The organism is Streptomyces sp. 4F14 (genome assembly GCF_048159485.1).
In the GTDB taxonomy this organism is placed as follows: Bacteria; Actinomycetota; Actinomycetes; order Streptomycetales; family Streptomycetaceae; genus Streptomyces.
This window is the reverse complement of the sequence record NZ_JBLRVY010000026.1, coordinates 115,344-172,123: the sequence shown is the minus strand read 5'-3', so window position 1 is coordinate 172,123 and position 56,780 is coordinate 115,344. Positions and strand designations below refer to the sequence as shown.

The window sequence follows — 56,780 nt, the reverse complement described above, 5'->3', positions numbered from 1 at the left end:
TCAACACCGACGTGTGCGGCGACGGCGGGAGCGCGGCCGGGGACGCGAGCGCGGTCGGCGCCGGCCGGTTCACGCTCGCGCCGTCGACCCACGAGGGCGACGCCATCGGCCAGTTCGGGGTGCCGCCGAGCGCGCAGCCGGGGACGTACGAGATCGTCGCCGTGTGCGCGGAGGGCGGGAAGAAGGTCACCGGGGACCTGGTGGTGACGCTGGCCGCCGCCCGGCAGCCGACGTACCCGAGGGGGAGTGTGAAGACGGGGGTCGGCGGCGCACTGGGCCCCGACCCCGTACAGACCGCGGCCGGCGTGGCGGCACTCGCCGTCGCCGCCGCGGGCGGTACCTGGCTCCTGCATCGCCGGGCGAGAGGCGACGGGATCTGACGGACACCCTCCGCTGTCCGTCCCGCGGTACCGCATACCCCTCCCCCTCCGGGTCCGACGCCCCTCGCGGCCCGGAGGGGGGTACGGGGACTAGTACTGGAGAGGGAGAGGGGTAGTACTCGTGCGCAAGGTCGGCAACACCGCGATAGCGGCCGTCACCGTGACCGCGCTCTGCTCGGGCGCCTGGCTCGTGCACAATGGCGCCGAGGAGCACGCGCCGCCCCAGCCGTCCGCCGCGCAGGCACGCACCGCCGCGGTCGACCCCCGGTCGGCGCCCGCGCTGCCGCCGTCGCCCCCGGACCGCATCCGCATCCCGTCGATCCGGGTGGACGCCCCCCTGATGGGCCTGCGCCTCACCCCGCACGGGAGCCTCGACGTGCCGCCCGCCGCGAAGAAGAACCTCGCGGGCTGGTACGAGGCCGGCACCACCCCCGGCGAGCGGGGCACCGCCGTGGTCGCGGGCCACGTCGACAACGCCGACGGCCCCGCCGTCTTCTACTCCCTGGGCGCCCTGCGCAAGGGCTCACCCATCGAGGTCCAGCGCCGCGACGGCACGGTGGCCGTCTTCTCGGTCGACGCCGTCGAGGTGTACCAGGCGGACGCCTTCCCCGACGAGAAGGTGTACGGCGCCGCCGACCGCCCCGAACTCCGGGTGATCACCTGCGGCGGCCCCTACTCGAGAGCTACGGGGTACCAGGGGAACGTGGTGGTGTTCGCGCACCTCACGGGGGCGCGGTGATACCCGTGGCTCAGGAGAGCCACTGCTCGTACGCCATGTTCGTCACCAGCGCGAACACCACCGTCAGCAGCACGACCCGTACGAACCCGCTGCCCTTCTTCAGCGCGGTCCGCGCCCCCACCGTCCCCCCGATGAGGTTGAACACGGCGAGCAGGGCGGCGAGTTGCCAGATCACCGCGCCCTGCCAGGCGAACGTGACCAGGGCGCCGAAGTTCGTGCAGCAGTTGACGATCTTGGCGGTCGCGGAGGCGGTCACCAGGTCGAGGTGGAGGATCGCGGTGAGGGTGAGGACGAGGAACGTGCCGGTGCCGGGGCCGATGAGTCCGTCGTAGAAACCGATGCCCACGCCGGCCAGCGCGATGGCCGCGAGGACGCGGCGCGGGCCCGCCGGGCCGGTCGCCGGCGCCGTACCGAAGGCGGGGCGGGCGATGACGAAGGCCGCGACCGTGAGCAGGACGACCATGATGACCGGTTTGAGGACGTCGGTGCTCATGCCCGCCGCGAGGAAGGCGCCCCCGGAGGAGCCGAGGAGGGCGGCGACGCCGATGCGGACGGCGAGGCCGACGTCGACTTTCGTCTTGCGTACGTAGGTGACCGCCGCGCCCGAGGTGCCGACGATCGCGATCGCCTTGTTGGTGCCGAGCGCGTGGGCCGCCGGGGTGCCCGCCGGGAGGCCGAGGAGGAGCGCCGGGAGCAGGAGGAGGCCGCCCCCGCCCACCACCGCGTCGATCCAGCCCGCCGCGAGCGCGGCCAGGCAGAGCAGAAACAGGGTGGTCAGGGGTATGTCGGGCATGACCGGGAGCCTACGGAGGAGGTAGGTGCAGAGTCCATCGATATGAGGGGCTCCTGAGGTTCACAGCCGCCGCGCCCGCTCCGGCGTACGACCTCACACCCCGTCCCGACCCTTGCTGAGGGCAGCGTTCCTCGTGGGAAACAGACGTGATGCGGTCGGGTAACGTCCGCGCCGCAGTCTCATCGGCATGACCTCGAATGACGGAGGCTGCTGATGCCCACGGACAACACCCCCACGATCGTGCTTGTCGGCCATGGCATGGTCGGTCAGCGCTTCCTCGAAGCGCTCGCCGCGCGCGGCCTGACCGCCACGCACCGCGTGGTCGTGCTGTGCGAGGAGCCGCGTCCGGCGTACGACCGCGTCCAGCTCACCTCGTACTTCTCGGGTACTACCCCCGAGGAGCTGTCGATGACGGACCTGGAGTTCATCGCCGAGCACAAGATCGAGCTGCACGTCGGCGACCCGGCGGAGACGGTCGACCGCGAGACGCGGACCGTGACCTCCCGTTCCGGTCTGCGCGTCGAGTACGACATCCTCGTCCTCGCCACCGGCTCCTACCCGTTCGTGCCGCCCGTGCCCGGCAAGGAGGCGGCCGGCTGCTTCGTGTACCGCACGATCGACGACCTGCTCGCGATCGAGGAGTACGCGAAGGCGCGGGCGACGGTCGGCGCGGTCGTCGGCGGCGGACTGCTCGGCCTGGAGGCCGCTGGCGCGCTCCAGGGACTCGGACTCACCACGCACATCGTGGAGTTCGCGCCCCGGCTGATGCCGGTGCAGGTCGACGAGGGCGGTGGCGCGGCGCTGCTGCGGACCATCGAGGACATGGGCCTGTCCGTGCACACCGGGACGGGTACGCAGGAGATCGTGGTCGACGCGGACGGCGCCGTCACCGGCATGAAGCTGTCCGACGGGTCCGAAGTCGCCACCGATCTGGTGGTGTTCAGCGCCGGTGTCCGCCCGCGCGACCAACTCGCCCGCGACTGCGGCCTGTCGGTCGGCGAGCGCGGCGGCATCACGGTCGACGAGCAGTGCCGTACGGTGACCGACCCGGCTGTCTTCGCGATCGGCGAGTGCGCGCTCGCGGCGGACGGCCGCGTGTACGGCCTGGTCGCGCCGGGCTACGAGCAGGCGGAGACGGTCGCCGCGACCATCGCGCAGGACGAATCCGCCTTCCTGGGCGCTGACTTGTCGACGAAGCTGAAGCTCCTCGGCGTGGACGTCGCCTCCTTCGGCGACGCGCACGGCACGGCCGAGGACTGCCTGGAGGTCGTCTACTCCGACGCCCGCTCCGGCCTGTACAAGAAGCTGGTGATCGCCCGGGACGGCACGCTGCTCGGCGGCATCCTGGTCGGCGACGCGGAGGCGTACGGCACACTGCGCGCGTTCACCGGTTCGGTGCCACCGGTCGCCCCCGAGTCCCTTGTGCTGCCCGCCGGTTCGAGCGGCGGCGCGCAGCTCGGCCCGTCCGCGCTGCCGGACGAGGCGGTCATCTGCTCCTGCAACAACGTCACCAAGGGCGCGATCCGCGGCGCGGTCACCGAGCACTCCTGCACGACCGTGCCCGAGGTGAAGAAGTGCACCAAGGCCGGTACCAGCTGCGGCAGTTGCGTGAAGGTGCTGGGCCAGCTCGTCACCGCCGAGCTGGAGGCCAGCGGCGTCGAGGTCGACAAGGGCCTGTGCGGCTGCTTCGGGCAGACCCGCGAGGAGCTGTACGAGATCGTCCTCGCGCTGCGCATCAACACCTACCGCGAACTCCTGGACCGCTACGGCCGCGACGGCGCCCAGGGCGGTGACGGCTGCGAGGTCTGCAAGCCGGCCGTCGGCTCGATCATCGCCTCCCTCGCCCCGGTGATCGGCGCGAGCGTGTACATCCTCGACGGCGAACAGGCGTCCCTCCAGGACTCCAACGACCACTTCCTCGCCAACATCCAGAAGAACGGCTCCTATTCGATCGTCCCGCGCGTCCCCGGCGGCGAGATCACCCCGGAGAAGCTCATCGTGATCGGCGAGGTGGCCCGCGACTTCGGCCTCTACACGAAGATCACCGGCGGCCAGCGCATCGACCTCTTCGGCGCCCGCGTCGAACAACTCCCGCTGATCTGGGCCCGGTTGGTGGACGCCGGTTTCGAGTCGGGGCACGCGTACGGCAAGGCACTGCGGACCGTGAAGTCCTGCGTCGGGCAGACCTGGTGCCGCTACGGCGTCCAGGACTCGGTGCGGATGGCGATCGACCTGGAACTGCGCTACCGGGGCCTCAGGTCGCCGCACAAGCTCAAGTCGGCGGTGTCGGGCTGCGCCCGCGAGTGCGCGGAGGCCCAGTCGAAGGACTTCGGGATCATCGCGACGTCGAACGGCTGGAACCTGTACGTCGGCGGCAACGGCGGCGCCACCCCGCGCCACGCGGACCTCCTCGCCCAGGACCTGGACGACGCCGGGCTCATCAGGCTCATCGACCGGTTCCTGATGTTCTACATCCGCACCGCCGACCGCCTGGAGCGCACCTCGACCTGGCTGGAGCGGATCCCCGGCGGCCTCGACCACGTCCGGGACGTGGTGGTGGAGGACTCCCTCGGCATCTGCGAGGAGCTGGAGTCGCTGATGGCGGCGCACGTCGCGAACTACCGCGACGAGTGGGCGGAGACCATCAACAACCCGGAGAAACTGGCCCGGTTCGTGTCGTTCGTGAACGCGCCCGACACCCCCGACCCGGTCGTCGGGTTCGTCCCGGAGCGCGAACAGATCAAGCCCGACCTGCCCCTGCTGTCGATCGGCATGCGTCCCATGGAAGGAAGTGTCCAGCGATGACCCTGGCTCCCGAGACGACCGATCTGAAGGTCCAGGTCGGCCTGGACGAAGCCTGGCTGACGGTCTGTGACCTCTCCGCGCTGCTGCCGGGCCGGGGCGTCGCCGCTCTCCTCCCGGACGGCCGCCAGGTGGCCGTGTTCCGGGACAGGAACGGCGAGTTGTACGCCATCGACAACCGGGATCCCTTCAGCGGGGCGGGAGTTCTCTCCCGCGGCCTCACCGGCACCCACCAGGGCCGCCCGTTCGTCGCCTCCCCGCTGCTGAAGCAGCGTTTCGACCTGGCGAGCGGGGAGTGCCTGGACGACGGCGACGTGCGCATCGCCACCTACGAGGTACGGCTCGGCTGACGGATCTAGCCCTGTCCACGCACCGTCTGGAGTTCACGCGCCGGGCGGTGCTTGGCCGTTGAGGCGGCAGGCAGCCGGACGAAGGCGTCCAGGCCGCCCAGGGGAGCCGTCCGCAGCAGGGCCTCGCCGCCGCTCGCGTGGGCCAGGCGCTGGACGAGGGCGAGGCCGAGGCCGGTGCCGCCCTTGGGGGCGTCGGGGGCCCGCCAGAAGCGGTCGAAGGCGCGGCGGCGCTGCTCCTCGGTCATGCCGGGGCCCTCGTCCATGACGTGCACCTCCACGAACGGCTGGCCGAACTGCCGGGCGGTGAACCGGCGTTCGTGCTGCGCGATGCGGCGGACGTCGATGAAGACGGTGGTGCCGGCGGGCGAGACGCGCAGCGCGTTGGAGAGGAAGTTGTCGAGGATCTGCTCGACGGCGCCGGGCACCGCGATCACCTCCCCGGCCGGGGCCCCCGCGAGCGCCAGCCGGACCCCGTGCCGTTCGTACAACGGCCGCCAGGCGTGGTGCCGTTCGGCGCGTACGGCGTCGAGGTCGACGCGTTCGCGTTCGGCGGCCTTCTCGTCGAGCCGGGCCATCGCGAGCAGTCCCTCGACCATGCGCGCGAGCCGGTCGGTCTCCGTCATCGCCGCGCCGAGGCTGCCGCGCGCCTGGAGCGCGATGTGGGTCTCCAGGTTCTCAAGTCGCAGGCGCAGCGCGGCCAACGGGGTCTTCAGCTGGTGGGACGCCTCGCCCGCGAAGGCCCGCTGGGAGGAGAGGAGGTGTTCCAGCCGGGCGGCGGTGTGGTTGAACGTGGCGGCCAGGCTGCGGACTTCGGGCGGACCGTCGTCGATCGCGACCGGGGCGGCGGCGCCTCCGGTCGCCAACTCGCGGGTGGCGCGCTCCAGTTCACGGATGGGCCGGCCCGTCCAGCTCGCGATGGCGAACCCGACGACGGCGACGGCCGCGAGCACCGCGACCCCGCCCGCGAGGAGCAACAGCCATACGTGGTGCACGCGTTCGTGCACCATCTCGGTCGGCACGGTGATCCGGACCGCGCCCTGGGACTCGGTGCCGTGCCGGACCGGGGCGGACGCGGCGAGGTACTGGACGCCGCCGATGGTGGAGGTCCGTACGTCGGCCGTCGCCGCGCCCTGGAGGGCGGCCGCGATGCCCGGCCAGGCGGCGAGGTTGCGTGCCTCCTCGGCGGTGAGGGGGTGGGAGGAGGCGAGGAGGGCCCCGTTCGCGTCGACTATCAGCACCTTGCCGCCGATCCGCTGCGCGCAGTGCGCCGCGCGGGCGGGCAGGTCCTGGGCGCCGCTGCCCATCAGGAGGGACAGCGAGGCGTACGCGGAGACCGACTCGGCCTCGTCCTTCGCGAGGTTGACGACCCGCTCGCGCTCGGCGCCCGAGTACACGTACCCCAGGGGGATTTCGAGGCAGAGCAGGACCAGGGCGGCGAGCGTCAGATAGCTGAGCAGGAGGCGGCGGGTCACCGCGCCGCCGTCCAGTCGTAGGCCGGGGTGGGGGCCGGGTCCGGGGCCTGCGGCTGGGTCTGCACGGCCAGCCGGAAGCCGACGCCGCGCAGCGTCTGGATCCACGCCGGGTTCCCCAGCTTCCGGCGCAGGGTGGCGACATGGACGTCCAGGGTCTTGGTCGGGCCCTGGTAGTGGGGGTCCCAGACGCGGTCCAGGATCTGCTGACGCGAGTACACCGCGCCCGGATCCTCGGTGAGCAGGGCGAGGAGGTCGAACTCCTTGGGGGTGAGGACGACGGGCTCCTCGCCGACCCAGACCTGCCGGGTCCGCCGGTCGACGACCAACGGGCCGGTGGCTGCCGGGGGTTGGGAAGGCGGCACGGCCTGGGAGTACACGGGGTCGGGGGTCGAGGGGTACACGTTGGCCGGCACGACGGGCTGGGCCGCGTACGTGGGGTAGGCGTCCGAGGTCACGAACTCCCCTCCTCCGCTGACCCGTTGGGACCTGCGCGTCACCGCTCTGACCCGTGCCACCAACTCCCGCATGCTGAACGGCTTCGCGAGGTAGTCGTCGGCCCCCAGTTCCAGCCCCAGGACGCGGTCGGCCTCTTCGCCGCGCGCGCTGAGGATGATGATCGGGACCTCGGAGACTCCGCGGATGCCCCGGCAGACGTCGATGCCGTCGATGTCCGGCAGACCGAGGTCGAGGAGGACGACGTCGCCGTAGGGGCCCCGCAGCCCCTCGGCGCCGGTGCTGACGTGCTGCACCGTCAGTCCGAAGTGGCCGAGACCCTCGACGAGCGGTTCGGCGATCGTGTGATCGTCCTCGATGAGCAGGACTCGTACGCCACCCATGCGTTTCCGTCTCTTCCATTCGTTGGATTCGACACGGTACAAGAGGCGCGCGAAATCGTCGCCTGGTTCCCCGGAATTGTGAGGATCGACTCAGTGGCTCATTCCAGCACGTCAAGAAATGTCCGACCGCTGTCGGCGATTTAGTGTTCCGCTAACCTTCCGCTGACCCACACTCCCCTAACGTTCTGAAGCACACACCTCTGACCTGCGGATCTTCTCCGCAGTACGCGTTCATCGGGAGGAATCGTGCAGGCTTTGCTGGACCGCGCGCGGTCGTTCAAGCGGTGGGTCGACTTCGAAAGCGGCGAATATCGGAAACTGGCCGAAGGGCAAAGTCCGGAGGTTTTGTTCATCACCTGTTCGGACTCGCGGGTGATACCGGCGCTCATCACCGGCGCGCGGCCCGGCGAGATATTCGAGCTGCGCAACGCGGGAAATATCGTTCCACCGCACGACGGCCGGGGCCCCTCCGGTGAGGCCGCCACCATCGAGTACGCGTTGGAGGTGCTCGGCGTTCAGGACGTCGTCGTGTGCGGCCACTCGCACTGCGGGGCGATGGGCGCGATCACCTCCGGGGACGACCTGTCGACGCTGCCCGGCGTCGCGGCCTGGCTGAGCCTCGCCCGGCCGGGGCTCGCGCCGGCGCTGGAGTCCGTGCCGCAGGAGCCGTCACTGCCGGACGTCACTCAGCTGAACGTCGTCAACCAGCTTGCAGAGCTGGGGAGTTACCCGATCGCACGGCGGCGGGTCGAAGAGGGGCGGCTGCGGCTGCACGGCTGGTACTACGAGGTCCACACCGGCCAGGTGCACGAGCTGGACACCGACGGGTCGTTCCGGGTGCACGCGGCATGAGCGGGACGCACGCGGCGAAGGTCGGTCGGGGGCGAAGCCGGCGGCAGGACACGGGAGTCGGAGCGACATACTCGGGCACTCCCTACGGCGCTCCCCCGGCCTCTCCCTACGGCGCTCCCCCGCCCCCGCCACCAGCCCCTCCCTCGGCCACGCCCCCGGCCTCTTCCCCGGCCGGCCGGAAACCGAAAACACCCAGGGCCGACCTCGGCACGGAGATCACCGCCTCCCTCGTCGTCTTCCTCGTCGCGCTCCCTCTGTGCATCGGCGTGGCCGTGGCCTCGGGCGTACCGGCCGAGCTGGGGATCATCTCCGGTGTCATCGGGGGTCTGGTCGTCGGGGTCGCCCGGGGTTCGACGCTCCAAGTCAGCGGCCCCGCCGCCGGGTTGGCGGCACTGGTCGCGGAAACCGTGCTGGAGCACGGAGTCGCCATGCTCGGCGTCATCGTCCTGTTCTCCGGCTTGCTCCAAATCATCCTGGGACTGGTCCGGTTGGGCCGGTTCTTCCAGGCCATCTCACTGGCCGTCGTACAGGGGATGCTCGCCGGGATCGGGCTGCCGCTGATGTTCAGCCAGGCGTACCCGATGATGGACGCGAAGGCGCCGGGCACGCCGATCGAGAACATGGCCGGGATCCCGGGGCTGCTCGCGGACACGTTCGCGAACCCGCAGGCGCTGATCGCGGCCGGGCTCGGGGTCGTCACCGTCGTCCTCAGCTTCCTGTGGAAGAAGCTGCCGGGGCCGGTGAAGAAGGTGCCTGCGGCGCTGGTCGCCGTGGGGATCGGGATCGGGGTCGCGGCGCTGCCCGGCGTGGAGGTGAGGACGCTCCAGGTCGGCAACCTGCTGGCGTCGGTCAGCGTCCCCGGTCCCGAGCAGTTCGCGGGGCTCGCGGACGCCGGGATCATCACGGCGATCCTGACGTTCACGGTCATCGCGTCCGCCGAGTCGCTGTTCACGGCCGCCGCGGTGGACCGCATGCACGACGGTGAACGCACCCGCTACAACCCCGAGTTGATCGCACAGGGCGCGGGGAACACGGTCGCCGGTCTGCTGGGCGCGCTGCCCATCACCGCTGTCGTGGCCCGGAGTTCGGCGAACGTGCAGGCCGGGGCGAAGACGCGGCTGTCGAGGACCCTGCACGGGGCCTGGCTCCTCGCGTTCGCGCTGCTGCTGCCGCAGGTGCTCGCGCTGATCCCGATCTCCGTCCTCGCGGGCGTCCTCGTGCACAGCGGGTGGAAGCTGTTCGCGCCGGAGGAGTTCCCGAAGATGTGGCGGCAGGACCGGGGCGAGTTCGCGGTCATGACCGTCACCACACTGGTCATCGTCGCAACCGCCCTGCTGGAAGGGGTGGTTGTCGGCCTCGCCGCCGGGATCGTGCTGCTCGCGGTGCGGATGTCGCGGACCGTCATCCGGCGGCACGAGGAGGAGGACACCGCGAAGGTCGTCATGGCCGGCAACGCGACGTTCCTGCGGCTGCCCGAGGTGATCGAGGCGCTGGAGGGGGCGGCGGAGTCGGGCAAGCCGCGGATCCGGCTCGACCTGACGGGGGTGACGCACCTCGACCACGCGTGCCGCAGCCAGGTCGAGGAGTTCGTGGCCCAGCAGCGGGGCAAGGGGCTGCGGGTGGAACTGCTGATGCCGAACGAGCGGCGCGAGCCGGCGCAGACGCCGGAGCAGCCGGTCATGGAGACCCCGCTGCCGGGCAGGAACCGGCCCGCCCCCACGCCGATGCCGTCCACCCCGTCGCCCACGGCCGAGTGGTTCTACCTCGACACGACACCGGTACCTGAGGGGTACGCCGAGCAAGGGTACGGGTACCACGACGGCTCACCCCAGGAGTCGTACGGGTATTACGGGTCGTACGGGTATTACGCCAACCGATGACCCCGCCCCGCAGCCCGTCCCCCCCCTACCCCTCACCCCAGCCCCTCGTACCTCACCCCCGTCATCCGCTCCGACACCTCCCACAGCCACTGAGCGAGCCGCTCGTCCCTGGTGCGGGGTGCCCGCCAGGACGGTGCCGGTGCCCCCCGCCACATCGCGAAGGACGGGCCCGTGAAGGAGTCGGGGCGGACGGCGTCGGCGGTGGCCGCGTACAGGATGGGGAGCGCGCCCGTCTCGGCGGACTGGGCGAAGGAGCGGTCGCCGAGTTCCATGAGGAGCCGGCTGCCGCGCCCGCCGACCCCCGCCGCGAGCCCGGTCGAGGCGTACCCGGGGTGCGCGGCGGCGGCCACGACCTCGGACCCGGCGTCGGCGAGGCGCCGGGCGAGGCCGTGGGTGAAGAGCAGGTTGGCGGTCTTGGAGCGGGCGTACGCGGTCCAACGGTGGTAGCTGCGCAGGCCGTTGGGGTCGCGGAGGTCCACGTTCGCCATGGCGTGCATCATGCTGGAGACGGTCACGACACGGGCGCCGGGGCCCGCTTCGAGGAGCCGGGGCAGCAGGAGCCCGGTGAGCGCGAAGTGCCCGAGGTGGTTGACGCCGAACTGGGTCTCGAAGCCGTCCACGGTGGTGCCGTACGGGACGGCCATCACGCCCGCGTTGTTGACGAGCAGGTCGAGACGGTCGTACGGAAAGCGGTCCGCGAAGCGGTGTACGGAGCGCAGGTCGCCGAGGTCGAGGGTCCTGACCTCGGCGTTCGCGTCGTTCACCTCGCCCCGGAGCCGTTCGGCGGCCGCTTTCCCCCGTGTCTCGCTCCGGCAGGCCAGCACGACGCAGGCCCCTCTGCGCGCCAGTTCCCGCGCGGCGATGTACCCGAGGCCGCTGTTGGCCCCGGTGACCACCGCCACACGGCCCCCCTGATCCGGAATCTCCCCCGCACTCCAGCCGCCCATGGCCCGCCGCTCCCTCCTCAAGTGGTGATCTCCCCACACTAGGAGGGTCACTGTCGGGGTGGCGTATGTACGCAGCACGGACATGGTGGAAACCGCGTGCGGAAGGTCGCACAAGCACGGAGAGCGGCGCCCCCGCACAGGGCGCCGCCCTCTCCTGTGTACCGGAGCCGCCGCCGATCGGTGAGGGTCGGGGACCGACGGCGACTCCGGGGCCGGGAGCCGGTCAGCGGTGGTCGCTGCCCTCCGACTGGGTCGCGGCGCGGCCGGCTTCGAGGCGGGCGACGGGGATGCGGAACGGGGAGCAGGAGACGTAGTCGAGGCCGACCTCGTGGAAGAAGTGGACGGACTCGGGGTCGCCGCCGTGCTCGCCGCAGACGCCGAGCTTGAGGTCGGGGCGGGTACGCCGGCCCGCCTCGGCGGCGGCCTTCACCAGCGAGCCGACGCCGTCGCGGTCGATGGTCTCGAAGGGGGAGACCCCGAAGATGCCCTTCTCCAAGTAGGCGGTGAAGAAGGAGGCTTCGACGTCGTCGCGGCTGAACCCCCAGACGGTCTGGGTGAGATCGTTGGTGCCGAAGCTGAAGAACTCGGCGGCCTCGGCGATCTGATCGGCCGTCAGGGCGGCGCGGGGCAGTTCGATCATCGTGCCGATGGACAGCTTGAGGTCGGTGCCGGTGGCGGCCTCGACCTCGGCGATGACCTGGTCGGCCTCCTCGCGGACGATCTCCAGCTCCTGGACGGTGCCGACGAGCGGGATCATGATCTCGGCGCGCGGGTCGCCCTTGGCGGCCTTGCGGCCGGCCGCAGCCTCGGCAATTGCGCGGACCTGCATGGTGAACAGGCCGGGGATGACGAGCCCGAGACGTACGCCGCGCAGCCCGAGCATGGGGTTCTGCTCGTGCAGGCGGTGGACGGCCTGGAGGAGGCGCAGTTCGTTCTCGTGCGGGTCCTTGCGGGACTCGGCGAGCGCGACGCGCACCGACAACTCGGTGATGTCGGGCAGGAATTCGTGCAGCGGCGGGTCCAACAGCCGGACGGTGACGGGGAGTCCGTCCATCGCCTCGAACAACTCCACGAAGTCCTGCTTCTGGAGCGGGAGCAGCTCCTTCAGCGACTCCTCGCGCTCGGCGTCGGTGTCGGCGAGGATGAGCCGCTCGACCAGCTCGCGGCGGTCGCCGAGGAACATGTGCTCGGTGCGGCACAGGCCGATGCCCTGGGCGCCGAACCGCCGTGCGCGCAGGGCGTCTTCGGCGTTGTCGGCGTTGGCGCGCACCCGCAGCCGGCGCTTGCGGTCGGCGAACGCCATGATGCGGTGGACGGCCTCGACGAGTTCGTCGGCGTCGTCGGCGCCCGCGTGCATGCGCCCCTCGAAGTACTCGACGACCGGCGACGGCACGACGGGCACCTCCCCGAGGTAGACCTTGCCGGTGGACCCGTCGATGGAGACGATGTCGCCCTCCTCCACGACATGCCCGCCCGGTACGGTCATCCGGCGCCGTTTGGTGTCGACCTCCAGCTCCTCGGCGCCGCAGACACAGGTCTTGCCCATGCCGCGCGCGACGACGGCCGCGTGCGAGGTCTTGCCGCCCCGGCTGGTGAGGATGCCCTCGGCGGCGATCATGCCGTCGAGGTCGTCGGGGTTGGTCTCGCGCCGGACGAGGATGACCTTCTCGCCCGAACGCGACCACTTGACGGCCGTGTACGAGTCGAAGACGGCCTTGCCGACGGCGGCGCCCGGCGAGGCGGCGATGCCCCGGCCGACCTGGTCGGCCTTGGCGTGCTCGTCGAAGCGGGGGAACATCAGCTGCGCCAGCTGGGCGCCGGTGACGCGCTGGAGGGCCTCGGTCTCGTCGATGAGGCCCTGGTCGACGAGCTGGGTCGCGATGCGGAACGCGGCACCCGCCGTCCGCTTGCCGACCCGGGTCTGGAGCATCCACAACTGGCCGCGCTCGATGGTGAACTCGATGTCGCAGAGGTCCTTGTAGTGGTTCTCCAGCGTCTCCATGATCGCCATGAGGCGGTCGTAGGACGCCTTGTCGATCGTCTCCAGCTCCGCGAGAGGGACGGTGTTACGGATACCGGCGACGACGTCCTCGCCCTGCGCGTTCTGGAGGTAGTCCCCGTAGACCCCCTGGTGCCCGGAGGCGGGGTCGCGGGTGAAGGCGACGCCGGTGCCCGAGTCGGGGCCGAGGTTGCCGAAGACCATGGAGCAGACGTTGACGGCGGTGCCGAGGTCGCCGGGGATGCGCTCCTGGCGGCGGTAGAGCTTGGCGCGGTCGGTGTTCCAGGACTCGAAGACCGCCTTGATGGCGAGGTCCATCTGTTCGCGCGGGTCCTGGGGGAAGTCCCGGCCGGTCTCCTTCTTCACGATCTTCTTGAAGGTGGTGACCAGCTTCTTGAGGTCGGCGGCCTCCAGTTCGGTGTCGACCGTGACCTTCTTGGTGTGCTTGGCCTTCTCCAGCGCCTCTTCGAAGAGGTCGCCGTCGACGTCGAGGACCGTCCTGCCGAACATCTGGATGAGGCGGCGGTACGAGTCCCAGGCGAACCGGTCGTCCCCGGCCTGGGCGGCGAGGCCCTGCACCGACTTGTCGGATAGGCCGATGTTGAGGACGGTGTCCATCATCCCCGGCATGGAGAACTTGGCGCCCGAACGGACCGACACCAGAAGGGGGTTGTCGGCCTGGCCGAGCTTCTTGCCCATCCGGGTCTCCAGCGCGTCGAGGTGCGCACTCACCTCGTCACGCAGTGCCGCGGGTTCCGCGCCGCTCTCCAGGTAGACCTTGCACGCATCGGTCGTGATGGTGAACCCGGGGGGTACGGGGAGCCCCAGGTTGGTCATCTCGGCGAGATTGGCGCCCTTGCCACCGAGGAGGTCCTTGAGGTCCTTGTTTCCTTCGGTGAAGTCATAAACGAACTTCGGGGCCTGCGAGGTTTTGTTCTCCGACACAGTTCTCGACTCCTCAAGGACGCGGCGGCTGCCCTGACGACGAGGAACATACCCAGATCAAAGGCTTCTCGGGAGGTCCAGGAGCGCGTCACATGCCTGTAACCCGCCGTGAACCACGGGATCGAAAGCAGCCCATGCGTTCACTTCTTGAAGGCAACCCCCCATTCCCACTCCACTCTAGCGCTCATATGAGCGAGATTCCACACGTCTGATTTTGATCGATGAACGATCAAGGGGTGACACTGAGTGCCACCCCTTGAGGAAGTGCAACTACCCTTGATCCGCTCATGTGAGCATCCCACCTATCAAAGGTGGCGAGAATCACTCCCGAGAGGTACCCGTCTAATACCCGAGAGCCATCAGCCGCTCCTCCACCCGCTCCGGCGCATACAGGTGCTCCACGACCAGCGCCCCCGCCCCGATCAGCCCGGCCCGCTCCCCCAGCCGCGAGGTCACGACCTCCAGATGAGCGGTGGAGCGCGGCAGGGCCCGCTGGTAGAGCAGCTCCCGCACCCCGGTCAGGAACGGCGTGCCCGCGAGATCCCCGGCGATCATCAGGACGCCCGGGTTGAGGAGGGTGACGACGGTCGCGAGGACGTCGCCGACCTGCCGCCCGGCCTCCCGCGCGAGCGCCGCCGCCTCCGGATGCCCCGAGGACAGCAGGTCCCGTACGTCGGCTCCCGAGGCCGCCGGGACCCCGCTCTCGGCGAGTCTGCGGGCCACGGCGCCACCGCTCGCGACGGCCGCGAGACAGCCGTACGACCCGCAGCGGCACAGTGCGTCGGCGCCCACCCGGATATGGCCGATGTCGCCCGCGCCGCCGTCGATCCCCCGGAAGATCGAGCCGCCGACGACGACGCCGGCGCCGATCCCGGTGGACACCTTGACCAGCACGAACGCCGAGCAGTCGGGATGCGCGGCGCGCTGTTCGCCGTACGCCATGAGGTTGGCGTCGTTGTCGACGAGGACCGGGAGGGGCGGGGCGCCGGTGCGGTCGGTGAAGGCGCGGGCGAGGCGGCCTCTTATGTCGTACCCGTCCCACCCGGGCATGATCGGAGGCTGGACGACGCGGCCGGATTCCATGTCGACGGGGCCGGGGACCGCGAGGCCGATGCCGCACACCTCGTCCGGCCGGTGGCCCGCCTTCTCCAGCAACTCCGCGAACCAGGCGGCGAGTTCGCCGAGAACCTGCTCCGGTCCTTCCTCGATGACCAGGGTCCCGGAGTGCTCGGCGAGGATCTCCCCCGTGAGGGTGAGGACGGCCGCGCGGGCGTGCCGGGTCTCCAGGTCGGCCGTGAGGACCACGGCGTGCGCGTCGTCGAACTCAAGAGTGATCGACGGCCTACCCCCCAGGGGTGAGTCGACCGGCCCCCCGGCGCCCTCGCGCAGCCACCCCGCCCGGAACAGCCGGTCGAGCCGCTGGCCGACGGTGGCCCGGGAGAGCCCCGTCATCTGCTGGAGCGCGCCACGCGTCGTCGCCCGCCCGCTGCGTACGAGCCCGAGCAGCTCTCCGGCGCTCGCCTGACCACGAACCTGACCCCGTGCGGACGTCCGACCGGTCATGCGCACCCCCTTGTGTTTCCCAAGCCTGCATTACATATTGAGTTTTGCGTGTTAAATAGACGTAACCCTACGGTAGCCACTACCGAACCGGCCGGACAGGCATGTCGTCTTCGGGGAGCCCCGAGTGGATCGCACCGCCCAGCTCATCGCCCGCACAGCGGGGCACACCACTGCATACGATCCCGGGGGTACGGGATCGCCGCACTCCAGGGCGGTACGGGTACTACAGGAGAACTGGACCGGGACCTCGACCGTCCCCTCCCGCAGCCTGTACCCGCACCAGTGGTCGTGGGACTCGGCGTTCATCGCGATCGGCCTGAGGCACGTCTCGCCGGTGCGCGCACAGACCGAGTTGGAGACGCTCCTCGCGGCCCAGTGGGGGGACGGTCGCGTTCCGCACATCGTCTTCAACCCCTCCGTCCCGCTCGACGCGTACTTCCCGAGCCCCGACTTCTGGCGCTCCTCGGTCGCCGGGCGCGCGGCGGGCGCCCCGCGCACGGTACAGACCTCCGGCATCGTGCAGCCACCGGTCCACGCGCTCGCCGCCTGGCTGGTGCACTGCGCCGACCCCGGCCTGTCGCGGGCGCGCGGCTTCCTGTCCCGGGTCTACCCACGGCTCGCCGCCTGGCACCGCTATCTGCTGCACCGCCGCGACCTCGGGGGCGGCGGACTGGTCTCCGTCGTCCACCCCTGGGAGCAGGGCATGGACAACTCCCCTTGCTGGGACGCCCCGTTGGCGCGGATCACGCCCGCGCCCGCCCGGTCCTTCCGGCGCGCGGACCTCGACCACGGCGCCGCCGAGGACCGGCCCACCGACCTCGACTACGGCCGGTACGTCCGCCTGGCGACCGACTACCGGGACCGCGGATACGCCGACGGGGCACGGGAGTTCGCCGTCGAGGACCCCGCGTTCAACGCGCTGCTCGCCGCCTCCGAGCACGCACTCGCCCGGATCGCCCACGAGTTGGGGGCCACCGCCACCGCACGGCACGCCCGCGCCGAGCGCCTCACGACCGCGCTGCTGGAGCGGCTGTGGGACCCGGCCGAGGGGATGTTCTTCTGCCGGGACGTCGTCGGCGGCGGTCTGATCCGCGAGCGCGGCGTCTCCGGCCTCGTCCCGCTGCTGCTGCCCGACCTGCCCCGCGACGTCGCGCGGGCGGTCGTACGGACGCTGTACGGACGGCACTTCGGGCTCGGGAGCGCGACACGGCTCGTCCCCTCCTACGACCTGCTGGGCGAGGCGTTCGACCCGCACCGGTACTGGCGCGGGCCCGCCTGGTTCAACACGAGCTGGCTGCTGGAGCGGGGCCTTCGGCAGCACGGCGAGAGCGCGCGGGCCGACGCACTGCGCACCGACTTCCTGCGGGCGGCGGACACTTCGGGATTCGCGGAGTACGTCGACCCGCACACCGGCGAGGCGTGCGGGGCCACCGGCTTCGGCTGGACCGCCGCGCTCGCGCTGGATCTGCTGCACGACACGGAACTTGACGACATGTCAGCCTACGGCATCCCGGACGGCGGCATCTCGGACGGCGACATCTCAGACGGTGATATCTCAGACATAGGCATCGCGGGGACCAAGGGAGGGGACCGGGGATGACGGACCGGCATCATCTGCTCGTGTACGGCGGGACGTTCGCCGCCGTCGGCGACCGTGGGGACATCAGCGGCGTAGGCTCCGGCACCTCCCTGGAGGGCCTCTTCGTGCGCGACGCGCGGCACTTGAGCCGCTGGCAGCTCACCGTCGACGGGGCCGTCCCGGAGGCGCTGACGCCGGTCGTCGCCGGGGACACCACGAGCTGCGTGCTCGTCCCGCGCGGCGGGCGCAACGAGCCGCCGTCCTGCACGCTCTTCCGTGAACAGGCCGTCGGGGACGGCTCGTTCGTCGAAACGCTGCGGGTCGTCAGCAACCGGCCGGTGCCGACGACCGTACGGCTCGCGGTCACCGCCGACGCCGACTTCACCGACCAGTTCGAACTCCGCTCCGACCACCGCACCTACGCCAAGTCCGGCATCGTCCGCGGCCGCCAGGTCCTCGACGACGGGGTCGAGTTCACCTACCGGCGCGGGGAGTGGCGGTCCTGTACGACAGTGACGGCCGACCCCGCGCCCGACGGGGTCGAGGAGACCGGGACCGGGGCCCGACGGCTCGTGTGGGCACTGGAGTTGGAGCCGCACGGCTCGGCCGAGGTGACCCTGCGGGTGATGGCGCGGCCGCACGGCGAGAAGCGGGCGCTGCGGGTGCCGCGTTCGCCCGCCGCGCTCAGTGAGCAACTCCTCGCGGTCGAAGGGGAGTTCGTGGAAGGGGTCGCGTTTCCCACCGGGTGGCCGGAGTTGGCGGCCGCCTGTGCCCGGGGGCTCGCCGACCTCGCCTCCCTCCAGGTGCCCGCCGTCGGGCCCGACGGGGAGGAGCTGCGGGTGCCGGCCGCCGGGGCGCCCTGGTTCCTCGCGCTCCTCGGACGCGACGCGCTGCTGACGTCCCTGTTCGCCCTGCCCTACCGGCCCCAGCTCGCGAGTTCCACGCTGCTGGCGCTCGCCGCGAGCCAGGCCACCGAGACCGGACCGCACGCCGTCTCGCAGCCCGGGAAGATCGTGCACGAGGTGCGGCACGGAGAGCTGGCGCACTTCCAGCAGGTGCCGTACGGGCGGTACTACGGGTCCGTCGACGCGACGCCCCTCTTCCTCGTCCTCCTCGGGGCGTACGTCGAGCAGACCGGGGACTCGGCGCTCGCCCGGCGCCTGGAGGGCAACGCGCGCGCCGCCGTCGACTGGATGCTCGACCACGGCGGGCTGTCCTCCCGGGGGTACCTCGTCTACCGCTCCGATCAGGGCGGGCTGTCCAACCAGAACTGGAAGGACTCCCCCGGTGCGATCTGCTCCGCCGACGGGACCCGGGTGCGGGGGACCGTGATGGCCGCGGGGGCTCAGGGGTACGCGTATGACGCCCTTCGGCGTACCGCCTGGGTATCACGTACTTCTTGGGGAGACGAGACCTACTCCGCCCTCCTCGAACAGGCCGCCGCCGATCTCCGGGACCGGTTCCAGCGGGACTTCTGGATGCGGGACGCCTGCTTCCCCGCGCTCGCCCTCGACGGGGAGGGGCGGCACGTCGACGCCATCGCCTCCGACGCCGGGCATCTGCTCTGGTCCGGGCTGCTCGACAAGGAGTACGGGGAGGTCGTGGGGCGGCGGTTGCTCGAACCCGACTTCTTCTCGGGGTGGGGGGTGCGGACGCTGGCCTCGGGGCAGGCCGCGTATCACCCTCTCTCGTATCACCGGGGGTCCGTGTGGCCCCACGACAACGCGCTGATCACGCTCGGGCTGGCGCGGTACGGGCTCCATGACGAGGCTCGGGCCGTCGCGCATGCGCTGGTCGACGCGGCGACCGCCACGGGGCATCGGCTGCCGGAGGTACTCGCGGGGTACGGGAGGGATACCCAGGGGGTACCTGTGCCTTATCCGCATGCGTGCGTTCGCGAATCACGGTCCGCTGCGGCGCCGTTGGCTTTGTTGACTGCGGTGGGGGGAGCGTAGGGCGCGGTAGGGGGTGCCTCGGAAGGCGGTTCGGCGGCTGCGGGCCGTATGTGGCTTGTCGCGCAGTTCCCCGCGCCCCTGAAAGTGCACGCCCGTTCACGGAGTCAAGGGCGATTGAGTTGCCCCTTGGGCCGTCGTTTGCCCTGTGTTTGCCTGCTTCTGCCCCTCCGGGGTGAACACAGGCCCAGAACAGCCCGTACGAAATGATGGCGGACCCGGACCTCCACACCGGGTCCGCCGCCCAGCTGGGCCACTGCCTCGTACGGAAGGACCTTCGGGTGCCTGTCTCCACAGACTCACGTCAACAAGAGGAACCCGAGGTCGCCGAAGGCCCTGGTGAACCGCCCGTCAAGCGGTTCGCGGTCGTCCGGGAGTGGCGGAGTCGGTATCCCGTCGCCGCGAAGATCGTGTGGTGGACCGGGACCGTTCTCGCGGTGCTGTTGCTGTACACCTCGTTCCTGCTGCCCGTGTCCGTCGCCGCCTTCAAGTGGTCCACGTTCATCCGGCTGCCCGGCGAAGCGATCGTCGTCTCGGCCCTGTTGATCGCCCTGCCCCGGAAGGCACGGCTCGTGTTCGCCGTCGTCGGGGGGATCGGGCTGGCCGCGTTGACGGTCGTCAACGGGCTGGAGATGGGGTACCGGGACTATCTCGGGCGGAGCTTCAACCCCGTGCTGGACTGGGAGTTGCTCGACGACGCGAAGTCGTACGTGGCGGACTCCTCGGGGAAGACGGCCGCGAACCTGCTCGCGATCGGGCTGGTCGTCCTCGTCGTGCTGCTGTTCGCGGGGATGGTCGGGGCGCTGATCCGGGTCGGGAACATCCTCGCACTGGACGTCCAACGGGCCACCCGGGGAACGCTGTTGGTCGGCACCGCGTGGATCACGTGCACGATCCTCACCGTGCACGTCGCGGGCATCCCGTTCGCCTCGTACCGGGCGGCGGCCGGGCTGAACTCCCAACGGCGGCAGGTCGAGGCGACGTTGAAGGACGAGGCCGCGTTCAAGAAGATCGCGAAGAGCGACAAGTTCGGCAACACGCCCCCGGCGCAGCTCGTTCCGGACCTGCGGGGCAAGGACATGCTGTTCACGTTCATCGAGAGCTACGGCCGCAGCGCGATCGAGGACCCGATCATGGCGCCGGGCGTCGACAAGATGCTCACGGAGAACACGGCGGCCCTCGCGAAGATCGGATTCCACGCCAAGAGCGGCTGGCTGACGTCGTCGACGTACGGCGGGGGCAGCTGGTTCGGGCACTCGACGACCATGTCGGGCCTGTGGATCGACAACCAGCAGCGCTACCGCACGGTGATGGCGAGCGACCACCTCTCCCTCACGAAGGCGTTCCAGAAGACCGGCGCGTGGGACACCGTCGGCATCATGCCGGGTGTCCAGAAGAGCTGGCCGGAGCAGAAGTACTACGGCCTCGACACGGTCTACAACGCCTTCCAGATGGGGTACAAGGGGCCGAAGTTCAGCTGGTCGACGATGCCGGACCAGTACGCGCTGGAGTCGTACCAGCGCCTCGCGCACGGCAAGAAGCGCGACAAGCCGCTGATGGCCGAGATCATCCTGACGTCCAGCCACATGCCGTGGGCGCCGATCCCGAAGCTCGTCGACTGGGAGGACGTGGGCGACGGTTCGGTCTTCGACGCGATCCAGAAGGAGGGCAAGAAGTCCTCGGACGTCTACGGCGACGACACCAAGGCCCGTGAGGAGTACGGCAAGTCGGTGCAGTACTCGGTGACCGCGCTGACCCAGTGGATGGAGCGGTACGCCGACGACAACACCGTCCTCGTCTTCCTCGGCGACCACCAGCCGAACGCCAAGGTGAGCGGTACGAAGGCCAGTCGCGACGTACCGATCTCGATCGTCGCCAAGGATCCCAAGGTCCTGGAGAAGGTGGCCGGCTGGAACTGGACGGACGGCCTCAAGCCCGCGCACGACGCGCCGGTGTGGAAGATGGACCAGTTCCGCGACCGCTTCCTCACGGCCTACGGCTCGACCCCACACCCGAAGACCAACTGACGCTTCACGGCGGCTCGTTCATCGCGTCGCGGGCCGCTTCCACGAACGTGGCCAGGGAGGTCGAGTAGGCCCCCATGGCCGCGTCGAAGCGCGCGAACGCCTCCGGCCCCTCCCGGGAGATGTCGGCGAGCAAACCGTTCGCGCGCGTGGCAGCCGCCAGGACCGCCTTGGCCATCTCGGCCAACCCGCCAGGTCCCTCAAGCGAGATGACGCGCACGCTGTGCATGAGCGGGTCGTACGCCTCGCGCGCCTCGACCCGCAGTTCCTCGATGTGCGCCAGAAAGCCTTCCGGGTCGGCCGGCCTGAAACGGACCTCGCCGGCCTTCCAGTACAGCTCGCTCATCCCGTGCGCGCACCGCATCAGCTCCAGATACGCGTCCCGCCGCAACTCCCGTACCCGGCTCTCCTGTTGGGCCTTCGCCGACGCCTCCGCCTGGACCCTGGCCGCGCGGACGTTCCCCAGGTTGGTCACCCAGCCCGCCAGTACGGCCGTCCCCCCGGTCAGAGCCGCGACCCACACCGCGCTGTCCGCCACGCGATCAGTGTCGGCGGACCTCGGCGCGGTGTCGAGAGGGCGTCGATCAGCCGCCGGACGTGTCGAGTTCGGCGTCCTCACCGACGCCCGCGCAGTCGTACGGATCCTTCAGCCAGCCGTCCGGGAGGACGACGCGGTTGTTACCCGACGTGCGGCCGCGAGGCCCGTCGGCGCCGGTCGGCCAGGGCTGGTCGAGGTCCAACTCGTCGAGGCCCGCGCGGAGTTCGGCCAGCGACGACGTGATCGCGAGGCGCCCCCGCATCTCGCTGCCGACCGCGAAGCCCTTCAGGTACCAGGCGACGTGCTTGCGGAAGTCGATGACGCCCCGCGACTCGTCGCCGAGCCACTCGCCGAGGAGGGTCGCGTGGCGGACCATGACGTCGGCGACCTCCTTGAGGGCCGGGCGCGCGACATCGTCCAAGCGCCCCTCGAAGGCCGCCACCAGGTCCGAGAACAGCCACGGCCGCCCCAGGCAGCCCCGGCCCACCACGACCCCGTCGCAGCCGGTCTCCCGCACCATCCGCAGCGCGTCCCGCGCCGACCAGATGTCGCCGTTGCCGAGCACCGGGATCTCCGGGACGTGCTCCTTGAGGCGGGCGATGGCCTCCCAGTCGGCGGTGCCGCCGTAGTGCTGGGCGGCGGTGCGGCCGTGCAGGGCGATCGACGTCACGCCCTCCTCGACGGCGATGCGGCCGGCGTCGAGGTAGGTGATGTGGTCGTCGTCGATGCCCTTGCGCATCTTCATCGTGACGGGGAGGTCCCCGGCGCCGGAGACGGCCTCGCGCAGGATCGCGCGCAGCAGGTTGCGCTTGTACGGGAGGGCCGAGCCGCCGCCCTTGCGGGTGACCTTCGGGACGGGGCAGCCGAAGTTCAGGTCGATGTGGTCGGCGAGGCCCTCCTCCGCGATCATGCGGACGGCCTTGCCGACGGTCGCCGGGTCGACGCCGTAGAGCTGGATCGAGCGGGGGGTCTCGGTGGCGTCGAAACGGATGAGCTGCATGGTCTTGTCGTTGCGCTCGACCAGCGCGCGGGTGGTGATCATCTCGCTCACGAACAGCCCTTTGCCCCCGCTGAACTCTCGGCAGAGCGTGCGGAAGGGCGCGTTGGTGATACCGGCCATGGGCGCCAGGACGACGGGCGGCTGGACGGTGTGCGGGCCGATCTGGAGGGGCTGGGCGGTCGTGGACATTCCCCCATTGTCGCGCATGGGACGAGTGGGCCGAACGGGTGAGGTCCAGGATCTTGTACCGGTCATTAGTTAGACGCACTATCGATCCGGGCGTACAGTGGTGGACATGCCGGAGCTGAGCCAACGCCGTCGACTGCTGGTGCTCGCGATCTGCTGCATGAGCCTGCTGATCGTGAGCCTCGACAACACCGTTCTCAATGTGGCGCTGCCCTCGATGCAGCGCGATCTCGACGCGAGTACGTCGGGTCTCCAGTGGACGATCGACGCGTACACGCTGGTGCTGGCCTCGCTGCTGATGCTCGCCGGGTCGACCGCCGACCGGATCGGGCGCCGCAAGGTGTTCATGACCGGGCTGGTGATCTTCACGGTCGGGTCCGTGCTGTGTTCTCTCGCGCCGAACCTCGGACTGCTCATCGCCGCGCGCATGCTGCAGGCCGTCGGGGGGTCGATGCTGAACCCGGTCGCCATGTCGATCATCACGAACACGTTCACGGACGCGCGGGAGCGGGCGCGGGCGATCGGGGTGTGGGGAGCGGTCATCGGGATCTCCATGGCCGCCGGACCACTGGTCGGCGGGCTGCTCGTCGAGTCGGTGAGCTGGCGGGCGATCTTCTGGCTGAACCTCCCGGTGGGGCTCGCCGCGCTGCTGCTGACCCTGCGGTTCGTCCCCGAGTCCCGCGCCGAGCGGGCCCGGCGGCCCGACCCGGTCGGGCAGACGCTGGTGATCGTGCTGTTCGGCGCCCTCACCTACGCGATCATCGAGGCGCCGGTCTCCGGTGCCGGCACCAGCGTGCCGTTCGCCGTCCTCGCCCTCGCCGCGCTCGCCGGGCTGCTGTGGTACGAGCCCCGGCGCACCGACCCCCTCATCGACCTGCGGTTCTTCCGGTCGGCGCCGTTCAGCGGGGCGACGGTGATAGCGATCTCCGCGTTCTCCGCGCTCGCCGGGTTCCTGTTCCTGTCGACGCTGTACCTCCAGAACGTCCAGGGGCTCGACGCGCTGCACGCCGGGCTGTGGATGCTGCCGATGGCCGTGCCGACGTTCCTGTGCGCCCCCGTCGCCGGGCGCCTCGTCGGCAGCCGCGGTCCGCGCATCCCCCTCGTCGTCGCCGGGGTCGCCATGTCCTCGGGCGCGCTGCTGTTCGCGGCCTTCCACGCCGAGACCTCCACCACCGGCCGCTTCCTCGGCTACCTCCTCTTCGGCATCGGCTTCGGCTTCGTCAACGCGCCGATCACCAACACGGCGGTGTCGGGCATGCCCCGCGCCCAGGCCGGGGTCGCCGCGGCGGTCGCCTCCACGAGCCGGCAGCTCGGACAGACACTGGGCGTCGCCGTCGTCGGCGCGGTCCTGGCCTCCGGCATCAACGCCTCGTCGTACCGCGAGACCTTCGCCTCGGCCGCCACCCCGGGCTGGTGGATCATCGTCGGCTGCGGGGTGGCCGTCCTGGCCCTCGGGCTCCTCACCAGCGGCCGGTGGGCACGAGGAACGGCCGAGAAGACGGCAGCACGACTCCGGGCTCCGGAGGTCCAGGGCGTGGGAGCCGGCGTGGGGTGACCGGGCTCATCGCTCCCCCACACCGCCGATCACCCACGCCGGCACACCCCACCAGTCCGCCCGCACCGCCGGCCCGGCGTGCCGAGGCCAGGCACTCCGACGCCAAGTGCTCCGGGACAGCCTCCCCGGACAGGCCCCCCGATCCCAACCTCTGATCCCCGCCCCGGACTCCACCCCGCCCCGCACGCCCCCCCACGCACAACAAAACGCCGGGCCCCCACCAACAGGAGCCCGGCGTCGCGGAGTTACAGCCCTAGCAGCCGATCAGCCGGCTCGCCAAGTACCCCTCGATCTGGTCGAGAGACACCCGCTCCTGCTTCATCGTGTCCCGCTCCCGCACGGTCACCGCGTTGTCGTCGAGCGTGTCGAAGTCGACGGTCACACAGAACGGCGTACCGATCTCGTCCTGGCGACGGTAACGGCGCCCGATGGCACCCGCGTCGTCGAACTCGATGTTCCAGTGCTGGCGCAGCGCCTGCGCGAGGCCCTTCGCCTTGGGCGACAGGTCGGCGTTGCGGGAGAGGGGCAGCACCGCGACCTTGACCGGCGACAGGCGCGGGTCGAGGCGCAGGACGGTCCGCTTCTCCAGCTTGCCCTTGGCGTTGGGCGCCTCGTCCTCGACGTACGCGTCGAGGAGGAACGCCAGCATGGAGCGGCCGACACCGGCGGCGGGCTCGATGACGTACGGGGTGTACCGCTCGCCCGCCTCCTGGTCGAAGAAGGAGAGATCCTGGCCGGACGCCTTGGAGTGCGCGGTGAGGTCGTAGTCGGTGCGGTTGGCGACGCCCTCCAGCTCACCCCACTCGTTGCCGCCGAACTGGAAGCGGTACTCGATGTCGGCGGTGCGCTTGGAGTAGTGGGAGAGCTTCTCCTGCGGGTGCTCGAACCACCGCATGTTCTCCTCGCGCATGCCGAGGCCGGTGTACCAGTTCCAGCGCTCCTGCATCCAGTACTCCTGCCACTTCTCGTCCTCGCCCGGCTTGACGAAGAACTCCATCTCCATCTGCTCGAACTCGCGGGTGCGGAAGATGAAGTTGCCGGGCGTGATCTCGTTGCGGAAGGACTTGCCCATCTGGGCGATGCCGAACGGCGGCTTCTTGCGCGAAGCGACCTGCACCAGCGCGAAGTTGGTGAAGATGCCCTGCGCGGTCTCGGGCCGCAGGTAGGCGACGGAGCCGGTGTCCTGGGTGGGGCCGAGGTGGGTGGAGAGCAGGCCGGAGAACTGCTTGGGCTCGGTGAACTGGCCCTTGTTGCCGCAGTTGGGGCAGTTGATGTCGGCCATGCCGTTCTCGGGGAGGCGGCCGTGCTTGGCCTCGTACGCCTCTTCCAGGTGGTCCGCGCGGTACCGCTTGTGGCAGGCGGTGCACTCGGTCAACGGGTCGGAGAACGTGGCGATGTGGCCGGACGCGGCCCAGACCTCGGAGGCGAGGATGACGGACGAGTCGAGACCGACCACGTCCTCGCGCGACGTCACCATGTAGCGCCACCACTGGCGCTTCAGGTTCTCCTTCAGCTCGACACCGAGGGGGCCGTAGTCCCAGGCGGCCCGCTGACCGCCGTAGATCTCACTGCACGGGAAAACGAAGCCACGGCGCTTGCTAAGGCTGACGATGGTCTCGATCTTGTCGGCGGCCACGGTGCTCTCTTCATAACGACGGTAACGACGACGGACGACGAAGCGGAGACGCTCGCGCGAAGCCAAGGAACCTGCTTCGGAGCGCCGCTTCGGAGCGAACCCTCAGGGTACCGGCGCAGACTCCCCCTCAACCAAATCGAGCACCCGCCCCGCGCTTATACCGGGCTTACCAGTCGCTTACCGGGATCCTTGTTGACAACGGTTTCCATATTTGTTGAAAATGACTGTCATGAACGTACGACGACAGCACATATCCGGGATAGCGATCGCGGCGACCGCCGCACTCGGCCTCGGCACCCTCACCGGCTGCTCCTCCGACAGCGCCGCCGCCAGCAGCGACGGCAAGCTCGACGTCGTCGCCTCGTTCTACCCCATGGCCTTCCTCGCCGAGCAGATCGGCGGCGCCCACGTCAGCGTGGAGAGCCTCACCGAGCCCGGCCAGGAGCCGCACGACCTGGAGATCAGCGCCAAGCAGACCGCGCGCCTGGAGAAGGCCGACGCGATCGTCTACCTGAAGAACCTCCAGCCGTCGGTGGACGCGGCCGTGAAGCAGTCCGGCGTCAAGACCAAGGTGGACGCCGCCTCCCTCACCACCCTGGAGAAGCACGGCAACGAGGTCGGCGGCCACTCCGCCGAGTCCGACCACACCGAGAACGACGAGCTCGCGGGCCTCGACCCGCACATCTGGCTCGACCCGGTCCGCTACTCGCAGGTCGCCCAGGGCGTGGGCACCGCGCTGGAGAAGGCGGACCCGGACCACGCGGCCGACTACAAGAAGAACACCGCCGACCTGGTCGCCAGACTCGCCGCCCTGGACACGCAGTTCAAGACCGGCCTCGCCGACACGAAGACCAAGGTGTTCATCACCACCCACGCCGCCTTCGGCTACCTCGCCGAGCGCTACGGCCTGACCGAGGAGGCCATCAACGGCCTCGACCCCGAGTCGGAGCCGAGCGCCGCGCGCGTGAAGGACCTTGAGAAGATGGCCAAGGCCGACGGCGTCACGACCGTGTTCTACGAGACGCTCGTCAGCGACAAGACCGCGAAGACCATCGCCTCCGACGCGAACCTGAAGACGGACGTCCTCGACCCGATCGAGGGCATCACCGACAAGTCCCGCGGCAAGGACTACTTCTCGGTCCAGGAGGCCAACCTCAAGGCCCTCCAGACCGCCCTGGGAACAAAGTGAGCCTGAAGTGACTTGGAGGACGGCATGACCCCTGAGCCCGTCATATCCCTGCGCGGCGTGCGCGCCGAGCTGGGCTCGCGGCCCGTCCTCCGCGGGATCGACCTCACCGTGCGGCGCGGTGAGGTCGTCGCGCTGCTCGGCGCCAACGGCTCCGGCAAGTCGACGGCGATCCGCGGCGTGATCGGACAGGTGCCGCTGAGCGCGGGCGAGATCGAGCTGTTCGGCGTACCCCGCAAGCGGTTCCGCGACTGGTCGCGCGTCGGGTACGTCCCGCAGCGGACGACCGCCGCCGGCGGCGTCCCCGCGACGGTCACCGAGGTCGTCTCCTCCGGCCGCCTCTCCCGCGCCCGCTTCGGCGTCCTGCGCAGGGCGGACCACGTGGCCGTACGCCGGGCCCTGGAGCTGGTCGGCATGGCGGACCGGGCCAAGGACAACGTGGACGCCCTCTCCGGCGGCCAGCACCAGCGCGTCCTGATCGCCCGCGCGCTCGCCTCCGAACCCGAGCTGCTGATCATGGACGAGCCGATGGCGGGCGTGGACCTGGCCAGCCAGGAGGTACTGGCGCAGACCCTGAAGGACCAGGTCGCGGCGGGGACGACGGTCCTGCTCGTCCTGCACGAACTCGGGCCCCTGGAGCCGCTGATCGACCGGGCGGTCGTCCTGCGCGACGGCTGCGTCCAGCACGACGGCCCGCCCCCGCGCGCGGTCGGCCAGCACGCCCTGCCCGGCCACGACCACGTCCACCCGCACGAGCCGATGCACACGGGACTGCTGAGCTGACATGGACTTCCTCGACTACGCCTTCATGCAGCGGGCCCTGCTCGCCGCCGTCCTCGTCGGCATCACCGCCCCCGCCGTCGGCATCTACCTCGTCCAGCGCCGCCAGGCCCTCATGGGCGACGGAATCGGCCATGTCGCGATGACCGGCGTCGGCCTCGGCTTCCTGCTGTCCTGGTCGCCGGTGTGGATGGCGACGCTGGTGTCCGTGCTCGGCGCGGTCCTCATGGAGTTGATCCGCTGGTACGGCAAGACGCGCGGCGACATCGCGCTCGCGATGCTCTTCTACGGCGGCATGGCCGGCGGTGTGATGTTCATCAACCTCGCGCCGACCGGATCCAACGCGAACCTCACGTCGTACCTCTTCGGATCCCTGTCGACCGTGTCACAGTCCGACGTGACCGCGATCTGCGTCCTCGCCGCGTTCGTCGTCCTCGTCACCCTGGGGCTTCGGCGGCAGCTGTTCGCCGTCAGCCAGGACGAGGAGTTCGCGCGGGTCACGGGGCTGCCGGTGCGCGCGCTGAACCTGCTGACCGCGGTCACCGCCGCCGTCACCGTCACCGTCGCCATGCGGGTCGTCGGGCTGCTGCTGGTCAGCGCGTTGATGGTGGTGCCCGTCGCCGCCGCGCAGCAGCTCAGCCGGAGTTTCGCGGCGACGTTCGTCATCGCCGTCGCCATCGGGGTGAGCGTCACCATCGGCGGCACGATCACCTCGTACTACCAGGACGTGCCGCCCGGCGCGACGATCGTCCTCCTCACCATCGGCGCGTTCATCCTCCTCACGGCTCTCTCCGCGCCCCTCGCGCGCCGTCGCGCCCGCGCACACGCCCTCGCGCGGCCCGCCGGGGATCCCGCCGAGTGCGCGATTCCAGCCGTCCGCAAGGCGGGCGACGAGCTCGGCGTCTGACCGGGCACAGGCCGGGCTGGCACAATGGCCCGGCAGGTGTTCAGACGTTCAGGAGGCAACGGTGACGACCGCTGGACCGCCCGTGAAGGGCCGCTCCACCCGGCAGCGTGCGGCGGTGGCGGCGGCGCTCGACGAGGTCGACGAGTTCCGCAGCGCGCAGGAGCTCCACGACATGCTCAAGCACAAGGGCGACTCGGTCGGCCTCACGACCGTCTACCGCACGCTCCAGACCCTTGCGGACGCCGGTGAAGTGGACGTCCTGCGCACGTCCGACGGCGAGTCCGTCTACCGCCGCTGCTCCACCGGCGACCACCATCACCACCTCGTCTGCCGCATCTGCGGCAAGGCGGTGGAGGTGGAGGGCCCGGCCGTCGAGAAATGGGCCGAGGCCATCGCGGCGGAACACGGTTACGTCAACGTCGCGCACACGGTCGAGATCTTCGGCACCTGCGCGGACTGCGCTACACCCGCCTGAGGTTCGCGTCGAGCAGCTCCCGCAGCCGCTCGACGTCGGCGGGGTCACCGGCGCCGCGCTTCGGCAGGAAACTCACGCACCGGCCGCCCCGGTCGGGACTGCGGACGATGAACACGGCGTCGCTCTCCGCGTAACTGCCGTAGTTGCTCCACTCCGTCCGCGTCTCGGCCCGCGCGGTGACCTTCCGTATCCCCTCGGCGCCGACGGTCGTCCGCACGGTCCCCTGATGCGCGTTCGCCTTCTGGAGCCGGGCAGCCGCGAGCGCGGGATAGCACCGCAGCAGCCCGGCGTACACCACGATCAGCAGCCCCAGCGGATCGAGCCCGCCGCCGGTCAGCAGCCGCAGCACGACCATCGCCGCGCCCAGCAGCCCGAAGGCGATGACGAACGGCCACCGGAAGATCAACCCGAGGGGCCGCTTGCGGAGTTGGAGCCGGTACATCTCCGCGTAGTCGGCCCGCCGCGTCTCGTACTCCAGCACGACCTGTTCCCCGGTCACTGCCCCTCCTGGTGCCTCGTCCGACCGAGGCGTGATCGTAACCGGTCGCTCAGCCTCGTCCGAAACAGCGTTCCAGCTCGGTGAAGTCGTAGAACGCGCTGTTCCTCGCCACCGGCTTGCAGGCCGCCTTGAAGGGGATCTCCTTCTCGTTGTAGAGCATCCGTACGAGGTACCGGGTGCCCTTCTGGTACACGTCCCACTGGATGTTGGCGCCCAGGGGAGACACGTCGGCGCCCCGCCAGGGGTTGTTCTTGTACGTGTACGACACCCCCGGCGTCGCGGGCTTCGTGCTCTCCGGCAGGCCCATCAGCGCGGCCAGCGGGATGATCTCCTCGGCGTGGGTGAAGCGGAGTTCGGCGCCCAGGGCGGAGGTGCCGGACTGCTTGGCCTTCACCTGCTTGAAGAAGTCGTCCAGCAGGACGTTCGCCATCTTGTAGGTGATGTCGGAGTCGGAGAAGCCGGGGCCCTTCTCGTAGAAGTCCTCGGCGTCTCCCAGGTAGCCGAACCAGGCGGCGTCGGTGCGGGAGATGTAGCGGTCGAGGCCCCAACCCCGGCCTCCCGGGCTCTCCTTGATCATCGCGGGGGCGATGGCGTAGAGGTTGTAGACGGCCTCGGCGGCGGCGACCCGGTCCTCGGCCGGAAGACCGTCCACGAAAGGCCGCTTGAAGATCTTCCGCAGGACGCTCTCAGCCGCCTGGTGGGTCTTCGGCTGATCGGTGATCGACTTCAGCGTCGAGGCCAGGCGCTGGTCGTTCGCCAGATAGTCCTGGTACGCCTTGCCGCCCGCCGCCTTGTGGAAGTACAGGAGGTCCTTGTCGGTGCGGGTCGCGCCGATGAGCGGCTTCAACGCCGGGTCCTTCGCGGCGAGTTCACCGGCGTACTCGTTCGCGCTGTCGATCGCGCGGCCCTGCCCGGAGCTGACGACGTCGATCTTCTCGCCCTTGGCGGCGATACCGGCGAAGAGGGAGGGGACGCGGGCCGCCATACGGTCGGCGGTGTCGCGCATCTCCTCGCGCCCCCGGCCGCTGAGGTTCCCGTACCCGACCTTGGCCATCGCCGCGAGCAGCGCCCGCACCTTGGGCCCGAACTCCTCGCCCTTGCGGGTGAGTTGGCCCTCGGTGGACGCCTTGTCCCACAGCGCGAGGACCAGGTCGCCGTCCTCGCTGTCGGTGGCGGCGCGGGAGCCGTGCCGGGAGACGTTCTCCGTGAAGACGGGGACGAAACCGGCGGGGGCCTTGGAGTAGGAGGCCGGGTTCTGCTCGGGCGTGTACGGGGCCTTCGTGCCGTAGCTGTCGATGTGCGCCGGCGGCCTGGACGCGGCGAGGGACGGGGTCGCCGCGACCAGTACGGCACAGAGGGCCGCGAACGCGGGGGTTGCGTGCTTCATGGGCGGATCGTCCGTGAGCCGTGTGAACCCCCGGTGGCGCTCAGGTGGCCGTCTCCCCCTCCGCGGTCCTGCCCTCCATCGCGAGGAGTTCCTCGTTCGGGATGGCCCCGCCGAAGCGGCGGTCGCGGGAGGCGAACTCGACGCAGGCCCGCCACAGGTCGCGGCGGTCGAAGTCGGGCCACAGGACGTCCTGGAAGACCATCTCGGCGTACGCGCTCTGCCAGATCAGGTAGTTGGAGGTGCGCTGCTCGCCGCTGGGGCGCAGGAAGAGGTCGACGTCCGGCATGTCCGGGTAGTACAGGTACTTCGCGAGGGTCTTCTCGGTGACCTTGGAGGGGTCGAGCCGGCCCGCCTTCACGTCCTCCGCGAGGGCCTTCGCCGCGTCGGCGATCTCGGCGCGGCCGCCGTAGTTCATGCAGAAGTAGAGGGTCAGTTTGTCGTTGCCCTTGGTCTGCTCCTGGGCGACCTGGAGCTCCTGCGCGACCGACTTCCACAGCTTCGGCATCCGGCCGACCCAGCGCACGCGGATGCCGAGCGCGTCGAGCTGGTCGCGGCTCTTGCGGATGAAGTCGCGGTTGAAGTTCATCAGGAAGCGGACCTCGTCGGGCGAGCGCTTCCAGTTCTCGGTGGAGAAGGCGTAGAGGGAGATGTTCCTCACACCCATCTCGACGGCGCCCTGGAGGACGTCGAGGACCTGCTCGGCGCCGACCTTGTGGCCCTCCGTGCGGGGCAGTCCGCGCTCCTTGGCCCAGCGGCCGTTGCCGTCCATGACGATCGCCACGTGCTCCGGCACCAGCTCGCCGGGGAGCTTCGGCGGACGCGCGCCGGAGGGGTGCGGCTCCGGCGCCCGGTACTCGCGCCGCTGACGCCCCAGGATCCCGCGTACGACCATGTCCTTCTCGTCTCCCTCTAGGTCTTTTCCACGTACCGCAGCGAGCGCAGTCCGCGCTCCAGGTGCCAGTGCAGATAGGCGGACACCAGCCCGCTGCCCTCCCGGACGTGCCGGTTCTCCGCCGCGTCCGCCGTCTCCCAGTCTCCCGTAAGCAGCGCGCCCAGGAGGACCAAGGTCTGCGGGGAGGGTACGACGCTGCCGGGGACGCGGCAGTCGACGCAGATGCTGCCGCCGGAGGCGACGGAGAAGAAGCGGTTGGGTCCCGGCAGGCCGCACTTGGCGCAGTCGCCGAAGCTGGGGGCGTAGCCGTTGACGGCGAGCGAGCGCAGCAGGAACGCGTCGAGGACGAGGTGCGGGGTGTGCTCGCCGCGGGCCAGCGTCCTGAGCGCCCCCACCAGGAGCAGGTACTGCTGCACCGCCGGCTCCCCCTCGTGGTCCGTGAACCGCTCGGCCGTCTCCAGCATGGCCGTCCCGGCGGTGTACCGCGTGTAGTCGCTCACGATCCCGCCACCGTACGGCGCGATGGTCTCACTCTGCGTACACAACGGCAGTCCGCGGCCGACCAGTTCACTCCCCCGGGTAAAGAACTGCACATCGACGTGGGAGAAAGGTTCCAGACGCGCCCCGAACTTCGACTTTGTCCGCCGCACGCCCCGAGCGACGGCGCGTACCCTGCCATGGCCGCGTGTGAGCAGGGTGATGATGCGATCGGCTTCGCCGAGCTTCTGGGTCCGAAGGACGATGCCGTCGTCGCGGAACAAGCTCATGGGCTCATTCTCGCATCGAGCGGCTTTTGGGAAGGCGGGGCGTCGGTGGGGCGGGACTTCCGGTGGTTGTGGGGGGCGTACGCGGTCAGTGTGTTCGGTACGTGGCTGGCGTTCGACGCGTTCGCGATGATCGCCGTGCTGGCGCTGGACGCGAGCCCGGCGGCGGTGTCGGCGCTGGCGGCGGTGGGGCCGGCCGTGGGGGCGCTGGCGGCGGTGCCGCTGGGGCCGTGGGTGGAGTACCGGCGCAAGCGGCCGGTGATGGTCGCGATGGACGTCGTGCGGTGCGTGGCGCTGCTGAGCGTGCCGCTGGCGTACGCGCTCGGGGTGCTGGGGCTCGCGCAGTTGCTGCTGGTGTCGGTGGTCGTGTCCACGGCCGACATCACGTTCACCTCGGCGAGCGGGGCGTTCGTGAAGTGGCTGGTCCCCAGAGACCAGTTGCTCGCGGCCAACGGGCGGTTCGAGTCGACGATGTGGACGGCGACGATGGTGGGCCCGCCGCTGGGCGGCGCCGCGATCGGGGCCGTCGGACCGGTCGTCACGGTCGTCGCGAACGCGGTGAGCTTCCTGCTCTCGGCGCTGGGCCTGGCACGGGTGAAGGGCGAGGAACCCGAACCGGCGAAGGCGCCCACCCTGAACTGGCGTGAGCTGCTTGAGGGTTGGCGCTACATCCTCGCCCACCCCGTCCTGCGCCCCCTCCTCCTCAACGCGATGGTCGTCAACGGCCTGATCATGGCCGGGATGCCGCTCCTCGCGGTGCTCATGCTCGGTGAACTCGGCGTCCCCCCTTGGCAGTACGCGCTCGCCTTCGCCGTCCCCTGCGTCGGCGGCCTGATCGGCTCCCGGCTGGCCCGGCGCCTGGTCCCCCGCTGGGGGCGGCACCGGATGCTGCTGTGGACCGGCACACTGCGGGCCTGCTGGCCGGTGGGCCTCGCCTTCGTGAGCGCCGGCGTGCCGGGGCTGGCCCTGATCATGCTGGTCGAGTTCGCCCTGATCACCTGCTCCGCCGCCTACAACACCGTCCTCGCCACCTTCCGCCTGGAGTCGACGCCGTCCGACCGCGTGGCCCGGGTCCTGTCCGCGTGGTCGGTGAGCACGAAGGCGGGCATCGCGTCACTGACGGCGCTGTGGGGCGTGGTCGCGGGCCTGACGGGCACCCGGACGGCGCTGGGCCTGGCGGGGCTGGTCCTGCTGGCAACTCCCTTGATGCTGCTGGGGGTTCGCAAGGCGGCGGCCCCGGCCGAGACGGTCGCGGGCTAGAACCGGCGTACGTACCGGCTCTGCCAGGGCGTCTCCACGGCCCGGCGGTGGTAGTTCCGGCGGACGAACTCCACGGCCTCGTCCGCCGGTACGCCGTCCAGGACCGCCAGGCACGCCAGCGCCGTGCCCGTACGGCCCCGGCCTCCCCCGCACGCCACCTCGACGCGTTCCGTGGCGGCCCTGCGCCATGCCTCCGTGAGGGCGTCCCGGGCGTCCTCGCGGTCCTTGGGCAGCCGGAAGTCGGGCCAGCACAGCCAGCGGGAGGGCCAGTCGTGGGGCGGGGGCGGGCTGCCGAGGAGGTAGAGGCCGTAGGTGGGGGCGGCGGCGGGGGCCGGGTGGCGCAGCCCTCTGCCCCGGATCCTGCGGCCCGACGGCAGTTCCAGTACGCCCGGTGTGTCGCTCTCCCAGATCTCCATCCACCGAATCTTGCCTCCCGGGCAACCCTTTGCGCTCCCTGTGTGGTCTGGAGGGCGAGGAGGCGTACTTGATGCGTGACGAACTGGAAGAGCAGTTCCAGGAGTTCGTCCGGTCGCGGTGGACGCGGCTGGTGCGGACGGCGTATCTGCTGACGGGGGACGCGCACCACGCGGAGGACCTGACGCAGACCGCCCTCGCCAAGGCGTACCGGTCCTGGCGGCGGGTCTCGCGGGCCGACAGCCCCGAGGCGTACGTCCGCCGCATGCTCGTCACCTGCAACAACGACCGCTTCCGCAAGCAGCGGGTGCGCGAGTCGCTGACGGCCGCCCCGCCCGACACCGTCTCCTGCCCGGAGCATCCCGTCGAGGAGCGCGGCGCCCTCCTCGCCGCGCTCGCCGAACTCCCGCCCCGGCAAAGGGCGGTGATCGTCCTGCGCTACTGGGAGGACCTCTCCGAGGCGGAGGTCGCCGAGGTGCTGGGCTGCTCGCAGGGGACCGTGAAGAGCCAGGCGTCGAAGGGGCTCGCGAAGCTCCGTGCGCATCCAGAGCTGGCCCGGACGTCCGGAGGTGGGCCCCACGGGGGTGGGCCCTCCCCTCGGACGTCCGGGCCTGGGGCGGCCCTCGTCCCCGCCCCGACACTTCCAGAAAGGAGCCGGCGATGAGCGGTGAGCAGGACGGGCGGCGGGGGGACGCCGGGGGCGGTGACGCCGAGGACTGGGTACGGGAGTTGCTCGCCGAGGACGCGTACGCGATCAGTCCCTCGCCGGTGCCGTATCCGGCGATCCGGCGGCAGGGGGTGGTGGAGCGCAGGCGGCGGCTCGCCGTGGCGGGCGCGGTGATCGCGGCGCTGGCGGTCGTGCCGGTGGGGACGTGGGCGGTGGTCCGGGGGGAGCGGGCGGACGCGGTGGTGGCGGAGTCTTCGGCCGGTGCGCCGAGCGGCTCGGGCGCCTCGGGCGACCCCGGTGACTCCGGTGACTCCGGCAAACCCGGTGGCTCCGGCGATGCCGGTGAGTCCGGCGGGCCCGGTGGCTCGGGTGGCTCGGGTGGCTCGGGTGGCTCCAACGCCTACCGAAACCCCGGCGCCTCCGGCGGCCCGACCCCGGTGCCCGGTGTTGTCGTAGCGGGTCCCGACCGCCCGGCCACCGAGGGGCAGCTCGTCGGCGGTGTCACCTTCGCCGAGGCCGCGGACGGCCTGGAGAAGTGCCTCGCCTACGAGCGTTCGGGTGTGAGGCACCCCGGAGAAGAGGGGCTGGGCGAGGCGTCGGACTTCCGCGTCCTCCTCGCGATGCCCAGCACCGGCGACTCCAACTCCCCCGGCGACGGCGTCTATGTGGTCGCCGTCCAGAAGAAGCCGGACCCGGTCCGCCTGATCTGCACGCTGAAGGGCGGCAAGGCCGAGGGCATCAACAGCGGCGGCGCCGACCTCTCCGACGGTTCCGTCCCCCTGGTCCACCCGGACTTCAACAGCGGCAAGCTCTACCAGCAGTCGTTCATCGACCGCGGCAACTGGAAACTCCCGTTCCGCTGGGGCGTCATCGGCACGTACGTCCCCGCGCAGGTGACCCGGGTGACGGCGTCGTACGGCGGCTCCACCCCGGTGGAAGCGGCCCTGGACCACGGCTGGTACGTCGCGACGGGCGTCCTGGACCGCCAGGTCACCCTGGCCCCCCACCTCAAGGGGTACGACTCCGGCGGGAGGCTCGTCTACGACTCGGACGACGACGAGACGTACGAGCGCGCCCTGCCCTGATACCCGTCCCCCGCAGGTACTACGACGGTGTCCGGGCCGCCGCCAGCAGCCGCGTGACGTCCTCGGCCCCGATCGCGAGCGCCACCCCCACGGTCGCCAGCGTCTCGCGCTCGGCGGGCGTGTAGGGCCCGTCCGCGAGGGCGATCCGGGCGCCCTGGAGGAGGATCGACTCCCGCCCCACGGCGGCGAGATGGGGCGCGAGCGGGTCGAGCGCCTCGTGCAGCTCTATGGCGAGCCCCGGCCCGCAGGGCGTCCCGTACGCGCGCCCGGTGTCCGCCGCGACCGCCTCCACGAGGGCCACGAGCTGCTCCCCCGTACAGTCCTGGAACCCGGCGGCGCGCACGGCGGCGGTGGCCGTGTCGAGGGCCGTGCGGGAGGACGTGCCGCCCGCGGTGAGGACCGCGAGGGCGACCGTGTGGACGGCGTCGCGGAGCATCGCGGAGAAGCGGGTGGTGGTGGGGTGGTCGAGGACGTCGGTGGGGAAGTGCCGGCGGCAGGCGGCGCATTCGACGACGGGCCCGGTCTCACCCCGGGGCAGTACGGGTACCCCCAGGCAGGTGAACCGGCGACGCCCGGTCAGTCGCTGGTAGTTGCGGTCCCCGCCGCAGCCGGGGCAGAAGAACTCCCCGTCCCCCACGGGCGTCCACGCGGTGCGGATCCCCAGGATGCGGGCAACCCCGGTGGCCCGGCTGTCTCGTCCCGGTCCTGGCAGCACGTCGCACCTCCGTCACCAGCGCGGCCTCATCGCCACGTCTGCGTGATGTTAGCCACATCGGATGGGTGCAGTCAGCACCTTCGACGAGACCTGCCCGTGATCTGCACCTACAGATGGCCGATATACGACGGGGCCCCGACCGTCCTGCCGACGGCCGGGGCCCCTTACCCGAACAGGTGGGTTATCGCGTCGCGCGGTTGACGGCGGAGACGACCGCCTTCAGGGAGGCGCGGGTCGTGTTCGCGTCGATCCCGATACCCCACAGGACCTTGTCACCGACGGCGCACTCGATGTAGGAGGCGGCCTGCGCGGACGCGCCCTCGCTCATCGTGTGCTCCTGGTAGTCCAGCAGGCGTACGTCGATGCCGATGCCCTGGAGCGCGTGGAAGAAGGCCGAGATCGGACCGTTGCCCGTGCCGACCAACGTCATCTCCGTGCCGTCGACCTCGGCCTCGACGGTCAGCGTGTCCACGCCGTCCTTGTCGGTGGTCGACTGGCCCGCCTTGAGCTGCATCCGGCCCCAGGGGTTCTCGGGGTTGGGCAGGTACTCGTCGCGGAAGACGGACCAGATGTCCGAGCCGGTGACCTCGCCGCCCTCGGCGTCGGTCTTCGCCTGGATCAGCTTCGAGAACTCGATCTGCATCCGGCGCGGCAGGTCCAGCTTGTGGTCGTTCTTCAGGACGTACGCGATCCCGCCCTTGCCGGACTGCGAGTTGACGCGGATGACGGCCTCGTAGGAACGCCCCACGTCCTTGGGGTCGATGGGCAGGTACGGCACGGCCCACTCGATGTCGTCGACGGTGACGCCCTTGGCGGCGGCGTCCGCCTCCATCGCGTCGAAGCCCTTCTTGATGGCGTCCTGGTGGGAGCCGGAGAAGGACGTGTAGACCAGGTCGCCCACGTACGGGTGGCGCGGGTGGACCTCCATCTGGTTGCAGTACTCCCACGTACGACGGATCTCGTCGATGTCGGAGAAGTCGATCTGCGGGTCGACGCCCTGGGAGAAGAGGTTCATGCCCAGGGTGACCAGGTCGACGTTGCCGGTGCGCTCGCCCTGGCCGAAGAGGCAGCCCTCGATGCGGTCGGCGCCGGCCATCAGCGCCAGTTCGGCCGCCGCGACGGCCGTACCGCGGTCGTTGTGCGGGTGGACGGACAGGACGACGTGCTCGCGGCGGGTCAGGTTGCGGCCCATCCACTCGAAGCGGTCGGCGTGCGTGGAGGGGGTCGAACGCTCCACCGTGGCGGGCAGGTTGAGGATGATCTCGCGGCCCGGTCCTGGCTGGTAGACGTCCATCACCGCCTCGCAGACCTCCAGCGCGAAGTCCAGCTCGGTGTCGGTGAAGATCTCCGGGGAGTACTGGTAGCCGAACTCGGTCTCGGGGCCCAGCAGTTTCTCCGCGTACTCCATCACCAGGCGGGTGCCGTCGACGGCGATCTGCTTGATGTCGTCCCTGGAGCCGCGGAAGACGACGCGGCGGAAGACCGGCGCGGTCGCGTTGTACAGGTGGACGGTCGCGCGCCTGGCGCCCTTCAGGGACTCGACGGTCCGCTCGATCAGGTCCTCGCGGGCCTGGGTCAGTACGGAGATCGTGACGTCGTCCGGGATCGCGCCCTCTTCCTCGATGATCGAGCGCACGAAGTCGAAGTCGGTCTGTCCGGAGGCCGGGAAGCCGACCTCGATCTCCTTGTAGCCCATCTTGACCAGCTGGTCGAACATCCGGCGCTTGCGCTCGGGCGACATGGGGTCGATCAGGGCCTGGTTGCCGTCGCGCAGGTCGGTGGAGAGCCAGCGGGGGGCGGCGGTGATCCGCTTGCCGGGCCAGGTGCGGTCGGGGATGTCGACCTGGTCGTACTGCCCGTACTTGTGGATCGGCATCTGGCTGGGCTGCTGGCGGTTCGCCATGGGATTCAGGCTCCTCAAGGGGGTCCGGATGAACCGGCCGACACGCAACGCCAAAACTCCGCGGGGAGGGAGTCGGCCTTCTTTACAGGCCCTCGCCGCGGCAGCTAAGGAGGAGCAGCCCGAAACGCATAGTGCTCCGCACTCTAGCGGAGGCGCGGGTGGGGCGCGGCTCCGTCCCAGTATGCGGGACCGGTGGGACGAACGGGACGAAACGTGCGCCGTACCACACAACGGCATGGCTCACGGCCGTATGTCCGCGTATTTCACCAATCATGGTTGCGGGTAGTGACAGGCGCGTGACGCAGTGCCAAGGTGCCCGACATGACTCACCACGGGGGCTTCGAGCCCGTCTTCTGCACGATCATCCCGCCACACGTCCTCGACCACGTGGCCCGCCACGAGGACCCGGCCATCGCCGACCGCGTCGCCCGCACCCTGGAGCGCGACTCACTCCAGCGCACCCGCCGCCGGGTCGCCATCGCGCGCGGCCTGACCGCCGCCGCGCCCGCCGCCGGCACCGGCAAGCCCAGGCGCACCATCTACGACGCCCAGCACACCACCGACCTGCCGGGCCGCAAGGTCCGCGCCGAGGGCTCCGAGCCCGGCAAGGACGCCACCGTCAACCGCGCGTACGCCGGGCTCGGCGCGACGTTCGACCTGTTCCTGAACGCGTACGGCCGCGACTCCATCGACGGCAGCGGGCTCGCGCTCGACGCGACCGTCCACTACGACCGCGACTACGACAACGCGTTCTGGGACGGCCAGCAGATGGTGTTCGGCGACGGGGACGGCGAGCTGTTCCTCGACTTCACCATCCCGGTCGACGTCATCGGGCACGAACTCACCCACGGCGTCACCCAGTACACCGCCAACCTGGAGTACTACGGCCAGTCCGGCGCCCTCAACGAGTCCGTGTCCGACGTCTTCGGCTCCCTCATCAAGCAGTACGCCCTCGGGCAGAGCGCCGACCAGGCCGACTGGCTCATCGGCGCCGGCCTCCTCGGCCCCGCCGTCGACCGCGGCGAGGCCCTGCGCTCCATGAAGGCCCCGGGGACCGCGTACGACGACGACGTCCTCGGCAAGGACCCGCAGCCCGCGACCATGGCCGACTACGTCAAGACCAACCGCGACAACGGCGGCGTCCACATCAACTCCGGGATCCCCAACCACGCGTTCTACCTCTTCGCCACCGAACTCGGCGGCAACGCCTGGGAGAAGGCCGGCCAGGTCTGGTACGACACCCTGACGGGCGGGGAGTTGGCCGACGACGCGCGCTTCCCCGACTTCGCGAAGCTCACGGTCGCCGCGGCGAAGGCCCGCTACGGCGAGGGCGACGTCCTCAAGGCCGTCACGTCCGCCTGGACCCAGGTAGGGGTGCCCACCGCCTGAGATCTGTACTAGACAGGCCGTCATGCGGATTCAGGTACGACGCACCGGCGGGTTCGCCGGCATCGAACGGTACGCACAGCTCGACACCACCGGCCGCCCCGACGCGGCCGAGTGGCACACCCTCGCGGAACTGGCGCTCGCCGGGGGCCGGACGGTCCGCCCGATCGGGGTACCGGACGGGTTCAGCTACGAGATCACGGTGGACGGAAAGACCGTGTACGCGGCGGACCCCCGGCTGACGGCGGAGCAACGGGCGCTGATCTCACGGGTGTTGAAGGAAGGGGCATGAGGGAAGGCGTTCCGGAGGGGGATTCCGGGGCGCCTGCCCGTCAGGGCGTTGACTTCCCTACCCGTCGGTACGGATGATCCGCGCATGGCTCTCGACGCAGGCAACGCGATACCCCGGTTCCCGGCCGACTTCCTCTGGGGAGTGTCCACCTCGGCGCATCAGATCGAGGGGGCCGCAGGGCGGGGACCCTCGGTGTGGGACGCCTTCTCCGGGGAACCGGGGAAGGTCAAGGACGGGTCCACGGCCGAGGTCGCCTGCGATCACGTCAACCGGTACCGCGAGGACGTCGCGCTGCTCGCCGGGCTCGGGGTGGACGCGTACCGGTTCTCCGTGTCGTGGCCGCGCGTCCAGGCGCCGGGCGGGCTGGACTTCTACGACCGGCTCGTGGACGAACTCCTCGCGGCCGGCATCCGTCCCGTCCCCACCCTCTTCCACTGGGACCTGCCCGTCGGCCTGGACTGGCTGGAGCGCGACACCGCGTCCCGGCTCGCGGAGCACGCGGCCGTCGTCGCCGCCCGCCTCGGCGACCGCGTCTCGAAGTGGATCACCCTCAACGAGCCCGCGGAACACACCCTGTTGGGCCACGCGCTCGGTACGCACGCCCCCGGCAAGCAGCTCCTCTTCGACTCCCTGCCCGTCGCCCACCACCAGCTCCTGGCCCACGGCCTCACCGTCCAGGCCCTGCGCGCGGCCGGCGCGAGCGACGTCGCGATCACCAACTCCCACGGGCCGGTCTGGCCCGCGTCGCAGGAACAGGCCGACGTCGAGGCGGCGGCCTTCTACGACACGCTCCTCAACCGCCTCTTCGTCGAACCGGTCCTCCTGGGCGAATACCCGGACGGCCTGGGCGAGTTGATGCCGGGCGACGTGTCGGCCGACCTCAAGACCATCTCCGAGCCCCTCGACTGGTACGGCGTCAACTACTACGCCCCCACCCGCGTCGGCGCCCCCCAGGGCGAGGAGATCAGCTTCGGCGGCGTCACGATGCCGGCCGAACTCCCCTTCTCCGTACGGGAGATCGAGGGCGTCCCGACAACGGACTTCGGCTGGCCGGTGGTCCCGGAGGCCCTCACGGAACTCCTCACCACCTTCAAGTCCCGCTACGCCGACAGACTCCCCCCGGTCGTCATCACCGAGAACGGCTGCTCCTACGAGGGCCTCGACGACCAGTCCCGCATCGCCTACCACGCCACCCACATCCAGGCCCTCCACCGGGCGCTGGAGTCCGGCGTGGACGTACGCGGCTACTTCGTCTGGTCCCTCCTCGACAACTTCGAGTGGGCCGAGGGCTTCGCCCGCCGCTTCGGGCTGGTGCACGTGGACTACGCGACGCAGGAGAGGACACCCAAGGCGTCGTACGCGTGGTACCGGGAGGCGCTGCGGGCCCAGCGGCGCTAGAAGCCCAGCTTCCGGAGCTGCTTCGGGTCCCGCTGCCAGTCCTTGGCGACCTTCACGTGCAGGTCCAGGCTGTATCAATTTGCGGCTACCGCCGCGCGGCCGGGGCGCCCCACCCTCCACCCATCAGAAGCCCAGCTTCCGGAGCTGCTTCGGGTCCCGCTGCCAGTCCTTCGCGACCTTCACGTGCAGGTCCAGGAAGACCGGGGTGCCGAGGAGGGCCTCGATCTGTTTGCGGGACTTGATGCCCACGTCCTTCAGGCGGCGGCCCTGGGGGCCGATGATGATGCCCTTCTGGCTGGAGCGCTCGATGTAGATGTTCGCGTGGATGTCGAGGAGGGGCTTGTCCGCGGGGCGGTCCTCGCGGGGGAGCATCTCCTCGACGACCACGGCGATCGAGTGGGGGAGCTCGTCGCGGACGCCCTCCAGGGCGGCTTCGCGGATCAGCTCGGCGACCATGACCTGCTCGGGCTCGTCCGTGAGGTCGCCCTCGGGGTAGAGCGGCGGGCTCTGCGGCATCATCGGCGCCAGGAGGTCCGCGAGGAGTTCCACCTGCTGGCCCGCGACCGCCGACACCGGCACGATCTGCGCCCACTCGATGCCCAGCTCCTTGCCGAGCAGGTCGATCGCGATGAGCTGCTCGGCGAGGGTCTTGGAGTCCACGAGGTCGGTCTTGGTGACGACGGCGACCTTGGGCGTGCGCTTGATGCCGGCCAGCTCCTTGGCGATGAACCGGTCACCGGGGCCGAGCTTCTCGTTCGCGGGCAGGCAGAACCCGATGACGTCGACCTCGGCCCACGTCGTACGGACCACGTCGTTCAGCCGCTCCCCGAGCAGCGTGCGCGGTTTGTGCAGGCCAGGCGTGTCGACGAGGATCAGCTGCGCGTCCTCGCGGTGGACGATGCCGCGCACGGTGTGCCGGGTCGTCTGCGGCCGGTTGGAGGTGATCGCCACCTTCTTGCCGACGAGAGCGTTCGTGAGGGTGGACTTGCCCGCGTTGGGACGCCCCACGAAGCACGCGAAGCCCGCACGGTGGGCGGCGCCGCCCGAGTTCTCGGACGGCGAGGATGACTGGGAACGAACGCTCATACCCCCATTCTCCCTGATCCACGAAGCACCGCCGCACACACGAGCGGCGGACCACCCCCACGGTGAGTTTCCGGAAACCCGCACGCAACGAAACGCCGCCGAAACACATCCGTACGCGCCCGGAAACGGGAACCGGTGACCCTCTGACGAGCCCCGACCCCGTTGGAGACCCCCGTGCCCCTCGCCGCCTCGCAGGTGAACACCGGCGACACCGCCTGGCTGCTCGCCGCGACCGCCCTCGTCCTGCTGATGACCCCGGGCCTGGCCCTGTTCTACGGCGGCATGGTCCGCACGAAGAGCGTCCTCAACATGCTGATGATGAGCTTCGTGTCGATCGCCCTCGTGACGGTCGTCTGGCTCGCCGTCGGCTACTCCCTCGTCTTCGGCGAGGACGCCGGCGCCGGGCTGATCGGCGGCCTCGCGCACGCGGGCATGGCCGGGCTCACCCCGGACAGCGTCCAGGGCACCGTACCGACCCTGCTGTTCGCGACCTTCCAGCTGACCTTCGCGATCATCACGGCCGCGCTGATCAGCGGGGCCATCGCGGACCGGGCGAAGTTCGGGGCCTGGCTGGTTTTCGTCCCTCTGTGGACGCTGCTCGTATACGTTCCGATCGCGCACTGGGTCTGGGGGCCCGGCGGGTGGATCCTAACGCACCTCGGCGCGCTCGATTTCGCGGGCGGACTGCCGGTGGAAATCACCTCGGGGGCGTCCGGACTGGCCCTCGCGATCGTCGTGGGACCGCGTCTGGGGTTCAAACGCGATGCCATGCGCCCGCACAACCTCCCCATGGTCGTCCTCGGTGCCGGGCTCCTGTGGTTCGGGTGGTTCGGGTTCAACGCCGGGTCCGCGCTCGGCGCGAACGGGCTCGCCGCCGCCGCGTTCCTCAACACCCTCGCCGCCGGCTGCACCGGGCTGCTGGGCTGGCTCTTCGTCGAGCAGCGGCGCGACGGCCACCCCACGACGCTGGGCGCGGCGTCCGGCGCGGTCGCCGGGCTCGTCGCCATCACCCCGTCCTGCGGGTCCGTCTCCCTGCCGGGCGCGCTCGTCGTCGGGCTCGCGGCGGGGGTCGTCTGCTCGTACGCCGTGAGCTGGAAGTTCAAGCTGAACTACGACGACTCCCTCGACGTCGTCGGCGTCCACCTCGTCGGCGGGGTCATCGGGACCCTCCTCATCGGCGTCTTCGCCGTCGAGTCCATGACTGGCTCCACGGAGGGACTGGTCTACGGCGGAGGGGTGAGCCAGCTCGGCAAGCAGGCCGTCGCGATCGTGGTCGTAGCCGTGTACGCCTTCGGAGTGACGTACGGCATCGGCAAGCTCATCGACAAGGTCATGGGGTTCCGGGCCGACGAGGACCACGAGCACACCGGCCTGGACCTTACGGTGCACGCCGAGACCGCATACGATCACGGCGTCCTCGGCCACGGTGCGCCTGTCTCGGCGTCCATCCTCCCCTCCACCCAGAAAGTGACGCCGCCCGCATGAAGCTCATCACCGCGATCGTCAAGCCGTACCGCCTCGACGCGGTCAAGACGGCGCTGCAGGAACTCGGCATCCACGGTCTGACCGTGACGGAGGCGAGCGGGTACGGCCGTCAGCGGGGTCACACGGAGGTCTACCGGGGCGCCGAGTACCAGATCGACCTCGTCCCCAAGGTGCGGATCGAGCTGGTCGTGGAGGACGCGGACGCCGAGCCGGCGATCGAGGCGATCGTCAAGGCCGCGCAGACGGGGAAGATCGGGGACGGGAAGGTGTGGGCGGTGCCGGTGGAGACGGTGGTCAGGGTACGAACGGGCGAACGCGGCCCAGACGCGCTCTGAAAGCCGAAGAACCAAGCAGCACCACGTTTCTTAGGGGCGCGGGGAACTGCGCGACAAGCCACGACGGTGCCGCACCAGCTAGACGGCCTTCTGCGGCTCGATCGTGGCTGGTCGCGCAGTTCCCCGCGCCCCTTGAGGGCGGCTGCGCCGCCATTTGAGCAGCACCCCGGCTCCCACAGCGACCCCCACGAGTACTCCCGCAGCAGCCCACGGCACCGCCAGGAACGACGTACTCCCCTTCTCCTCCGTCCCCGTGGCGCTAGCCGTCAGCGTCACCTTCCCCCGGTCCAACTGGGGTGCATGACCCCAGCGTTCCGTAAGCCGCACGCTCTGCCCCGGCAGCAACTCCGCCGGCACCTTGGTCAGTTCGCGGTTCAGCAGCGTACGTCCGAACAGCCCCGTCGCCTTGAGGCGTACCCGGGGGTCGAGGGTCACGTTGCCCGTGTTGTGCAGCGTGTACGAGACGGTCGCCGTGCTGTCCCCGAAGCCCGGGACCAGCGGACGGTCCTGGTCGATCCGTACGTCCTCCACCGCGAGCGCGGGCAGCGAGGGCCCCGTGACCTGCAAGTACACCCGCGCCCCGACGGCCCGCTGCACTCCCAGCGCCACCCCTCCCCCACCCTTCTGGACCTTCTCGTCGAGCGCCACGATCGCCCCGGGATGGTCGCCGGGCTCGGCGCCTTCGGGCACCTGGATCGTGAACGGCACGGTGACGGTCCCCCGGGCCGGCACGGTGACCGCGCTCTCGGGCAGCCTGGCCCACGCCCCGACGCCGAGCATCTTCTCGCCCACGGACTTGACGGCGAAGCCCCCGTCACGGGCGGTGTTGTACGCGTCGGCCGCGTAGAGCCGGAACTTCATGGGCTGGTCCGTCTTGTTGGCGACGACGACCTTGTCCCGCACGGTGTGTCCGGGGTCGGCGGAGACGAAGAAGTAGGGCCGCGCGGCGACAGCCGTGGACGCGGGATAGACGGACCAACTCCCGTTGTCGGCGGCCCGAGCCGGAGCCGGCAGCAACAGGAGCAGCAGAACGGGGACGAGCCCGAAGAGCTTCCGCATGGAGACGAACCCCCCTGGTGCGAAGGGAAGGTGGACGGTCGGGCGGATGCGGACCAGTGGGGTGGACGCCCGGCCGTCTAATACCCCGCGCTCAGGTCAGCGTGAGGGTGAGGACGCCGGCGTAGCTGCCCGGAGGCGTGAACGCCGGTACGTCGAGGGACAGTTGCGCGTTGGCGGTGAACTCGCCGCCGGCGCCCGTACCGTCGGGCGTGGAGGCGAGAGTCGCGCCTCCGCTGCCGATGACACCGGCGCTGCCCGCCTGGCAGGTGCTGGGCGAGCCCGCCTTCGTGGTGCAGGCGGGTGTCCAACTCAGCTTGCCCGCCGCGATCTTGGCGCCGGGCCCGGTGAAGTCGGTGACCTTGCCGGTCAGGGACCAGCCCGCGGGCCCGCCGCGGAAGTCCTTGACGGTGACGGCCTGGAGCGCGCCGGTGGACGCGTTGCCGCTGCCGAAGTCGACGGCGGAGAGCGCGACCGAGTCCCCGGCCTGGGACATGGCGAGCGTCCCGGCCTTGACGGTGGCGGTCACCTTCTGGCTGCCGGGCGGTACGGGCGTGTCGTCGAGGACGACGTACGCGGCCGGTCCGGCCCCCTTCGCGTCGCTCCACGCGCTGCCCTCGTAGGCGACGACACCGGTGGTGGCGAGGTCGTTGACGGTGAGCGAACCACTGATCGCGCCACTGGAGTTGGCGGTCACCGTGGCCGTGTCCTGGGTCTGGTTCGCGCCCGCGCGCCCGGCGAGCGTGACGGTCGCGCCGGCGGTGAAGTTGCTGCCGCTGACGGCAACTGCCGCGCCGGGTGCGCCCGATGCCGAACCCAGCGAGATCGTCCGGGTGTTGGCGGGCGGGTTGGACGTCGCGGTGACCGTCTCCGACACGGGTGCGGGCGGGTTGGTGACGGTGCAGGGCGTGTCCAGCTCCAGGATGTAGCTGGTGTGGATGTTGTAGTCGCCGGGCGAGAGGGTGATCGCGCCGGGCGCGGTCACGGTGAACGACCCGGTCATGGAGAACGACGGGAAGGGCGCCCGGCCGGGCACCGGGTCGTTCTTCTTGGGCCCGGCGACCGTGATGCTGCCGGTCTGGGCACCGCCGAGGGTGACCTTCCCGGTGGGCGTCATGATGTCGGCCGGCAGGGCCAGGTCGGTGGGGTTGCCGGCGGCCGGAGTGACCACCGTGTACGTGACGTTGACGGTGTCGCCGACCTTGGGCGACGTGTTGTCGACGGAGATCTTCGCGGTGGTAGTGCCGTCGATCGGCGGGAGTCCGGCGATGGGCGGCGGGACGCAGTGCGTGGCGTAGTCCACGTTCGTCGCGGCCTGCGCCGGGCAGGCGAGCGCCCCGCCCGCGCCGACCGCGAGCACGGCCGTCCCGAGCAGCGAGACCAGACGCCGTCTTCGAGTGGGTGTGCGACCCATGGGTGCCCCCTCCTTCTTGGGGTGAAGGCGCAGCGGCTCTTCTGCGCCGACAGGGGGCATTGACGTGGAGGCGGGTGAAGAAGTCAATGGACTCGACGGACAAAGCTGATGGTCAGTCAGCTCCGGAACTGACTGACCGTCAACTCACTTCGCGAACGCAGAGATCCGTCCGGTGGTCAGCTGTAGACGAACGGAGGGGTCTGCGGTGCGGTCGCCGTACAGGTGACGGTGATGCCGAAGACGACCATCACGAGGCCGCCGTTGTAGATGTCCAGCTTGTCGCCGGAGGCGACGGTGCCGTTCAGCGGGCCCACCGTGATCGGGTCGTTGACGGCCATCGCCGGGTTCGCGGTACCGGTGAAGACCCGGTTCGGACCCGTCGAATTCACCATCGTGAGCGTGGAGTTGATGGTGTTGGCGCCGATCCCGAGCGGCGCCTTGACCGCGGTGGTGGAGAGCGTGAGGGTGGCGGCGGTCCCGGTCTGGGTCGCCGTCAGGGTCGCCGCACCGCCGCCGAAGAAGCCGCAGCTGGCGGTGAACGTGGCCGTCGTCGGGGTGACGGCGGCGGCAGTGGGAGCGAGCGCCAGACCGGTGACCGCGAGGGCCCCGGCCAGCATTGCCGCACCTGATCCGATTCGCTTGCCTCTCATGGGGTTGCCGGCTCCTTCCCGGAGTCTGGGGAGAGACGGACGGCCGATCGGGGCGGGAGGGTGCGGACTCCGGCCCCGGTGGGGAAAATCTGACGGCCCGTCGGAAACAACGGCTCCATTGATGCGTGGGAGACGCCCGAGAGCAAGGCCCCTTTTCAGCCAACGCCGGTTCGCCCGACGGCAGTTCGGCCTACGCCGGTTCAGCCGGCGACGACCGTGTCCCGTACGGTCCCGTCGGGCCCCGCCACCAACACCGGCGTCCCCGCGCCCCCGAGGTCCCGGACGGCGGCGAGATCCTCCTCGGCGACCCCTTCCCCACCGGTCACGACAGCCGCCGCCTCCAGGGACTCCGCGCCGGACGCCACCGCCATCGCCACCGCCGTACGCAGCGCGCTCAGCTTCAGCGACGGCAGCTCGACGGTCGCCGCGACGTACGTCCGCCCCGTCTCGTCCCGTACGGCCGCCCCCTCCGGGACACCGTTACGGGCCCGCGCGGAACGGGCGAGGGTGACGATCTTGCGGTCCTCGGGGCCGAGGGAGCCGAGGGAGGTGGTGTCGGTCATGGTCAGAGCATACGAGCGGGGTGGGCCGGGGTCGGGGTGAGGTAGCTCTCCGGTACGGGGGGATCAGGCCGGGGCCGGTCCGAGGTCGCCCTCCAGGACGGTCGGGGTGATCGGCGGGCGGCCGAAGAGCGCCAGGATCTCGTTCGCGAGGGCTACGAGGTCGAGCGGGTGGTGGCGCTCGCGGGCGCCGTCCGGCTCGATGGCTGCCGCCAGCAGTCCCCGTGGGACGGCCCCGGCGTCCAGGAGCGACCGCCAGTACTCCGGGGGGAGTTCGAGGTACTCCAGGCCGGTCAGCCCGCCGATCTCGCGTGGCTCCGCGAGGGTACCCGGGTAGGCCGAGAGGGTGCGCAGCCGAGGCAGGCCGACGACGGGGGCGAGGCTGAACGGCTCGCCGTCGCACACGCCGAGGGACAGCACTTCGAGCGCCGGGTGAGCGGCGTCCTCGACACTCCGGACGGCGCTGTGGTTGACGTAGGCCACCTCGGGAAGCCTGTCGCGGCGGACGCGGCTCTCCTCGCGCTCGCCGTCGCGCACCAGGTCGGTGAGGGAATCGGCGAGCAACTCGGCGCCGACGTGCGCCTCGTGGCCCAGCAGGACGATCTGGCCGAGGTGCCCGGCCGGTCCCGGCGTCAGGTCCAGCGCGACGGCGTCACCGCCGCCGTTGCCGCCGAAGACGATCCAGCCGGGTGAACCGACCACGCCCTGCACCGCGTCACCGGGGCGCGTGACGACCGCGTCCTTCGCGCCGAACTGCCATGGAGCCGGCCGGGTCGACGCGTCCGCGACGTACACATGGTCCAGCGGGAGCAGTTCGCAGCCGACGACCCCGTACGCCCGGTCCGCCGCGTCGTAGTCGTCCTCCCAGTCCTCCCAGTTGCCCCGCACCACCCCGTAGAGGGAGCGCAGCTCCCCCGGGAGAGCTACGCCGATCCGGGCCTCGGTGGCGGCGAGTTCCTCCTCGGTGGCGCCGGTCGCGTCCGGGAGCCGCTCGCGCAGCAGCCGCTCCAGTTCCCCGGGGTCCGCCGTCGGCGCCGGCAGCACGTCCGGCGCCGGTTCGGGGAGTCTGCGCCAGGGCTCGGGCACGGCGTCGTCGACGAGGAGCAGCGCACCGCCCTGCGGGCCGCCGTACCCCGGTTCCACGTGCGGGTGCGGGCCGTACAGCCGCAGCGTCGTCCCTCCGTCCGGCGCGGACTCCAGCACGAACTCGACCCGGCCGGCCCCGGCCTCCATGAGCGCGCCGATGACCGCGTGGACCGCGTCCCACTCCTCCTGCATGTCCTCCACCTGCGCCGCCTGCCCGCGCGGCGGGGAGGGCCGGTGCACCGGAACGCTCCACGAGCCGACCCCGACATGCCCCCGCACATACCCGCCGGGCGCGGCGAGGGCCGAGGTGTTGCTCGCCCGTACGAGCCTCAACAGCGGCTCCCACAACGCGAATTCGTACAGCGCAGACAAGAAGAGCCCCCCTAGGGCCGGTCCAGCCGCAGCCGCTCCGCTCTCGGCAGGCCGGCCACGACGAGGTCGTACGAGTCCTCCACCAGCTCCCGCACCAGCCACGCCGGGAGGTCGCCCGTGAGGTCGACCGTGTTCCAGTGGCGCTTGTTCATGTGATACCCGGGAGTGATCACCCCTGGGTACTCCCCCCGGAGGCGTACGGCGTCGTCAGGGTCGCACTTGAGGTTGACCTTCAGGGGTACGGCGTCCATCCAGCTCAACGCGAACAGCTTGCCGCCGACCTTGAAGACGGAGATCTCGGGCGAGAACGGGAAGTCCTCCACGGCCGCGTTGAACGACAGGCACAGGGAACGGAGTTGCTCCGGGGTCACGCGGACTCCTTCTCCGGATCGTCCCCCACGGGCTCGACCAGCACCGTCACGATCTTGTTCCGCCGCCCGGCGGCCGCCTCGGCGGTCAGCCGGAGCGTCCGGTCGTCCGGAAGGCGTACTACTGCGGAGGCACCCGCGATCGGCACCCGCCCCAGCGCCTTCGCGAGGAGCCCGCCGACCGTCTCGACGTCCTCGTCGTCGTACTCCTCCAGGCCGTACAGCTCGCCCAGGTCGGTGATGTCGAGGCGCGCGGTGACGCGGTGGCGGTCGTCGCCCAGGTCCTCCACCGGGGGGAGTTCCCGGTCGTACTCGTCGGTGATCTCGCCGACGATCTCCTCCAGGATGTCCTCGATGGTGACGATCCCGGCCGTACCGCCGTACTCGTCGATGACGACGGCGACGTGGTTGCGCTCCTGCTGCATCTCGCGCAGCAGGTCGCCCGCGTTCTTCGTGTCGGGGACGAACGCGGCGGGCCGCATCGCCGTGGAGACGAGGTCGGACTCCGCCTCACGGCTGATGTGCGTCTTGCGGACGAGGTCCTTGAGGTAGACGATCCCGACGATGTCGTCCTCGCTCTCACCCGTGACGGGTATCCGGGAGAACCCCGACCTGAGAGCCAGGGTGAGCGCCTGGCGGATCGTCTTGTACCGCTCGATGACCACGAGGTCGGTCCGGGGGACCATGACCTCCCGTACCAGGGTGTCACCGAGTTCGAAGACGGAGTGCACCATCCGGCGCTCGTCGTCCTCGATCAGCGACTCCTTCTCCGCGAGGTCGACCATCGCCCGCAGCTCCGCCTCGGAGGCGAACGGGCCGCGCCGGAAGCCCTTGCCCGGGGTGAGGGCGTTGCCGATGAGGATCAGCAGCGACGGGATCGGGCCCATGACACGGGCCAGCGGCAGCAGGACGTACGCCGCCGCCGTGGCCGTGTTCAGCGGGTGCTGGCGGCCGATCGTGCGCGGGGAGACTCCGACCGCGACGTACGAGACGAGGACCATCACGCCGATCGCGGTCAGCAGCGCCGCCCACGTCTCGGCGAACTCCTGGAGGCAGGCGTACGTCACGAGCGCGGCGGCCGCCATCTCGCAGGCCACGCGGACCAGCAGCGCCACGTTCAGATAGCGGGTCGGGTCGGCCGCGACCTGTGCGAGGCCCGCGCTGCCCCGGCGGCCCGACTTGACGGCCTCCTCCGCGCGGAAGCTGGACACGCGCGCGAGGCCCGCCTCCGCGCAGGCGGCGAGCCAGGCGACGACGACCAGCGCGACGGCGCCCGCGACGAGCTGCACGCTCATGAGACGGTCGGTGCGGGGGACGGGCCCGTGAAGCCCTTCTCGCCGCGCCAGCCGTCCACGATGGCCGCCTGGAGGCCGAACATCTCGGCCTTCTCGTCCGGCTCCTCGTGGTCGTAGCCCAGCAGGTGCAGCACCCCGTGGACCGTCAGGAGCTGGAGCTCCTCGTCCATGGAGTGCTGCGTCGGCGCCTCTTCACCCTGCTTCTTCGCGACCTCCGGGCACAGGACGATGTCCCCGAGGAGCCCCTGCGGAAGCTCCTCGTCGTCCTTCGCCGGCGGGCGCAGCTCGTCCATCGGGAACGACATCACGTCCGTCGGGCCCGGCAGGTCCATCCACTGGATGTGCAGCTGCTCCATCGCGTCGGCGTCCACGACGATCACCGACAGCTCCGACAGCGGGTGGATCCTCATCCGCGCCAGCGCGTAGCGGGCGATGTCGAGGATCGCCTGCTCGTCGACCTCGGTTCCGGACTCGTTGTTGACGTCGATCGACATGGCGCTGGTTTCGCTACTTCCGCTTGGGCCGGCCGCCCTTGTGGCCGCCGTTCTCCGTACCGTTCTCGCTGTCGTACTTCTCGTACGCGTCGACGATACGGCCCACCAGCTTGTGCCGGACGACATCCTGCGACGACAACCGCGCGAAGTGCACGTCGTCGACCCCCTCCAGGATGTCCTGCACCTGCCGCAGCCCGCTCTTCGTACCGCTCGGCAGGTCCACCTGCGTCACGTCACCGGTGATGACGATCTTCGAGTCGAACCCGAGCCGCGTCAGGAACATCTTCATCTGCTCGGGCGAGGTGTTCTGGGCCTCGTCGAGGATGATGAAGGCGTCATTGAGCGTCCTTCCCCGCATATACGCCAGCGGCGCCACCTCGATCGTCCCCGCTGCCATCAGGCGCGGGATCGAGTCGGGGTCCAGCATGTCGTGGAGGGCGTCGTACAGGGGGCGCAGGTAGGGGTCGATCTTCTCGTAGAGGGTGCCCGGGAGGAATCCGAGGCGTTCGCCCGCCTCGACCGCCGGGCGGGTCAGGATGATGCGGTTGACCTGCTTGGACTGGAGTGCCTGGACGGCCTTCGCCATGGCGAGGTACGTCTTGCCGGTGCCGGCGGGGCCGATGCCGAAGACGATCGTGTGCTTGTCGATCGCGTCGACGTAGCGCTTCTGGTTGAGGGTCTTGGGGCGGATCGTGCGGCCCCGCGAGGACAGGATGTTCTGTGTGAGCACCTCGGCCGGGGTCTCCTGGCCGTCGCTCGTCCCGTTCTCGCTCGCCCGCAGCATGGCGATCGAGCGTTCCACCGCGTCCTCCGTCATCGGCTGCCCGGTGCGGAGCACCAGCATCATCTCGTCGAACAGGCGCTGGATCAGGGCGACTTCCCGCACGTCCCCGACCGCGCTGATCTCATTGCCCCGGACATGGATGTCGGCCGCCGGGAAGGCCCTCTCGATCGCGCGCAGGAGGGAGTCGCCTGATCCCAGCAACGACACCATGGGGTGCTGGGCGGGGACCGTGAACTGGGCTCTCGCCTGCCCCTGCGCGGGGGTCTTGGCTGTGGGTGTCTGAGTCATGGTCCGGCCCGTAGGGCCTCTACGTCCTCCCGAACGCGTCTCGCCTGCCACAAGGGCGGCCTGGCGATTTCAAGAGTACGCCCTGCCACTGACAACACCGTAGGAGTTTTCGTACGGGCGTACGGGGTGAGGTGGGCGCGCGGGGACGTCGGTTTCCGGCTCGCCCCGTCCCCCGTCGTCGTCCCCGCGCGCCCACCTCACGCCGAGCGTCTGAAGCCGATCGTCGGTACCGCCCTGCGCAACGGCCACGGACGGGCCTCGCCGTCGGGGAGAAGGCCCGCGAGGAAGGCGTACCGGCGCAGGGCCTCGGGGTCCTGGGTGTCCACGGACTGCACGGTGCGCCACCACGTGGCGATCTCGGACCAGCCGGGGGCGGAGAGGGAGCCGCCGAACTCCTGGACGGAGAGGGCGGCGGTGAGGCCCGCGAAGGCGAGGCGGTCGGCGAGGGGCCAGCCGGCGAGGGTGCCGGTGACAAAGCCGGCCACGAAGACGTCGCCCGCGCCGGTGGGGTCGAGGGCCTCGACGGCGATGGCGGGGACCTCGGCGGTCTCGCCGGTGCGCCGGTCGACCGCGTACGCGCCCTGCGCGCCCAGCGTGACCACCGCGAGCGGTACGTGGTCGGTGAGGGCGTGGGCGGCCTTGCGGGGGCAGTCCGTGCGCGTGTACCGCATCGCCTCCTCCGCGTTCGGGAGGAACGCCTCGCAGTGCTCCAGGTCGGCGAGGCCCGCGAGGTCCCACGCGCCGGTGTCGTCCCACCCGACGTCGCCGAAGATCCTCGTGCCCTTCGACGCGGCCTGGGCGATCCACGGCTCGCGCCTGCCCGGCGTGAGCGAGGCGACGGCCGCGCGCGCGGGCGTGGGGCATTCGGGGGCGGGCTCCTCGGAGGGCGCCGCGTGGCCGTGGGAGACCATCGTGCGCTCGCCCTCGTACGCCATCGAGACGGTGACCGGGGAGTGCCAGCCGGGGACCGTGCGCGAGGGGGTCAGGTCGATGCCCTCGCCCTGTTCCAGCGCGTCCCAGCAGTACTCGCCGTAGTGGTCGTCGCCGAAGGCCGCCGCGAGGGACGTCCGCAGGTTGAGGCGGGCCAGGGCGGTCGCCATGTTGGCCACGCCGCCGGGGCTGGAGCCCATGCCGCGCGCCCAGGACTCCGTCCCGCGCACGGGCGCGGACTCCAGGCCCGTGAAGATGATGTCCAGGAAGACCGTCCCGGTCAGGTACACGTCGCACGCCGGATCACCGGGGCCCCGCACCGCGGCCAGCGGATCCAGCGAACACAGCCGGCCCCAACGGGTCCTGCTCCTCGGTACGGTCTCTCCTGCCGACGCGTCGGACGGGGTCACGGTGCGCTCCCTGCGAGTGGTGCCGATCCGGCAGCCCGCGTCCCGTGAACGCCCCCACGGCGGTGCGTCCTCGCGAGTGTGCCGATCCGGCCAGTGTGCACCACCCCACTGACAACAGGCCCCTCAACAGGCCCGAACCCCCTCCTACGCGCGCGCCCCGCCCCTCACCACCGCGGCACGGCGGGCGTCTCCCACCCCGGCTCGGCGACCCGCATCGCGGCCGCGTCGTCCCGGTCCCGCAGCGTCCCGTCGTCGTCCAGCCAGCGCTGGTGGAGGAAGGCCAGCCTGTCGCGGTCGAGGTCCACACCCAGGCCCGGTCCGTCGGAGACGGCGACCTTGCCGCCTTCGAACGTGAGGCGTTCCGTGAGGACGTCCTCGGACTGCCAGGGGTAGTGGGAGTCGCAGGCGTGGTGGAGGTCCGGGACCGTGGACGCGACGTGGGTCATCGCGGCGAGGGAGATGCCGAGGTGGGTGTTGGAGTGCATGGAGATGCCGACGCCGAAGGTCCGGCAGATCGCGGCGAGCTGCTGGGTGTTGCGCAGCCCGCCCCAGTAGTGGTGGTCGGAGAGGACGACGTGGACGGCGCCCCGGGTGAACGCGTCGGGGATCTCGGCGAAAGTCGTGACGCACATGTTGGTCGCGAGCGGCACCCCCGTCCGCGCGGCGACCTCGGCCATCGCGTCGGTGCCGAGCGCGGGGTCCTCCAGGTACTCCAGGACGTCCCCGAGTTCCTTGGCGACGGTGAGGGACGTCTCGACGGACCAGGCCCCGTTGGGGTCGAGCCGCAGCGGGTGCCCGGGGAACGCCTCGGCGAGCGCGCGGACCGCGGCGATCTCCTTCTCGGGCGCGAACACCCCGCCCTTGAGCTTGAACGACGTGAATCCGTACCGCTCGGTGAACTTCCGCGCCTGTTCGACGACCCCGGCGGGATCGAGGGCGGCCCCCCAGTCGTCGCGCTCGGCCGCGACGCCGGCGGGGTGCTCGGCCCACTTGTAGAACAGGTACGCGCTGTACTCGACGGCGTCGCGCACCTTCCCGCCGAGCAGCGCGTGCACGGGCAGCCCGAGGGCCTTGCCGAGCGCGTCGAGGCAGGCGACCTCGAAGCCGGAGACGACGGACAGCCGCAGTTTGCCGGCGGTCTGCACGCCCCGCAGCCCGCCGACGTCGACCTGGTCGACGACCCGCGCACGGTCGACGTCCACCCCGTTCATGACCGTGAACAGCCCGTTGTGGTCGGCGACGGACCTGCCGACGAGCCGCTCGGCGAACGGCCGCGCCAGCTCCAGGTACTTGGTGTCCCCGTAGGTCTCACCGAGCCCGGTGACCCCGTCGGCGGTGACGATCTCGATGATCAGCCGGGGGGTGTACGGCTGGTGCACGCCCTGTGTGTTCAGCAGCGGCGGGTCCGCGACCAGGATCGGCGTGAGGCGTACGTCGGTGATCGTCAGGTCCACCTGGTCATCTCCCTCTCAGCGCATCCATGTACGGAAACAGAGGTTAGATACGTGAACCAGGCCCGTCAATGGAGCGCACGGGCCCGCCGTATCGCGTACACCCCGGCCGCCGCCAGCAGCGCCGCGATCCCCGCGACCGCGCCGACGGTCACCCCGGTGGAGGCGAGGCTTCCCCCTGCGGTCGTAGTACCTCCGAGGGACCCCCCGGAGGACGACGTCCCGTCCGTGGACCCCGTAGTACCCGTAGACCCCGTAGTACCCGTAGTACCTGAGTCGCCCCCCGTAATACCCCCGGTGGTCCCCGTCCCCGGATCCGTCTCCACCGGCTTCTGCCCCACGAAGCTCACCGGCACCTTGACGTCCTGCGACCGGTCCCCGGACAGCGTGTGGTCCGCCCGGGTCGCCAGCACGCACGTCACCTTGAAGCAGTCGGTGTACTCGTCCTTGGCGTCGAGGCTCAGCTCGACGGAGAAGGTCCCCCCGTTCCCGTACGGCTTCGCCAACTCCTTGCCGTAGTCGGGCGGGTTGGAGGAGATCCACGCCGAGGAGTGCGACGCGCCGGTCATGTCGACGCCCCCGATGCACGGTGTCGGCAACTGCCCGGCGCCGTTGTCGACGCAGAGGGCGACGTAGATGCCCTTGGCCTCGTCGTACCCGGCCCCGGTGACCTTGACG

Annotated in this window: 51 protein-coding genes (2 of these 51 cut by a window edge); 22 read left to right on the top strand and 29 right to left on the bottom strand. The window is 70.7% G+C overall.

Going from position 1 to position 56,780, the window contains the following annotated elements:
- Positions 1–380: the 3' portion of a hypothetical protein gene (locus ACLZOT_RS36185; RefSeq protein WP_416973390.1), read on the top strand. Its footprint begins 142 nt before the window's first position; 380 of the gene's 522 nt are visible here — the last part of the coding sequence; its start codon lies off the left edge, out of view; it ends in the stop codon at positions 378–380.
- Between the two features lie 121 nt (positions 381–501).
- On the top strand, positions 502–1,119 hold the full coding sequence (locus tag ACLZOT_RS36180) for a class F sortase (RefSeq protein ID WP_416973389.1): 618 nt from the start codon (positions 502–504) through the stop codon (positions 1,117–1,119).
- Between the two features lie 10 nt (positions 1,120–1,129).
- Here ACLZOT_RS36180 and ACLZOT_RS36175 read toward each other — a convergent pair whose 3' ends face one another.
- Positions 1,130–1,912 (bottom strand): sulfite exporter TauE/SafE family protein, encoded by a 783-nt coding sequence (locus ACLZOT_RS36175; RefSeq protein ID WP_416973388.1) that lies wholly within the window; start codon positions 1,910–1,912, stop codon positions 1,130–1,132.
- 213 nt (positions 1,913–2,125) lie between these two features.
- On the opposite strand from ACLZOT_RS36175, the gene nirB reads away from it, so the two are divergent.
- Positions 2,126–4,717 (top strand): nitrite reductase large subunit NirB, encoded by a 2,592-nt coding sequence (gene nirB, locus ACLZOT_RS36170; RefSeq protein WP_416973387.1) that lies wholly within the window; start codon positions 2,126–2,128, stop codon positions 4,715–4,717.
- Positions 4,714–5,064, top strand: a complete 351-nt coding sequence (gene nirD, locus ACLZOT_RS36165) for a nitrite reductase small subunit NirD (protein WP_416973386.1) — start codon at positions 4,714–4,716, stop codon at positions 5,062–5,064. The genes nirB and nirD overlap by 4 nt, the downstream gene beginning before the upstream one ends.
- 5 nt (positions 5,065–5,069) lie before the next feature.
- Here the strand turns inward: nirD and ACLZOT_RS36160 are convergent, their stop codons facing one another.
- Positions 5,070–6,536 carry a sensor histidine kinase gene (locus ACLZOT_RS36160; RefSeq protein WP_416973385.1) on the bottom strand — a complete coding sequence of 489 codons (1,467 nt, stop codon included), beginning with the start codon at positions 6,534–6,536 and terminating at the stop codon, positions 5,070–5,072.
- Positions 6,533–7,372, bottom strand: coding sequence for a response regulator transcription factor (locus tag ACLZOT_RS36155; RefSeq protein WP_416973384.1), 840 nt, complete (start codon positions 7,370–7,372; stop codon positions 6,533–6,535). Before ACLZOT_RS36155 ends, ACLZOT_RS36160 begins: the two co-directional genes overlap by 4 nt.
- 246 nt (positions 7,373–7,618) lie before the next feature.
- Between ACLZOT_RS36155 and ACLZOT_RS36150 the strand changes: the two genes are divergently transcribed.
- Together ACLZOT_RS36150 and ACLZOT_RS36145 are read left to right on the top strand one after the other, a co-directional pair.
- A complete protein-coding gene (locus ACLZOT_RS36150) occupies positions 7,619–8,224 on the top strand; it encodes a carbonic anhydrase (protein WP_416973383.1) in 606 nt (201 codons plus the stop codon).
- Positions 8,221–10,104, top strand: a complete 1,884-nt coding sequence (locus ACLZOT_RS36145) for a SulP family inorganic anion transporter (protein ID WP_416973382.1) — start codon at positions 8,221–8,223, stop codon at positions 10,102–10,104. The genes ACLZOT_RS36150 and ACLZOT_RS36145 overlap by 4 nt, the downstream gene beginning before the upstream one ends.
- Before the next feature lie 32 nt (positions 10,105–10,136).
- On the opposite strand, the gene ACLZOT_RS36140 is transcribed toward ACLZOT_RS36145, so the two are convergent.
- The 3 genes from ACLZOT_RS36140 to ACLZOT_RS36130 form a co-directional block, all read right to left on the bottom strand.
- Positions 10,137–11,051 (bottom strand): oxidoreductase, encoded by a 915-nt coding sequence (locus ACLZOT_RS36140; RefSeq protein ID WP_416973381.1) that lies wholly within the window; start codon positions 11,049–11,051, stop codon positions 10,137–10,139.
- 223 nt (positions 11,052–11,274) lie between these two features.
- Positions 11,275–13,995: a pyruvate, phosphate dikinase gene (ppdK, locus tag ACLZOT_RS36135; RefSeq protein WP_416973380.1), complete on the bottom strand. Its 2,721-nt coding sequence runs from the start codon at positions 13,993–13,995 to the stop codon at positions 11,275–11,277.
- A 342-nt stretch (positions 13,996–14,337) separates the two neighbouring features.
- Positions 14,338–15,558 (bottom strand): ROK family protein, encoded by a 1,221-nt coding sequence (locus tag ACLZOT_RS36130; RefSeq protein ID WP_416973379.1) that lies wholly within the window; start codon positions 15,556–15,558, stop codon positions 14,338–14,340.
- 124 nt (positions 15,559–15,682) lie between these two features.
- On the opposite strand from ACLZOT_RS36130, the gene ACLZOT_RS36125 reads away from it, so the two are divergent.
- The 3 genes from ACLZOT_RS36125 (at position 15,683) to ACLZOT_RS36115 (ending at position 21,116) form a co-directional block, all read left to right on the top strand.
- On the top strand, positions 15,683–17,158 hold the full coding sequence (locus ACLZOT_RS36125; RefSeq protein ID WP_416973378.1) for an MGH1-like glycoside hydrolase domain-containing protein: 1,476 nt from the start codon (positions 15,683–15,685) through the stop codon (positions 17,156–17,158).
- Positions 17,155–19,092, top strand: coding sequence for a glycogen debranching N-terminal domain-containing protein (locus tag ACLZOT_RS36120; protein WP_416973377.1), 1,938 nt, complete (start codon positions 17,155–17,157; stop codon positions 19,090–19,092). Before ACLZOT_RS36125 ends, ACLZOT_RS36120 begins: the two co-directional genes overlap by 4 nt.
- 278 nt (positions 19,093–19,370) lie before the next feature.
- The gene (locus ACLZOT_RS36115) at positions 19,371–21,116 is read left to right on the top strand and encodes a CDP-alcohol phosphatidyltransferase (protein ID WP_416973376.1); all 1,746 of its coding nucleotides are present in this window, start codon (positions 19,371–19,373) and stop codon (positions 21,114–21,116) included.
- Positions 21,117–21,120: 4 nt separating this feature from the next.
- Here the strand turns inward: ACLZOT_RS36115 and ACLZOT_RS36110 are convergent, their stop codons facing one another.
- Positions 21,121–21,651, bottom strand: a complete 531-nt coding sequence (locus tag ACLZOT_RS36110) for a hypothetical protein (protein WP_416973375.1) — start codon at positions 21,649–21,651, stop codon at positions 21,121–21,123.
- Positions 21,652–21,697: 46 nt separating this feature from the next.
- Positions 21,698–22,840, bottom strand: a complete 1,143-nt coding sequence (dusB, locus tag ACLZOT_RS36105) for a tRNA dihydrouridine synthase DusB (RefSeq protein WP_416973374.1) — start codon at positions 22,838–22,840, stop codon at positions 21,698–21,700.
- Between the two features lie 106 nt (positions 22,841–22,946).
- Here dusB and ACLZOT_RS36100 point away from each other — a divergent pair, with 106 nt between their 5' ends.
- Positions 22,947–24,392 (top strand): MFS transporter, encoded by a 1,446-nt coding sequence (locus ACLZOT_RS36100; protein WP_416973373.1) that lies wholly within the window; start codon positions 22,947–22,949, stop codon positions 24,390–24,392.
- 253 nt (positions 24,393–24,645) lie between these two features.
- Here the strand turns inward: ACLZOT_RS36100 and ACLZOT_RS36095 are convergent, their stop codons facing one another.
- Entirely contained in the window at positions 24,646–26,028 is a 1,383-nt protein-coding gene (locus ACLZOT_RS36095) for a glycine--tRNA ligase (protein ID WP_416973372.1), read from the bottom strand.
- Between the two features lie 229 nt (positions 26,029–26,257).
- Here ACLZOT_RS36095 and ACLZOT_RS36090 point away from each other — a divergent pair, with 229 nt between their 5' ends.
- The 4 genes from ACLZOT_RS36090 (at position 26,258) to ACLZOT_RS36075 (ending at position 29,376) form a co-directional block, all read left to right on the top strand.
- Positions 26,258–27,217 (top strand): metal ABC transporter substrate-binding protein, encoded by a 960-nt coding sequence (locus tag ACLZOT_RS36090; protein ID WP_416973371.1) that lies wholly within the window; start codon positions 26,258–26,260, stop codon positions 27,215–27,217.
- Between the two features lie 24 nt (positions 27,218–27,241).
- The gene (locus ACLZOT_RS36085) at positions 27,242–27,997 is read left to right on the top strand and encodes a metal ABC transporter ATP-binding protein (RefSeq protein ID WP_416973370.1); all 756 of its coding nucleotides are present in this window, start codon (positions 27,242–27,244) and stop codon (positions 27,995–27,997) included.
- A gap of 1 nt (position 27,998) precedes the next feature.
- Positions 27,999–28,901 carry a metal ABC transporter permease gene (locus tag ACLZOT_RS36080; protein WP_416973369.1) on the top strand — a complete coding sequence of 301 codons (903 nt, stop codon included), beginning with the start codon at positions 27,999–28,001 and terminating at the stop codon, positions 28,899–28,901.
- A 61-nt stretch (positions 28,902–28,962) separates the two neighbouring features.
- Positions 28,963–29,376 (top strand): Fur family transcriptional regulator, encoded by a 414-nt coding sequence (locus ACLZOT_RS36075; RefSeq protein WP_416973368.1) that lies wholly within the window; start codon positions 28,963–28,965, stop codon positions 29,374–29,376.
- On the opposite strand, the gene ACLZOT_RS36070 is transcribed toward ACLZOT_RS36075, so the two are convergent.
- Genes ACLZOT_RS36070 through recO form a run of 4 tightly spaced genes read right to left on the bottom strand, consistent with a single transcriptional unit; the run spans position 29,363 to position 32,921 of the window.
- Complete coding sequence (locus tag ACLZOT_RS36070; RefSeq protein ID WP_416973367.1) at positions 29,363–29,875, bottom strand: YcxB family protein; 513 nt, start codon at positions 29,873–29,875, stop codon at positions 29,363–29,365. The genes ACLZOT_RS36075 and ACLZOT_RS36070 overlap by 14 nt on opposite strands.
- 49 nt (positions 29,876–29,924) lie before the next feature.
- Positions 29,925–31,262 (bottom strand): histidine-type phosphatase, encoded by a 1,338-nt coding sequence (locus ACLZOT_RS36065; RefSeq protein WP_416973366.1) that lies wholly within the window; start codon positions 31,260–31,262, stop codon positions 29,925–29,927.
- A gap of 40 nt (positions 31,263–31,302) precedes the next feature.
- Positions 31,303–32,154: an isoprenyl transferase gene (locus ACLZOT_RS36060; protein WP_416973365.1), complete on the bottom strand. Its 852-nt coding sequence runs from the start codon at positions 32,152–32,154 to the stop codon at positions 31,303–31,305.
- Positions 32,155–32,171: 17 nt separating this feature from the next.
- On the bottom strand, positions 32,172–32,921 hold the full coding sequence (gene recO, locus ACLZOT_RS36055) for a DNA repair protein RecO (protein WP_416973364.1): 750 nt from the start codon (positions 32,919–32,921) through the stop codon (positions 32,172–32,174).
- A 45-nt stretch (positions 32,922–32,966) separates the two neighbouring features.
- On the opposite strand from recO, the gene ACLZOT_RS36050 reads away from it, so the two are divergent.
- Complete coding sequence (locus ACLZOT_RS36050) at positions 32,967–34,178, top strand: MFS transporter (RefSeq protein WP_416973363.1); 1,212 nt, start codon at positions 32,967–32,969, stop codon at positions 34,176–34,178.
- Here the strand turns inward: ACLZOT_RS36050 and ACLZOT_RS36045 are convergent.
- Positions 34,175–34,594 carry a protein-tyrosine phosphatase family protein gene (locus ACLZOT_RS36045; protein WP_416973362.1) on the bottom strand — a complete coding sequence of 140 codons (420 nt, stop codon included), beginning with the start codon at positions 34,592–34,594 and terminating at the stop codon, positions 34,175–34,177. The genes ACLZOT_RS36050 and ACLZOT_RS36045 overlap by 4 nt on opposite strands.
- A 71-nt stretch (positions 34,595–34,665) precedes the next feature.
- On the opposite strand from ACLZOT_RS36045, the gene ACLZOT_RS36040 reads away from it, so the two are divergent.
- On the top strand, positions 34,666–35,256 hold the full coding sequence (locus ACLZOT_RS36040) for a SigE family RNA polymerase sigma factor (RefSeq protein WP_416973361.1): 591 nt from the start codon (positions 34,666–34,668) through the stop codon (positions 35,254–35,256).
- Positions 35,253–36,344: a hypothetical protein gene (locus ACLZOT_RS36035; protein WP_416973360.1), complete on the top strand. Its 1,092-nt coding sequence runs from the start codon at positions 35,253–35,255 to the stop codon at positions 36,342–36,344. The genes ACLZOT_RS36040 and ACLZOT_RS36035 overlap by 4 nt, the downstream gene beginning before the upstream one ends.
- Positions 36,345–36,363: 19 nt before the next feature.
- Here ACLZOT_RS36035 and ACLZOT_RS36030 read toward each other — a convergent pair whose 3' ends face one another.
- Both ACLZOT_RS36030 and leuA read right to left on the bottom strand, forming a co-directional pair.
- Positions 36,364–37,059: a TerB family tellurite resistance protein gene (locus tag ACLZOT_RS36030; RefSeq protein WP_416973359.1), complete on the bottom strand. Its 696-nt coding sequence runs from the start codon at positions 37,057–37,059 to the stop codon at positions 36,364–36,366.
- Positions 37,060–37,240: 181 nt separating this feature from the next.
- Positions 37,241–38,962, bottom strand: coding sequence for a 2-isopropylmalate synthase (leuA, locus tag ACLZOT_RS36025; protein ID WP_416973358.1), 1,722 nt, complete (start codon positions 38,960–38,962; stop codon positions 37,241–37,243).
- A 321-nt stretch (positions 38,963–39,283) separates the two neighbouring features.
- Here leuA and ACLZOT_RS36020 point away from each other — a divergent pair, with 321 nt between their 5' ends.
- The 3 genes from ACLZOT_RS36020 to ACLZOT_RS36010 all read left to right on the top strand — a co-directional run bounded on the left by ACLZOT_RS36020 (position 39,284) and on the right by ACLZOT_RS36010 (position 42,038).
- Positions 39,284–40,351 (top strand): M4 family metallopeptidase, encoded by a 1,068-nt coding sequence (locus tag ACLZOT_RS36020; RefSeq protein ID WP_416973357.1) that lies wholly within the window; start codon positions 39,284–39,286, stop codon positions 40,349–40,351.
- Between the two features lie 22 nt (positions 40,352–40,373).
- On the top strand, positions 40,374–40,640 hold the full coding sequence (locus ACLZOT_RS36015; protein WP_416973356.1) for a protealysin inhibitor emfourin: 267 nt from the start codon (positions 40,374–40,376) through the stop codon (positions 40,638–40,640).
- Between the two features lie 84 nt (positions 40,641–40,724).
- Positions 40,725–42,038, top strand: coding sequence for a GH1 family beta-glucosidase (locus tag ACLZOT_RS36010; protein ID WP_416973355.1), 1,314 nt, complete (start codon positions 40,725–40,727; stop codon positions 42,036–42,038).
- Between the two features lie 123 nt (positions 42,039–42,161).
- Here the strand turns inward: ACLZOT_RS36010 and era are convergent, their stop codons facing one another.
- Positions 42,162–43,124 (bottom strand): GTPase Era, encoded by a 963-nt coding sequence (gene era / locus ACLZOT_RS36005; RefSeq protein ID WP_416973354.1) that lies wholly within the window; start codon positions 43,122–43,124, stop codon positions 42,162–42,164.
- 174 nt (positions 43,125–43,298) lie between these two features.
- Here era and ACLZOT_RS36000 point away from each other — a divergent pair, with 174 nt between their 5' ends.
- Together ACLZOT_RS36000 and ACLZOT_RS35995 are read left to right on the top strand one after the other, a co-directional pair.
- Positions 43,299–44,609, top strand: a complete 1,311-nt coding sequence (locus ACLZOT_RS36000) for an ammonium transporter (protein WP_416973353.1) — start codon at positions 43,299–43,301, stop codon at positions 44,607–44,609.
- Complete coding sequence (locus ACLZOT_RS35995) at positions 44,606–44,944, top strand: P-II family nitrogen regulator (RefSeq protein ID WP_416973352.1); 339 nt, start codon at positions 44,606–44,608, stop codon at positions 44,942–44,944. Before ACLZOT_RS36000 ends, ACLZOT_RS35995 begins: the two co-directional genes overlap by 4 nt.
- A 78-nt stretch (positions 44,945–45,022) precedes the next feature.
- Here the strand turns inward: ACLZOT_RS35995 and ACLZOT_RS35990 are convergent, their stop codons facing one another.
- From ACLZOT_RS35990 to ACLZOT_RS35935, 12 genes are all read right to left on the bottom strand, one after another.
- Positions 45,023–46,003, bottom strand: coding sequence for a WxL protein peptidoglycan domain-containing protein (locus tag ACLZOT_RS35990; RefSeq protein ID WP_416973351.1), 981 nt, complete (start codon positions 46,001–46,003; stop codon positions 45,023–45,025).
- 91 nt (positions 46,004–46,094) lie between these two features.
- Entirely contained in the window at positions 46,095–47,414 is a 1,320-nt protein-coding gene (locus tag ACLZOT_RS35985; protein WP_416973350.1) for a beta-xylosidase, read from the bottom strand.
- A gap of 176 nt (positions 47,415–47,590) precedes the next feature.
- Positions 47,591–48,064 carry a hypothetical protein gene (locus ACLZOT_RS35980; protein ID WP_416973349.1) on the bottom strand — a complete coding sequence of 158 codons (474 nt, stop codon included), beginning with the start codon at positions 48,062–48,064 and terminating at the stop codon, positions 47,591–47,593.
- 200 nt (positions 48,065–48,264) lie between these two features.
- The gene (locus tag ACLZOT_RS35975) at positions 48,265–48,627 is read right to left on the bottom strand and encodes a cytidine deaminase (RefSeq protein ID WP_416973348.1); all 363 of its coding nucleotides are present in this window, start codon (positions 48,625–48,627) and stop codon (positions 48,265–48,267) included.
- A 63-nt stretch (positions 48,628–48,690) separates the two neighbouring features.
- Positions 48,691–50,082: an SMI1/KNR4 family protein gene (locus ACLZOT_RS35970; RefSeq protein ID WP_416973347.1), complete on the bottom strand. Its 1,392-nt coding sequence runs from the start codon at positions 50,080–50,082 to the stop codon at positions 48,691–48,693.
- Between the two features lie 11 nt (positions 50,083–50,093).
- Positions 50,094–50,453: an MmcQ/YjbR family DNA-binding protein gene (locus ACLZOT_RS35965; protein ID WP_416973346.1), complete on the bottom strand. Its 360-nt coding sequence runs from the start codon at positions 50,451–50,453 to the stop codon at positions 50,094–50,096.
- On the bottom strand, positions 50,450–51,745 hold the full coding sequence (locus tag ACLZOT_RS35960; RefSeq protein WP_416973345.1) for a hemolysin family protein: 1,296 nt from the start codon (positions 51,743–51,745) through the stop codon (positions 50,450–50,452). Before ACLZOT_RS35960 ends, ACLZOT_RS35965 begins: the two co-directional genes overlap by 4 nt.
- Positions 51,742–52,239 (bottom strand): rRNA maturation RNase YbeY, encoded by a 498-nt coding sequence (gene ybeY / locus ACLZOT_RS35955; protein WP_416973344.1) that lies wholly within the window; start codon positions 52,237–52,239, stop codon positions 51,742–51,744. Before ybeY ends, ACLZOT_RS35960 begins: the two co-directional genes overlap by 4 nt.
- 13 nt (positions 52,240–52,252) lie before the next feature.
- Complete coding sequence (locus tag ACLZOT_RS35950; protein ID WP_416973343.1) at positions 52,253–53,311, bottom strand: PhoH family protein; 1,059 nt, start codon at positions 53,309–53,311, stop codon at positions 52,253–52,255.
- 197 nt (positions 53,312–53,508) lie between these two features.
- Positions 53,509–54,651: a carbohydrate kinase family protein gene (locus tag ACLZOT_RS35945; RefSeq protein ID WP_416973342.1), complete on the bottom strand. Its 1,143-nt coding sequence runs from the start codon at positions 54,649–54,651 to the stop codon at positions 53,509–53,511.
- Between the two features lie 164 nt (positions 54,652–54,815).
- On the bottom strand, positions 54,816–56,105 hold the full coding sequence (locus ACLZOT_RS35940) for a glucarate dehydratase family protein (RefSeq protein ID WP_416973341.1): 1,290 nt from the start codon (positions 56,103–56,105) through the stop codon (positions 54,816–54,818).
- 65 nt (positions 56,106–56,170) lie between these two features.
- Positions 56,171–56,780 carry the 3' portion of an immunoglobulin I-set domain protein gene (locus ACLZOT_RS35935; protein WP_416973340.1) on the bottom strand. The gene runs 1,997 nt beyond the window's last position, so 610 of the gene's 2,607 nt are visible here — the last part of the coding sequence; its start codon lies off the right edge, out of view — the gene reads right to left on this strand; its stop codon occupies positions 56,171–56,173.

What these genes read in the sequence shown, in the direction of transcription:
- ACLZOT_RS36140 (WP_416973381.1), bottom strand. Translation starts at nt 11,051, where the DNA reads ATGGGCGGCTGGAGTGCGGGGGAGATTCCGGATCAGGGGGGCCGTGTG.
- ACLZOT_RS35985 (WP_416973350.1), bottom strand. Translation starts at nt 47,414, where the DNA reads ATGGGTCGCACACCCACTCGAAGACGGCGTCTGGTCTCGCTGCTCGGG.
- ACLZOT_RS36080 (WP_416973369.1), top strand. Translation starts at nt 27,999, where the DNA reads ATGGACTTCCTCGACTACGCCTTCATGCAGCGGGCCCTGCTCGCCGCC.
- ACLZOT_RS35980 (WP_416973349.1), bottom strand. Translation starts at nt 48,064, where the DNA reads ATGAGAGGCAAGCGAATCGGATCAGGTGCGGCAATGCTGGCCGGGGCC.
- ACLZOT_RS35950 (WP_416973343.1), bottom strand. Translation starts at nt 53,311, where the DNA reads ATGACTCAGACACCCACAGCCAAGACCCCCGCGCAGGGGCAGGCGAGA.
- ACLZOT_RS35975 (WP_416973348.1), bottom strand. Translation starts at nt 48,627, where the DNA reads ATGACCGACACCACCTCCCTCGGCTCCCTCGGCCCCGAGGACCGCAAG.
- ACLZOT_RS36100 (WP_416973373.1), top strand. Translation starts at nt 22,947, where the DNA reads ATGCCGGAGCTGAGCCAACGCCGTCGACTGCTGGTGCTCGCGATCTGC.
- ACLZOT_RS35995 (WP_416973352.1), top strand. Translation starts at nt 44,606, where the DNA reads ATGAAGCTCATCACCGCGATCGTCAAGCCGTACCGCCTCGACGCGGTC.
- ACLZOT_RS36085 (WP_416973370.1), top strand. Translation starts at nt 27,242, where the DNA reads ATGACCCCTGAGCCCGTCATATCCCTGCGCGGCGTGCGCGCCGAGCTG.
- era (WP_416973354.1), bottom strand. Translation starts at nt 43,124, where the DNA reads ATGAGCGTTCGTTCCCAGTCATCCTCGCCGTCCGAGAACTCGGGCGGC.
- ACLZOT_RS35990 (WP_416973351.1), bottom strand. Translation starts at nt 46,003, where the DNA reads ATGCGGAAGCTCTTCGGGCTCGTCCCCGTTCTGCTGCTCCTGTTGCTG.
- ACLZOT_RS36120 (WP_416973377.1), top strand. Translation starts at nt 17,155, where the DNA reads ATGACGGACCGGCATCATCTGCTCGTGTACGGCGGGACGTTCGCCGCC.
- leuA (WP_416973358.1), bottom strand. Translation starts at nt 38,962, where the DNA reads ATGGCGAACCGCCAGCAGCCCAGCCAGATGCCGATCCACAAGTACGGG.
- ACLZOT_RS36155 (WP_416973384.1), bottom strand. Translation starts at nt 7,372, where the DNA reads ATGGGTGGCGTACGAGTCCTGCTCATCGAGGACGATCACACGATCGCC.
- ACLZOT_RS36130 (WP_416973379.1), bottom strand. Translation starts at nt 15,558, where the DNA reads ATGACCGGTCGGACGTCCGCACGGGGTCAGGTTCGTGGTCAGGCGAGC.
- dusB (WP_416973374.1), bottom strand. Translation starts at nt 22,840, where the DNA reads ATGTCCACGACCGCCCAGCCCCTCCAGATCGGCCCGCACACCGTCCAG.
- recO (WP_416973364.1), bottom strand. Translation starts at nt 32,921, where the DNA reads ATGAGCTTGTTCCGCGACGACGGCATCGTCCTTCGGACCCAGAAGCTC.
- ACLZOT_RS36060 (WP_416973365.1), bottom strand. Translation starts at nt 32,154, where the DNA reads ATGGTCGTACGCGGGATCCTGGGGCGTCAGCGGCGCGAGTACCGGGCG.
- ACLZOT_RS36035 (WP_416973360.1), top strand. Translation starts at nt 35,253, where the DNA reads ATGAGCGGTGAGCAGGACGGGCGGCGGGGGGACGCCGGGGGCGGTGAC.
- ACLZOT_RS36015 (WP_416973356.1), top strand. Translation starts at nt 40,374, where the DNA reads ATGCGGATTCAGGTACGACGCACCGGCGGGTTCGCCGGCATCGAACGG.
- ACLZOT_RS35960 (WP_416973345.1), bottom strand. Translation starts at nt 51,745, where the DNA reads ATGAGCGTGCAGCTCGTCGCGGGCGCCGTCGCGCTGGTCGTCGTCGCC.
- nirB (WP_416973387.1), top strand. Translation starts at nt 2,126, where the DNA reads ATGCCCACGGACAACACCCCCACGATCGTGCTTGTCGGCCATGGCATG.
- ACLZOT_RS36040 (WP_416973361.1), top strand. Translation starts at nt 34,666, where the DNA reads ATGCGTGACGAACTGGAAGAGCAGTTCCAGGAGTTCGTCCGGTCGCGG.
- ACLZOT_RS36020 (WP_416973357.1), top strand. Translation starts at nt 39,284, where the DNA reads ATGACTCACCACGGGGGCTTCGAGCCCGTCTTCTGCACGATCATCCCG.
- ACLZOT_RS36010 (WP_416973355.1), top strand. Translation starts at nt 40,725, where the DNA reads ATGGCTCTCGACGCAGGCAACGCGATACCCCGGTTCCCGGCCGACTTC.
- ACLZOT_RS36045 (WP_416973362.1), bottom strand. Translation starts at nt 34,594, where the DNA reads ATGGAGATCTGGGAGAGCGACACACCGGGCGTACTGGAACTGCCGTCG.
- ACLZOT_RS36175 (WP_416973388.1), bottom strand. Translation starts at nt 1,912, where the DNA reads ATGCCCGACATACCCCTGACCACCCTGTTTCTGCTCTGCCTGGCCGCG.
- ybeY (WP_416973344.1), bottom strand. Translation starts at nt 52,239, where the DNA reads ATGTCGATCGACGTCAACAACGAGTCCGGAACCGAGGTCGACGAGCAG.
- ACLZOT_RS36065 (WP_416973366.1), bottom strand. Translation starts at nt 31,262, where the DNA reads ATGAAGCACGCAACCCCCGCGTTCGCGGCCCTCTGTGCCGTACTGGTC.
- ACLZOT_RS36145 (WP_416973382.1), top strand. Translation starts at nt 8,221, where the DNA reads ATGAGCGGGACGCACGCGGCGAAGGTCGGTCGGGGGCGAAGCCGGCGG.
- ACLZOT_RS36090 (WP_416973371.1), top strand. Translation starts at nt 26,258, where the DNA reads ATGAACGTACGACGACAGCACATATCCGGGATAGCGATCGCGGCGACC.
- nirD (WP_416973386.1), top strand. Translation starts at nt 4,714, where the DNA reads ATGACCCTGGCTCCCGAGACGACCGATCTGAAGGTCCAGGTCGGCCTG.